Annotated in this window: 58 protein-coding genes, 1 tRNA gene and 1 other RNA gene (2 of these 60 running past the window's edge); 30 read left to right on the top strand and 30 right to left on the bottom strand. The window is 67.7% G+C overall.

Going from position 1 to position 55,741, the window contains the following annotated elements; translation table 11 throughout:
• Positions 1–35 carry the final stretch of a hypothetical protein gene (locus tag DW307_RS05580; RefSeq protein WP_136024251.1) on the top strand. 163 nt of this gene lie to the left of the window's left edge, so 35 of the gene's 198 nt are visible here — the last part of the coding sequence; its start codon lies beyond the left edge, outside the window; its stop codon occupies positions 33–35.
• Between the two features lie 714 nt (positions 36–749).
• Here DW307_RS05580 and DW307_RS05585 read toward each other — a convergent pair.
• Positions 750–1,601 (bottom strand): hypothetical protein, encoded by an 852-nt coding sequence (locus DW307_RS05585; protein ID WP_136024252.1) that lies wholly within the window; start codon positions 1,599–1,601, stop codon positions 750–752.
• Between the two features lie 67 nt (positions 1,602–1,668).
• Here DW307_RS05585 and DW307_RS05590 point away from each other — a divergent pair, with 67 nt between their 5' ends.
• The gene (locus DW307_RS05590; RefSeq protein WP_136024253.1) at positions 1,669–1,962 is read left to right on the top strand and encodes a hypothetical protein; all 294 of its coding nucleotides are present in this window, start codon (positions 1,669–1,671) and stop codon (positions 1,960–1,962) included.
• A 3-nt stretch (positions 1,963–1,965) separates the two neighbouring features.
• Here the strand turns inward: DW307_RS05590 and DW307_RS05595 are convergent, their stop codons facing one another.
• Positions 1,966–2,484 carry a hypothetical protein gene (locus tag DW307_RS05595; RefSeq protein ID WP_136024254.1) on the bottom strand — a complete coding sequence of 173 codons (519 nt, stop codon included), beginning with the start codon at positions 2,482–2,484 and terminating at the stop codon, positions 1,966–1,968.
• 42 nt (positions 2,485–2,526) lie between these two features.
• Between DW307_RS05595 and DW307_RS05600 the strand changes: the two genes are divergently transcribed.
• The 5 genes from DW307_RS05600 to DW307_RS05620 all read left to right on the top strand — a co-directional run bounded on the left by DW307_RS05600 (position 2,527) and on the right by DW307_RS05620 (position 5,004).
• Positions 2,527–2,874, top strand: coding sequence for a hypothetical protein (locus DW307_RS05600; RefSeq protein ID WP_136024255.1), 348 nt, complete (start codon positions 2,527–2,529; stop codon positions 2,872–2,874).
• A 222-nt stretch (positions 2,875–3,096) separates the two neighbouring features.
• A complete protein-coding gene (locus DW307_RS05605) occupies positions 3,097–3,396 on the top strand; it encodes a hypothetical protein (protein ID WP_136024256.1) in 300 nt (99 codons plus the stop codon).
• Entirely contained in the window at positions 3,393–3,848 is a 456-nt protein-coding gene (locus DW307_RS05610) for a hypothetical protein (RefSeq protein ID WP_136024257.1), read from the top strand. The genes DW307_RS05605 and DW307_RS05610 overlap by 4 nt, the downstream gene beginning before the upstream one ends.
• Before the next feature lie 43 nt (positions 3,849–3,891).
• On the top strand, positions 3,892–4,209 hold the full coding sequence (locus tag DW307_RS05615) for a hypothetical protein (RefSeq protein WP_136024258.1): 318 nt from the start codon (positions 3,892–3,894) through the stop codon (positions 4,207–4,209).
• A gap of 84 nt (positions 4,210–4,293) precedes the next feature.
• Positions 4,294–5,004: a hypothetical protein gene (locus DW307_RS05620; protein WP_136024259.1), complete on the top strand. Its 711-nt coding sequence runs from the start codon at positions 4,294–4,296 to the stop codon at positions 5,002–5,004.
• A gap of 906 nt (positions 5,005–5,910) precedes the next feature.
• On the opposite strand, the gene DW307_RS05630 is transcribed toward DW307_RS05620, so the two are convergent.
• On the bottom strand, positions 5,911–6,852 hold the full coding sequence (locus DW307_RS05630; RefSeq protein ID WP_136024260.1) for a DUF1214 domain-containing protein: 942 nt from the start codon (positions 6,850–6,852) through the stop codon (positions 5,911–5,913).
• Positions 6,853–7,053: 201 nt separating this feature from the next.
• Here DW307_RS05630 and DW307_RS05635 point away from each other — a divergent pair, with 201 nt between their 5' ends.
• Positions 7,054–8,565, top strand: a complete 1,512-nt coding sequence (locus DW307_RS05635) for a LuxR C-terminal-related transcriptional regulator (protein ID WP_136024261.1) — start codon at positions 7,054–7,056, stop codon at positions 8,563–8,565.
• Positions 8,566–8,635: 70 nt separating this feature from the next.
• Positions 8,636–9,769, top strand: a complete 1,134-nt coding sequence (locus tag DW307_RS05640; RefSeq protein WP_231479814.1) for an AI-2E family transporter — start codon at positions 8,636–8,638, stop codon at positions 9,767–9,769.
• Between the two features lie 27 nt (positions 9,770–9,796).
• Here the strand turns inward: DW307_RS05640 and DW307_RS05645 are convergent, their stop codons facing one another.
• The 4 genes from DW307_RS05645 to DW307_RS05660 are packed head-to-tail and all read right to left on the bottom strand — an operon-like array spanning position 9,797 to position 15,317.
• Positions 9,797–10,717: a diacylglycerol/lipid kinase family protein gene (locus DW307_RS05645; protein ID WP_136024262.1), complete on the bottom strand. Its 921-nt coding sequence runs from the start codon at positions 10,715–10,717 to the stop codon at positions 9,797–9,799.
• 50 nt (positions 10,718–10,767) lie between these two features.
• Positions 10,768–13,743 carry a bifunctional [glutamine synthetase] adenylyltransferase/[glutamine synthetase]-adenylyl-L-tyrosine phosphorylase gene (locus DW307_RS05650; protein ID WP_136024263.1) on the bottom strand — a complete coding sequence of 992 codons (2,976 nt, stop codon included), beginning with the start codon at positions 13,741–13,743 and terminating at the stop codon, positions 10,768–10,770.
• A gap of 9 nt (positions 13,744–13,752) precedes the next feature.
• On the bottom strand, positions 13,753–15,090 hold the full coding sequence (gene glnA / locus DW307_RS05655) for a type I glutamate--ammonia ligase (protein ID WP_021200708.1): 1,338 nt from the start codon (positions 15,088–15,090) through the stop codon (positions 13,753–13,755).
• 2 nt (positions 15,091–15,092) lie between these two features.
• Positions 15,093–15,317 carry a hypothetical protein gene (locus DW307_RS05660; RefSeq protein ID WP_021200709.1) on the bottom strand — a complete coding sequence of 75 codons (225 nt, stop codon included), beginning with the start codon at positions 15,315–15,317 and terminating at the stop codon, positions 15,093–15,095.
• 68 nt (positions 15,318–15,385) lie between these two features.
• Between DW307_RS05660 and ppgK the strand changes: the two genes are divergently transcribed.
• Positions 15,386–16,132, top strand: a complete 747-nt coding sequence (ppgK, locus tag DW307_RS05665) for a polyphosphate--glucose phosphotransferase (protein WP_021200710.1) — start codon at positions 15,386–15,388, stop codon at positions 16,130–16,132.
• 99 nt (positions 16,133–16,231) lie between these two features.
• Here the strand turns inward: ppgK and DW307_RS05670 are convergent, their stop codons facing one another.
• The 5 genes from DW307_RS05670 to DW307_RS05690 all read right to left on the bottom strand — a co-directional run bounded on the left by DW307_RS05670 (position 16,232) and on the right by DW307_RS05690 (position 20,301).
• On the bottom strand, positions 16,232–16,888 hold the full coding sequence (locus tag DW307_RS05670; RefSeq protein ID WP_168440990.1) for a YoaK family protein: 657 nt from the start codon (positions 16,886–16,888) through the stop codon (positions 16,232–16,234).
• Positions 16,889–16,984: 96 nt separating this feature from the next.
• An RNA gene (rnpB, locus tag DW307_RS05675) (RNase P RNA component class A) lies at positions 16,985–17,341 on the bottom strand.
• 43 nt (positions 17,342–17,384) lie between these two features.
• On the bottom strand, positions 17,385–19,085 hold the full coding sequence (locus DW307_RS05680; RefSeq protein WP_136024264.1) for a bifunctional 3'-5' exonuclease/DNA polymerase: 1,701 nt from the start codon (positions 19,083–19,085) through the stop codon (positions 17,385–17,387).
• Positions 19,086–19,107: 22 nt separating this feature from the next.
• Positions 19,108–19,842, bottom strand: a complete 735-nt coding sequence (locus DW307_RS05685; RefSeq protein ID WP_136024265.1) for a zinc ribbon domain-containing protein — start codon at positions 19,840–19,842, stop codon at positions 19,108–19,110.
• Between the two features lie 36 nt (positions 19,843–19,878).
• Complete coding sequence (locus DW307_RS05690; protein ID WP_136024266.1) at positions 19,879–20,301, bottom strand: YchJ family protein; 423 nt, start codon at positions 20,299–20,301, stop codon at positions 19,879–19,881.
• A 42-nt stretch (positions 20,302–20,343) separates the two neighbouring features.
• On the opposite strand from DW307_RS05690, the gene DW307_RS05695 reads away from it, so the two are divergent.
• Positions 20,344–21,192 (top strand): aldo/keto reductase, encoded by an 849-nt coding sequence (locus DW307_RS05695; RefSeq protein WP_136024267.1) that lies wholly within the window; start codon positions 20,344–20,346, stop codon positions 21,190–21,192.
• A gap of 12 nt (positions 21,193–21,204) precedes the next feature.
• Here the strand turns inward: DW307_RS05695 and DW307_RS05700 are convergent, their stop codons facing one another.
• Positions 21,205–22,041 (bottom strand): helix-turn-helix transcriptional regulator, encoded by an 837-nt coding sequence (locus tag DW307_RS05700; protein ID WP_136024268.1) that lies wholly within the window; start codon positions 22,039–22,041, stop codon positions 21,205–21,207.
• 100 nt (positions 22,042–22,141) lie between these two features.
• Here DW307_RS05700 and DW307_RS05705 point away from each other — a divergent pair, with 100 nt between their 5' ends.
• On the top strand, positions 22,142–22,906 hold the full coding sequence (locus DW307_RS05705) for an SDR family oxidoreductase (protein WP_136024269.1): 765 nt from the start codon (positions 22,142–22,144) through the stop codon (positions 22,904–22,906).
• Positions 22,907–22,940: 34 nt separating this feature from the next.
• Here DW307_RS05705 and DW307_RS05710 read toward each other — a convergent pair whose 3' ends face one another.
• The 6 genes from DW307_RS05710 to DW307_RS05735 form a co-directional block, all read right to left on the bottom strand.
• The gene (locus tag DW307_RS05710; RefSeq protein WP_021200718.1) at positions 22,941–23,894 is read right to left on the bottom strand and encodes an L-lactate dehydrogenase; all 954 of its coding nucleotides are present in this window, start codon (positions 23,892–23,894) and stop codon (positions 22,941–22,943) included.
• Positions 23,895–23,968: 74 nt separating this feature from the next.
• Positions 23,969–24,856, bottom strand: a complete 888-nt coding sequence (locus tag DW307_RS05715) for a TIGR01777 family oxidoreductase (RefSeq protein WP_136024270.1) — start codon at positions 24,854–24,856, stop codon at positions 23,969–23,971.
• A gap of 82 nt (positions 24,857–24,938) precedes the next feature.
• Positions 24,939–25,496: a dihydrofolate reductase family protein gene (locus DW307_RS05720; protein ID WP_029265052.1), complete on the bottom strand. Its 558-nt coding sequence runs from the start codon at positions 25,494–25,496 to the stop codon at positions 24,939–24,941.
• A 75-nt stretch (positions 25,497–25,571) separates the two neighbouring features.
• The gene (locus tag DW307_RS05725; RefSeq protein WP_136024271.1) at positions 25,572–26,993 is read right to left on the bottom strand and encodes a PepSY-associated TM helix domain-containing protein; all 1,422 of its coding nucleotides are present in this window, start codon (positions 26,991–26,993) and stop codon (positions 25,572–25,574) included.
• Positions 26,994–27,161: 168 nt separating this feature from the next.
• Positions 27,162–27,767, bottom strand: coding sequence for a hypothetical protein (locus DW307_RS05730; protein WP_136024272.1), 606 nt, complete (start codon positions 27,765–27,767; stop codon positions 27,162–27,164).
• Between the two features lie 51 nt (positions 27,768–27,818).
• Positions 27,819–27,891, bottom strand: a tRNA-Val gene (locus DW307_RS05735).
• A gap of 153 nt (positions 27,892–28,044) precedes the next feature.
• Here DW307_RS05735 and aceE point away from each other — a divergent pair.
• From aceE to DW307_RS05765, 6 genes are all read left to right on the top strand, one after another.
• Entirely contained in the window at positions 28,045–30,771 is a 2,727-nt protein-coding gene (aceE, locus tag DW307_RS05740; protein WP_021200723.1) for a pyruvate dehydrogenase (acetyl-transferring), homodimeric type, read from the top strand.
• A 31-nt stretch (positions 30,772–30,802) separates the two neighbouring features.
• Positions 30,803–31,999 (top strand): PucR family transcriptional regulator, encoded by a 1,197-nt coding sequence (locus tag DW307_RS05745; RefSeq protein ID WP_021200724.1) that lies wholly within the window; start codon positions 30,803–30,805, stop codon positions 31,997–31,999.
• Between the two features lie 92 nt (positions 32,000–32,091).
• Positions 32,092–33,012: an ACP S-malonyltransferase gene (locus DW307_RS05750; RefSeq protein WP_031207699.1), complete on the top strand. Its 921-nt coding sequence runs from the start codon at positions 32,092–32,094 to the stop codon at positions 33,010–33,012.
• Positions 33,009–34,010 carry a beta-ketoacyl-ACP synthase III gene (locus DW307_RS05755; RefSeq protein ID WP_136024273.1) on the top strand — a complete coding sequence of 334 codons (1,002 nt, stop codon included), beginning with the start codon at positions 33,009–33,011 and terminating at the stop codon, positions 34,008–34,010. The genes DW307_RS05750 and DW307_RS05755 overlap by 4 nt, the downstream gene beginning before the upstream one ends.
• Positions 34,011–34,078: 68 nt before the next feature.
• Positions 34,079–34,327, top strand: a complete 249-nt coding sequence (locus tag DW307_RS05760) for an acyl carrier protein (RefSeq protein ID WP_017830435.1) — start codon at positions 34,079–34,081, stop codon at positions 34,325–34,327.
• A 96-nt stretch (positions 34,328–34,423) separates the two neighbouring features.
• The gene (locus tag DW307_RS05765; protein WP_136024274.1) at positions 34,424–35,662 is read left to right on the top strand and encodes a beta-ketoacyl-[acyl-carrier-protein] synthase family protein; all 1,239 of its coding nucleotides are present in this window, start codon (positions 34,424–34,426) and stop codon (positions 35,660–35,662) included.
• Positions 35,663–35,800: 138 nt separating this feature from the next.
• Here the strand turns inward: DW307_RS05765 and yczE are convergent, their stop codons facing one another.
• Positions 35,801–36,466, bottom strand: coding sequence for a membrane protein YczE (gene yczE / locus DW307_RS05770; protein ID WP_136024275.1), 666 nt, complete (start codon positions 36,464–36,466; stop codon positions 35,801–35,803).
• A gap of 95 nt (positions 36,467–36,561) precedes the next feature.
• On the opposite strand from yczE, the gene yczR reads away from it, so the two are divergent.
• Positions 36,562–37,965: a MocR-like transcription factor YczR gene (yczR, locus tag DW307_RS05775; protein WP_136024276.1), complete on the top strand. Its 1,404-nt coding sequence runs from the start codon at positions 36,562–36,564 to the stop codon at positions 37,963–37,965.
• A 134-nt stretch (positions 37,966–38,099) separates the two neighbouring features.
• Here yczR and DW307_RS05780 read toward each other — a convergent pair whose 3' ends face one another.
• Together DW307_RS05780 and DW307_RS05785 are read right to left on the bottom strand one after the other, a co-directional pair.
• Positions 38,100–38,603 (bottom strand): DUF3145 domain-containing protein, encoded by a 504-nt coding sequence (locus tag DW307_RS05780; RefSeq protein ID WP_017830431.1) that lies wholly within the window; start codon positions 38,601–38,603, stop codon positions 38,100–38,102.
• Between the two features lie 185 nt (positions 38,604–38,788).
• A complete protein-coding gene (locus tag DW307_RS05785) occupies positions 38,789–39,562 on the bottom strand; it encodes a hypothetical protein (RefSeq protein ID WP_021200730.1) in 774 nt (257 codons plus the stop codon).
• 176 nt (positions 39,563–39,738) lie between these two features.
• On the opposite strand from DW307_RS05785, the gene DW307_RS05790 reads away from it, so the two are divergent.
• From DW307_RS05790 to DW307_RS05800, 3 genes are read left to right on the top strand one after another with little or no spacing between them, the layout of a single operon-like run.
• The gene (locus DW307_RS05790) at positions 39,739–41,742 is read left to right on the top strand and encodes a DUF262 domain-containing protein (RefSeq protein WP_136024277.1); all 2,004 of its coding nucleotides are present in this window, start codon (positions 39,739–39,741) and stop codon (positions 41,740–41,742) included.
• Between the two features lie 2 nt (positions 41,743–41,744).
• Complete coding sequence (locus DW307_RS05795) at positions 41,745–42,992, top strand: alpha/beta fold hydrolase (RefSeq protein WP_168440991.1); 1,248 nt, start codon at positions 41,745–41,747, stop codon at positions 42,990–42,992.
• A gap of 56 nt (positions 42,993–43,048) precedes the next feature.
• Positions 43,049–43,330: a hypothetical protein gene (locus DW307_RS05800; protein ID WP_021200733.1), complete on the top strand. Its 282-nt coding sequence runs from the start codon at positions 43,049–43,051 to the stop codon at positions 43,328–43,330.
• A gap of 89 nt (positions 43,331–43,419) precedes the next feature.
• Here the strand turns inward: DW307_RS05800 and DW307_RS05805 are convergent, their stop codons facing one another.
• The 3 genes from DW307_RS05805 to glgA all read right to left on the bottom strand — a co-directional run bounded on the left by DW307_RS05805 (position 43,420) and on the right by glgA (position 45,756).
• Positions 43,420–43,677, bottom strand: coding sequence for a type B 50S ribosomal protein L31 (locus DW307_RS05805; protein WP_021200734.1), 258 nt, complete (start codon positions 43,675–43,677; stop codon positions 43,420–43,422).
• A 91-nt stretch (positions 43,678–43,768) separates the two neighbouring features.
• Entirely contained in the window at positions 43,769–44,554 is a 786-nt protein-coding gene (locus DW307_RS05810; RefSeq protein ID WP_021200735.1) for an ABC transporter ATP-binding protein, read from the bottom strand.
• 17 nt (positions 44,555–44,571) lie between these two features.
• Positions 44,572–45,756 carry a glycogen synthase gene (glgA, locus tag DW307_RS05815; protein ID WP_029260256.1) on the bottom strand — a complete coding sequence of 395 codons (1,185 nt, stop codon included), beginning with the start codon at positions 45,754–45,756 and terminating at the stop codon, positions 44,572–44,574.
• A 46-nt stretch (positions 45,757–45,802) separates the two neighbouring features.
• On the opposite strand from glgA, the gene glgC reads away from it, so the two are divergent.
• The 3 genes from glgC to DW307_RS05830 are packed head-to-tail and all read left to right on the top strand — an operon-like array spanning position 45,803 to position 48,471.
• Positions 45,803–47,044 (top strand): glucose-1-phosphate adenylyltransferase, encoded by a 1,242-nt coding sequence (gene glgC, locus DW307_RS05820; protein WP_021200737.1) that lies wholly within the window; start codon positions 45,803–45,805, stop codon positions 47,042–47,044.
• A gap of 49 nt (positions 47,045–47,093) precedes the next feature.
• Positions 47,094–47,729, top strand: coding sequence for a phosphoserine phosphatase SerB (serB, locus tag DW307_RS05825; RefSeq protein WP_136024279.1), 636 nt, complete (start codon positions 47,094–47,096; stop codon positions 47,727–47,729).
• 46 nt (positions 47,730–47,775) lie between these two features.
• Positions 47,776–48,471, top strand: a complete 696-nt coding sequence (locus DW307_RS05830) for an alpha/beta fold hydrolase (protein WP_136024280.1) — start codon at positions 47,776–47,778, stop codon at positions 48,469–48,471.
• Between the two features lie 15 nt (positions 48,472–48,486).
• Here the strand turns inward: DW307_RS05830 and DW307_RS05835 are convergent, their stop codons facing one another.
• A complete protein-coding gene (locus DW307_RS05835) occupies positions 48,487–49,197 on the bottom strand; it encodes a beta-ketoacyl-ACP reductase (protein ID WP_017830420.1) in 711 nt (236 codons plus the stop codon).
• A gap of 235 nt (positions 49,198–49,432) precedes the next feature.
• Between DW307_RS05835 and DW307_RS05840 the strand changes: the two genes are divergently transcribed.
• From DW307_RS05840 to DW307_RS05850, 3 genes are read left to right on the top strand one after another with little or no spacing between them, the layout of a single operon-like run.
• Entirely contained in the window at positions 49,433–49,780 is a 348-nt protein-coding gene (locus DW307_RS05840) for a DUF3099 domain-containing protein (RefSeq protein ID WP_029265042.1), read from the top strand.
• Positions 49,777–49,971, top strand: coding sequence for a hypothetical protein (locus DW307_RS18255; protein WP_081859644.1), 195 nt, complete (start codon positions 49,777–49,779; stop codon positions 49,969–49,971). The genes DW307_RS05840 and DW307_RS18255 overlap by 4 nt, the downstream gene beginning before the upstream one ends.
• Positions 49,968–50,780 (top strand): SURF1 family cytochrome oxidase biogenesis protein, encoded by an 813-nt coding sequence (locus DW307_RS05850; RefSeq protein ID WP_021200742.1) that lies wholly within the window; start codon positions 49,968–49,970, stop codon positions 50,778–50,780. Before DW307_RS18255 ends, DW307_RS05850 begins: the two co-directional genes overlap by 4 nt.
• Before the next feature lie 4 nt (positions 50,781–50,784).
• Here DW307_RS05850 and DW307_RS05855 read toward each other — a convergent pair whose 3' ends face one another.
• From DW307_RS05855 to abc-f, 4 genes are read right to left on the bottom strand one after another with little or no spacing between them, the layout of a single operon-like run.
• Entirely contained in the window at positions 50,785–51,234 is a 450-nt protein-coding gene (locus DW307_RS05855) for a cupin domain-containing protein (protein WP_021200743.1), read from the bottom strand.
• A complete protein-coding gene (locus tag DW307_RS05860) occupies positions 51,231–51,854 on the bottom strand; it encodes a pyridoxine/pyridoxamine 5'-phosphate oxidase (protein WP_051671192.1) in 624 nt (207 codons plus the stop codon). Before DW307_RS05860 ends, DW307_RS05855 begins: the two co-directional genes overlap by 4 nt.
• 44 nt (positions 51,855–51,898) lie before the next feature.
• Positions 51,899–52,567 (bottom strand): HAD family hydrolase, encoded by a 669-nt coding sequence (locus DW307_RS05865; protein ID WP_051671191.1) that lies wholly within the window; start codon positions 52,565–52,567, stop codon positions 51,899–51,901.
• A gap of 42 nt (positions 52,568–52,609) precedes the next feature.
• A complete protein-coding gene (abc-f, locus tag DW307_RS05870) occupies positions 52,610–54,208 on the bottom strand; it encodes a ribosomal protection-like ABC-F family protein (RefSeq protein ID WP_029261766.1) in 1,599 nt (532 codons plus the stop codon).
• Between the two features lie 162 nt (positions 54,209–54,370).
• On the opposite strand from abc-f, the gene DW307_RS05875 reads away from it, so the two are divergent.
• Together DW307_RS05875 and DW307_RS05880 are read left to right on the top strand one after the other, a co-directional pair.
• Positions 54,371–54,988 carry a DedA family protein gene (locus DW307_RS05875; RefSeq protein WP_136024281.1) on the top strand — a complete coding sequence of 206 codons (618 nt, stop codon included), beginning with the start codon at positions 54,371–54,373 and terminating at the stop codon, positions 54,986–54,988.
• Positions 54,989–54,993: 5 nt separating this feature from the next.
• On the top strand, positions 54,994–55,741 hold the 5' portion of the coding sequence (locus DW307_RS05880; protein WP_136024282.1) for a sensor histidine kinase. Its footprint extends 515 nt past the window's final position; the window shows 748 of its 1,263 coding nt (coding positions 1–748); the start codon lies at positions 54,994–54,996; its stop codon lies beyond the right edge, outside the window.

Consider the following 55,741-nt stretch of genomic DNA (forward strand, 5'->3'; position numbering starts at 1 on the left):
ACCTGAACAGTCAGGCTGTCAGCCTCCGGGACTGAGCTGATGCGACTCTCGTGCGAGCTGCCCGCCCACCGTCTCCTTTCCGGCTTGGGGCCTGCACGCACGATGCACCGCGGGGTGTGCGTGGAACCCACCCGACGGAGCACAACTGACGGGCCGACACCGGGCGGGGTCGGCCCCTCAACTACACCGGAACTCTTTCCAAGGACACGACCATGCTCGTCACATCCATCAGCGCGGCGCAAAGGGTCCATGCGCACAGGGCGATGCGATCGCTGCCTGACCTTGTCGCCTTCGTCGAAGACGAGTCCGTACCGGCTACCCCGCGTGCGTACGCTCTTTGCGTTGAGTACGGCTGGACGCCGACTCCGCTTCGCTCGCTCGACCGGGAACGCTGGGTCAGCATGTTCTCGCGATTCGGCTTTCTAACTAACGTCGAAGGGTGCAGCCGCCCGACGAAGCTTGTCCGTCTCTATAGAGCGGCCACCGCTGAGTTCGCTAGAGGTCTCTCCTGGTCTGACTCTCGCGCTTACGCGGAGCACTATCTCACCCGCCGGCCGGGAGCGGGTCCTCACAATCTCTTCACGTTGACTGTCGAGCCCGAGTGGATCCTCGCTATCGTTCAACGCACCGGACGTGATGGTCGCCCGAAAGCACTTGAGTGGATCGTCGACCTGCCGCTAGGCGCGAGCATTGCGCTGGCATGAAGGTCTGTGCTCCGTCGGAACTCGGAACTCCGGCAGGCGTGCCATCTACTCCATCAGCACGACCCCGGTCGAGAACCACCCGACCACCGTCGCGGTGAGCATCATGTGGGCCTGAGCTTCCTCGGATGTCGGCGGAGTCCCCGAGTGTCGGTCGCGCTGTGCGAATGCGATCGTCTCGAGCATGCCGATCAGGACGGCACGGTGATCGGGTTCACCGTCATCCCGTCTCTGAAGGAGGAGAGACCATCCGGTCTTCGCCTTCAGAGCGGAGACGATCTTCGATAGCTGGAACCGCTGATCCTTGGGCGTGACGACGGGCCCCGCTGCAGCTTCGACTGCGCGGATGTCCTCGGACATGACGAGGCTCGGTTTCCCGTCGAGCGTGGTCGCCTCGCGAATTGCGTTACGGAGGTGTGCTCCCGCGGTCGCGTTTGCCTCGATGGCGGAGCTAACTAGGAGCTCTTCGACGCCATCCGGTAAGCGATGCGCAAGTCGGTATTCACCGTCGCGTGCAGCGATGGTGAGAGCGGATCGGGTCTGGTCCATGTGCCAGCGCAGGTCCTCGATCGCTCCGGGCTCGACGAACGTGTCCTCTTCGAACTCGGAGAGAAGGTAGTCGATCAGGAAGAGCAGCTCGCGGTCGCCCTGCGATTCGAACTGCGCGACGATGCCAGCCGGATCCGTGTAGCGGTGGTCGAGCTCGAGTGGGACTCGCAGCGCCGACTGCAGCTCATGACCGCGTGCCTCCGTGACGCTCCCGTTGAAGTCGGTCACCTGTCGGTCCGCCCAAGCCAACAGAGGCGGGCGAAGGATCTCGGGGATCTGCTCCCGAACTTCAAGCCGTCTCTCGTACTCGTCGTCGCTCATACCGAACGGGCGGAACAGTCCCTCACTCATAACCGGTGAGCTTATCGAACACGAAGCGGGTGACAGGTTGGCGGGGAAGCGCAAGGAGACTCGGCGGATGCACGCGCTCCGCGACGACTTCTTCGAAGAAGGCAAGCGCCTCGACGCGGATCCCGAGACTCGACACGAGGCCGACTGCTGGCTCTGCCACGGCCGCATCGACTACACGGTCCCCGCCGCCACCACACCCGACTCCCACACGCTCGACCACGCGAAGGACGTCGACACCTACCCGGAGCTGCAAGAGGACCCGGACAACTTCCGACACTGCCACTTCAACTGCAACAGCAGCCGAGGCAAGCGAGCCCCAAACGATCAGGGCCTCGGCGAGCAGATGCCCGCCTGGTGGTAGCACTCAGCGCTGTGCGTCCAGTCGCGCTCGTATCGACTCAATGGCTGAGCGACGAACCTCGGAGAGCTTCACTGGATCCGTCGTCGCCAGGTGCAGGAGCATCTGAGTCACCTCGTCGAGCAGCTCGGCCTTCGCTTCCCGACCGATGAAGGTCGCCATCGATGCGGCTCCGATGAGATTGACGAGCGTGGCATCCGGACCGGATGCCGTCGACGCCGCCAGAACGATGCGGTCGTGCAGGCCTTGTTCAGCGTCGAATAGTGCCTTGCGCTGTTGCATACGGACGACGGGGTGTCGTGACGCACGCGCGAGGAGCCACGCGCGATAGAGGCTGGTGTGGTTCGCGAGGTCCGCCCACTCGGCGCGCATCGTCGCGCTCTGCCGCAACGCGAACTCCTCAGCACGCGCCCGCGTCTCGCGACGCCGAAGCTCGAGAGCGAACAGCCAAGCGGTGAACGCGCCGAACCCGCCACCGGCAAGGGCGCCCCACATCGTCGCCCAGAACGTATCCCAGAAGGTCACGCTGAACGATACCGCGTGCACTGAGTCGATCGGAGATCGCTGATGAACCGCTACGCCGCCCTCGCCATCGCGATGGAAGCATCCGAGGGGAAGCGGATCCTCGTCATCACCGAGAAGGCTGAGGCGATCAGGGCGGCGGTGGATGAGTTCGCCGAGCTCCCCGACGTGCTGATGGGCGGCGCCCGTATCCGGCTCGCGAACGGAGCAGAGCGGATCGACTTCCCCGGAGGAGGGAGCATCCTCTTCCGTCCCGCACGGGGAAGTGTCAGAGGGTACGCCGCTCACACGGTGTTCCTCGATGCAGGGGTGGACCACACGCTCACGGTCGCCCGGCGCCAGGACCTGGCCGGCACCCTCCACACCACAGGCGGCGACATCATCCGCGCATGAACCCCGAACCCAACACGGGGGTGCCCGAAAAATCCACACCCCACCCCGGGGGCGGACGACAGCCCGGGGGAGCTGTCCTCTCTCCCCGCCTGAAATCCGACCCCCATCGCGCGCGTGGAATCCCACTGTCCCGTCGCGTCTCTGCACGGGCTACTTCGTACGTTGGTAACGAATTGCCTGCGCACGGGTGCTGTACAGCTCCACGACATGTACTCTGACGGCATGACCGGTGTTGATGAAGTGTCTGCGCTGACCCATTCCATCGGAGAACACGCCGTGCAAGCCATCGGGCCTAAGCACCTCGCAGAGCTTTCCGTGGTCGTCAACGGAACTGATCTGACGGCACGAGTGACGGTAGCTCTGCGAAAGAACACCGAGGCGGAACAGAGACGCGCTCTCGAGAAGCTCTTCGAGGTGCAGGATCTCTTCTTCGACGATGCGAGCATGACCTTTGCATTCGGACACGATGCTGACCTGCCGACGGCACAGTTGAGCGAGCAGCGCCAGTTCCAGTTTGCATGAGCACCGTACCTGTTGTCCGTGACCTGAAGTCCCACATCGAAAGGGCTGCAGCGCACAAAGCGACGGGCGAGCGACTCCTCGAACTCGATGACGAGTGGTTCGCCGTGGCGTTCTTCTATTCGGCGTATCACGCGGTGAAGGCTGCCATGCACGCCGATCCCATTTTCGACGACATGAAGGCGTGCGCCGCCATCGACGGTTCTCTCACGATCGAAAGTCGGTTCGCCGAACATCACTCCGGAGGGTTCGGAAAAGGCGGCCGCACTCTAGGCGTGAACGAGATCGTCTTCAAGCTCTACAAGACCATCCGGGTGCCGTACACGCGGCTGCACGGGGCGAGTATCGCCGTGCGATACGGCGCGGGGCTCGATGTGATCTCTCCGGTCACAGTGAAGGATGATTTCGAAGCTGTCTGCGCCGAGTACGCAGCGGGCAGGATCGTCGCGCCATAATTCGTGGACCTCGTATGTCTGAGGTTCCTGGCAGAGTCACCGCATGATGAACCATGTGTCTCGCTTCACGCGCGCGGAGATGACCCGCGCCCACGCCGGACTCGTCACCGCGTTCGTCGCGGGAGACGAGGATGCCCGATCCAAGCAGCTCGCGTCGATCGTGCGCGAGCATGCTGTCGCCGCCGCCGGTGATACCCAGGCCTTCGCCGGGCTCATGGCGAAGCAGGTTGAGGCGGGCGCCGCGGTGACCTATACCGTGCTGCGCTCGCTCGCGCCGCGTCTCGGGCTCACCGACGCCGAGACGCAGGAGCTCATTGCGCAGGCGGTCGCGCAGATGGACGAGTCCGCCTTCCCCGAATGACCCCGTCGAGCGTTCGAGGGTGATCGGTCGGTACGACTTCGAGCCTGCCGCCGTCGTTCGGGGGCTGAGCGATACCCTCTCGACATGCCGCCGATCCATCCCGTCTTATCGATGCAGCAGAGCTTCGCGCTCCTCGCGGAGGCTCAGTCCGTTCAGAACCTGCTGCGTGACACAGTCGCGGCCATCGGGAGTCTTCGCGAGCCGACGATCCACGGTGACATGATTTTCACGCTCGGGAGCATCGGTGTCGAGAAACTCGCGAAGGTCATGCTCGGCTCCGCGCGACTCGACACGTCCGGCGCATGGCCATCCACGAATACGATGCAACGCTGGGGACACGACATCGACGGGCTCGTGGCGCGCCTGTTCGCCACGGCAGAAGCGAATCAACCCGCGGCCGTCGCCACCGGGTACGCGGCCGAGATGATCTCACGGATTCGCGAGAGCACGATCCTGCCTCCCCTGTTTGCGACGCTCTCCCGCTACGGCCGCTCGGGGCGGTTTCACTATCTCAATGTCCTAGCGAACGACGATCGCGGCGAGTTCGATCCTCCCCTGGACTACTGGCGAGAGGTCGAGCATGAGACCATCTCGACGCTTGGCGGCTACCCCGGCGACACCGGCGAGGAACTCGATCGCTTCCTCGTCCAAGTGAGCGCAAAGATCGCGCACGAGCTGGACGTGTGGTGGTTCGTGATGCATCGCCTCGGTGTGCAGGGATGCTTCGGCGAGCTGGGGAAGAAGCTGGGGTGGATGATCTGGAAGGACGGCCGCCCCAACCCTCTCAGGCGCTGAGCGGAGGGCTGTCCGAACTCGCCGGCTGACGCGCGACGTCTCGGGCCTCGGACCCAGCCCAATAGCCAGCCGTGGGGCGTGACGCTAGCCAGCCGTGGGGCGTGACGCGCGAGCGAACGCCTCGCACTCAGCGAGTAGCGGGCACGCTGCGCAGATCGCTGCAAGCATCCGGGCCTCGTCAAGGTCGCGTCGGTCGGCGGTGAACTGCCCGATGCCCGCGCACCCGGGCGCGGAGACCTTCATCGCTTCGGTGAGCACGAAGTACTCAGCGCCACCTCGAAGTGGCGACATGTCCGCGAGCGGATCCACGGCACGGGCAGGAATGTCGCTCTCCGGTTCTGTGCGCCCGAATCCGCCACTCTCAGGCGTCCGCGGCTCTTCCGGTGCGGGTGCTGGCTTCCGACGCGGCACAGGGGCGGGAACGGGCATCCCGGCCTCTCGTGCCTGTCGGCGCATCCGATTCACGTGCGCCGGGTTGTTCCGCATCTTCTCCCGCCACCAGGACAGCAGCACGTCCAGCTCGACCACCCGCTCCCGCTGACCGTGCTCGCCGAGGCGCCATCCCATCGGCATCCCGGCCCTACGCCAGTTCCTGATCGTGCGCGGGTCCGATCGCACGCGCCGTGCCGCCTGGTCGTAGTTCAACCACGTCTTGCCGTCGTCGCTCACAGTGAGTCCGCAGAGAGTCCGCAGAACATCCGATTCGGTGCACCCACGCCCATCACTCCCCATCGCCGAGAAGCTCGGAAATCCGCGGATCACGGCGCCTGCCGTCATCGGCCAACGATGCCTGTAGAGTCCGAGCTGTACTTCGGCGTCTGACGACCGCGGAGCATCACGAAGAGCCCGTCCCCGCTTCTGCGGGACGGGCTCTTCTGCGGTGGGGGTGGCGGCGCGGGGCCTCACTCAGATCATTTCGGGCCAGGGCGCGACCCACGTGCCGTCGAGCACGGACAGGCGCGGTCGGTAGAGGCGCAGTGTGTAGTTCCACCCCGGCATGACGACCAGCGCGTTCGTGAGGCCGGCAGGGTGCGCACCGAAGTGGATGGTGATCCCGCCGTCGTCGTCCGCGGTCGCCGTCAGGCTGTTGATACTGTTCACCCCGAGCTCGTTCTCCTCGAAGTAGCCGGCGGCGTTGTAGAGCGAGACGGACCAGAAGGCGTCGACGGGAACGTCCGTCAGGCGCAGACGATAGTCCCCGACCGGCAGGCCCTCGTCAACGCTGATGTAGGTCGCCTCGTACTCGGGCAGGCCGCCCCATCCGCCGGCGACGCCCAGCAGGTGCATGACGGGATCCACTTCCTCCCTCGTGCCGAACGCACGATCGTAGGTCGAGACGCCGCGCCCGAGAGTGAGCAGAGCATCACGGGTCTCCGACTGCGACGGCTCGTCGTACTCAGGGAGCGGGAACTCCCCCGATCCGCCGCCCACGAGACGAAGTGCGTCCTGGAGGCGATTCACCTCGGCGATGTCTTCGGCGTCGTTCGGGTCGACGAGGATGCGGACCAGGACCGCCGCGTGGTCGGTTCCGACGGCTGCGCGTGTGAGCGCATGGGCGCCGGGCTCGCGCAACAGGAACGGCGCGTAGTGATCCTGATTCACGACGAAGGCGGAGATGTAACGGCCACCCGTGTCGGGCAGCGTGAGCGTGACTCCTTCGCGCACATCGATGATGGCGCTGCTGTAGAGAGTGTCCCGGTTCTGCCGGATGATGGGCTGATCGTCGATCGACTTCAGCCCTCGCGTGTGATTCCAGGTCCCGAGCGTGCTCCCGGCGGCGAGCCGGGAGAACATCAAGTCGGACTCGGCACGAGCGAAGTTGCGGACGTTCACCTTCGTGGCTGACATGTCGTTCCTTTCTCTCGCGGCGCAGACTCACCGCGAAGCATGGGTCGGGGTCGGATGGCCGGCCGTGACACGGTCCGGCAGCGCGGACCTCGTTGCGATTCTGTTCGCCCGATCGCTCTCCGGACGCACGCGTCATCCTCATCGGATGAGATCTGCCTGCCCCACCAACATCACGGATTCCCACGCCGATATCGTTGTCCCGTGATCGATGCCGTCCGCGAGGACCCTTCTCCCAGCGATCCGGCACTCGCCCGCGCGGCGCTGCGCCGGAACTGGCTCCGACTCATCCTCGAATCCCGCACCCGAGATCTCGAGCAGCTCTGCCTCGCCCACCCTGAGCCGCACGACCCGCACGTCCTCCTCATCCGTGCCTGCTGCCGCGACCTCCTCGGCGATTCGCACGGTGCCACGTTCCTTCGTGGCCAAGGAATGCGCATCGCGGACGACGACTTCGTGGTCTGCTTCACCGAGCTCCTCCTCGCTGCCGACACCCCGACGAAGGCCACGATCGCCGATCGCGCTCGGGAAGCTCTGACCGAATGCGGGCCCGACGACGACTACCCCTCGGCGCTCTTCCTCCTCGGTTGGACGGAGGTGCGCCTCCGACGTGATCTCTCCGGGGCCATCGGCCTCCTGCGCTCGGCCTCAGACGAGGCCCGCTTGCGCGGGCGGCCGGAGACCTATCGCCTCGCCCAGTCCAATCTCGCCTTCGCCTTGACCCACGCCGGTCTCTTCACCGATGCCGAGCAGACGCTCGATGCGCTTCCCGTCTCGTCCTCGCCGTCGGACTGGGACATCTTCGAGGGCGGGCTCCCCCAGGCGAACCGCGGCACCATCGCATACTGGCGAGGCGACTACGACGATGCGATCGCCCACCTCGAACAGGTCGTGGACGAAGGCGGCCCCGGCAACAACTTTGAAGCCCTCGCCCGGCTGTACCTGGTCATGAGCATCATCGCGCTCAGGCGAGAAGACCGATACTTCGCCGCGGCCGGCCTGCTCCACGGGGTGAGCAAGGACGATAAGCACGGCATCCCCTGGGATACGCTGCGCCGCGTGATCTCCGCTCTGCTCGCGCACGCAGAGGGACACGACGACCGCGCTCGAACCATCGCGGCGCCGGTACTCGCCCGCCCCGGTGCCGCCGTCGCCCACGCGGTGCTCGCGGAGCTCTATCGTGTCCTCGAAGAACCCGCGTCGGCTGCGCAGGCGCTGCGGCTGGCGACATCAGGCGCGCTACCCCGCTACGCGCGGGCGAGCACGCTCGTCACTGCAGCGGCCCTGCGCTCCCTCGCAGGGCATGGAGCGGACGCGCACGAACAGCTCGACAGAGCTCTCGAATCCGCAGCCCCCGAGCGGATCCTCACTCCATTCCTCTCGGACGATCCGCTCATCGGCGATCTCCTGATCGCCCATGCCCACCGCGGATCCCGCCACGATGAGTTCCTCGGAACGATTCTCGAACGACGCGGAGAGCTGGCCCGACGACGGACGGGCATCTTCACCCCGCGCGAGAGCGAAGTCCTCGCATACCTGCGCACGACGATGACCGCCGAGGAGATCTCCACGCGTCTGGGGGTCGCCTATCCCACCGTCAAGACCCACATCAGCTCCATCTATCGCAAGCTCGGCGTCACCTCGCGTCGGGAGGCCGTCCTCAACGTCGACGCGAGGTCAGGAATCAGACATCGCCACGCCGCGCCACCGGCTTGACCGCGCGGGATCCAGGGTGATCAACTGGTGAGTCTGACCATCGACCGGGGGAATCATGCGCCGTAGAAGAGTGACCGCGAACACCGAGCTGCGCGCGTCGGCGGAGCCGCGTTCATCGCAGCCGTCGAATGCGGTCGCCGCATACGCCAGGACCAACCCATTCATGTTCGGCCTGCTGGGCGCCCTCGGAGTCCTCGTGGCGCTGGGGATCGGCAGCATCGTCGGGCAGCTCGCGACCGTGCTCGTCTACATCGGCGTCGCCGTGTTCCTCGCACTCGGGCTCGATCCGATCGTCACCTTCATCGAGAAGAAGCTCCCCCGCCCCGCGGCCGTCACCATCGTGGTCGCCGCGGTCATCCTGGCGTTCGCCGGCGTCATCCTCGCGATCGTCCCGCTGCTCGTCGAGCAGATCAGCAACCTGATCAAAGACGGACCGCAGATGATCAAGGACTTCATGGCCAGCGACTGGTTCAAGGACGTCAGCGGTCAGTTCGGCTCGACGATCGACGACGCCGTGCAGGGCATCCTCGGCTTCGTGCAGGACCCCAACAACTTCCTCGACATCGGGGGTGGTGTGTTCGCCGTGGGCGCGGGTATCGCCGGCGGCTTCACCGGGATCACGATCGTCCTGATCCTGACCCTGTACTTCATGGCGTCCCTGCGCAGCATGAAGCACGTGGCCGCCCGCTTCGTGCCCGCCTACCAGCGCGACACCTTCAGCGGCCTCCTCGAAGACGTCTCCGGCGCCGTGGGCCGCTACGTCATCGGCCAGGTGAGCCTCGCACTCATCAACGGCATCCTGAGCCTCATCTTCCTCAGCATCATCGGCGCCCCGGTTCCGGCCCTGCTCGCCCTGATCGCCTTCATCGGCTCGATGATCCCGCTGGTCGGCACGCTGACCGCGTCGATCATCAACTCGCTGATCTGCCTGTTCGTCTCTCCGCTGACCGCGCTGATCGCGATCATCTACTACCTCATCTACATGCAGATCGAGGCATACGTGCTGTCGCCGCGCATCATGAGCAAGGCCGTCGCCGTGCCGGGTGCGCTCGTCGTGATCGCCGCGGTGGCCGGCGCCGCGCTGGGCGGCATCCTGGGCGCCCTGGTCGCGATCCCCGTGGCCGCGAGCATCATCATCATCATCCAGAAGGTGACGTTCCCCGCGCAGGACCGCAAGATCGTCCCCCCACCCATCACCCGCTGACACGGGGACGGGACGGGGCGTTCGACCTCAGCGGACCAGGAGGGCGCCCGGCTCGACGCGGACGTCGAACGCGGTGACCTCGCCCATCTCCTCGCCGTCGATCTCGAACACGAGGGGCGTCTTCAGCTCGACCGAGATGCTCTCGACCGGAAGGTGGCGGGCGGACTCGGTGCTCACGGCCTCGTCGGTGGCACCGAAGAGACGGCGGATGCCGTTGTCCCAGACGAAGGAACGGAGTGTGTCGAGCCACTGCAGCGCACCGTCCGCGCTGATCATGAGCACGTCGAGCTTGCCGTCGTCGAGCACCGCATCGGGAAGCAGCCGGATGCCGCCCTGCACCATCCCGCAGTTGCCGATGAGCATGGTGTGTCCCCGCACGGCCACGGCCTTCTCCCCGTCGATCGCCAGAGTGATGTCGGTCATCTCGGTGCCGGCGAGTGCGCGGCCCATCGCCTCCACGTAGGCCAGCCAGCCGGCCTTGGACTTGAGGTCGTCGTCGGTCTCCACCAGCATCTGCGCATCGACGCCGAAGCCGACCATCACGGCGAAGGCGTGCTCGGTGCCGTCGTACGAGACCCAGCCGAGGTCGATCCGACGGGGCTCGGCGTCGCGCACGCGCTCCAACGCCGCCTTCACGTTGTTCAGCGGAACCTCGAGGTTGCGCGCAAGCAGGTTGCCGGTCCCCTGCGGCACGATCCCCAGTGCTGTGTCAGACCCCGCCAGGGACTCCGCGACGGCGCGTACAGTGCCATCGCCGCCGACGGCGATCACGATGTCGCGGCCGTCTTCGCGGGCCTCACGAGCCATGCCCCGGCCCGGGTCCTCCGGAGTCGTCTCCCACCAACGGATGTCGTACTGAGCGTCGAACACGCCGCTCACGGCGGTCTGCAGGACCTCCTGCTCGACCTTCGAAGGGTTCCAGACGATGCCGATACGTGCGTGGGTCATATCGTCAGCTTGGGACACCTCGCCCGATACCGCAAACTCAGGGCGCGGACTCAGCCGTAAAAGAGCTGCTCGAAGGTCTTCCGTGCGCGTCGGGTGACCCCGAGGTAATCCTCTTCGAGCTCGGTCGCCGATCGATCGGGGTAGCCCAGGAGCCTGCCGATCGCGTCGAGCTGTCGACGATCCGCCGGCAGCACGTCACTCGTCTGCCCGGTGAGCAGGGTGATCGCAGAGCGGAGACGGCTGGACAGGAGCCAGGCTTCACGAAGGCGCAGCGCGTCCTCGTCGGAGACGAGATCAGCGGCGACGGCAGCCTCGAGGGCACCGAGCGTCGACGTCGTGCGCAACCCGGGAACCGCGTGCGCATGCTGCAGCTGCAGCAGTTGCACCAGCCACTCCACGTCGCTGAGCGAGCCGGGACCGAGTTTCAGGTGACGCCGCGGATCGGCGCCCTGCGGCAGCCGCTCCCCCTCGACCCTGGCCTTGATCCGCTTGATCTCACGTGTGCCCTGCAGATCGACGGACTCGGGATAGCGGATCGTGTCGGCCAGGGCGGTGAAACGCGTGATCAGCTTCGCGCTCCCGGCGACGCCGCGGGCGCGGAGCAGGGCCTGCGCCTCCCACGACAGCGACCAGCGTCGGTAGTACTCCGTGTACGCCTCGATGGATCGCACGACCGGCCCGTTGCGTCCCTCCGGCCTCAGATCGGCATCGAGGTCGAGCGGGAGGCGATGATCGGTCAGGTGCTCGCGCAGCCCCGCCACGATCTGCGTCGCCAGCTTCTGGGCGCGCTGCGGATCGACGCCGTTCGCGTCGTACACGTAGAGGATGTCGGCGTCGGACCCGAAGCCGAGCTCGGCGCCACCGAACCGTCCCATCGCGATGACGGCGAAGTCCAACGCCTCGTCTTCGAGCGGGACCACCTCGCGGATCACCGCGCGCAGGGCGGCTTGAATCGTGGCCTCGGTGATCTCGGTGAGTGCGGTGGCCACCTCTTCGATGGTGAGGACGTCGAGGACTGCTCCCATAGCGGTGCGCAGGAGCTCACGCCTGCGCAGCGCCCTGACGGCGCGCAGCGCATCGCCGATGGACTCATGACGCGTCTGTATCGCACGAGCCTCCTCGTCGAGCGCTGCCGCGCCCCGAGGGCGCAGACGCCCCGTGCTGTCCAACCATGCCACGGATTCGGGGATCCACTCCAGGAGCTCCCCGACGTAGCGTGAGGATGACAACAGGCGGGTGAGGCTCTCGGCGGCCCCTGAGGAGTCCCGCAGCATCCGCAGGAACCAGGGAGTGTCCCCGAGACGCTCGCTGATGCGCCGGAATGCGAGGAGCGCATAGTCGGGGTCGCTGCCGTCCGCGAACCACCGCACCATGATGGGCATCAGGTGGCGTTGGATCGTCGCCTTACGGCTCAGTCCGCTCGTGAGGGCGCCGATGTGCCGGAGAGCTCCCGCCGGGTCACGGAACCCGATCGCCGCCAGGCGGTCGTGCGCCTGGGCTGCGGAGAGCGTGCGCTCCTCCTCCGGCAGCCCGGCGACGGCGCTGAGCAGCGGCCGGTAGAACAGGCGGGTGTGGATCTCGCGCACCTCGCGACGCACGCTCTCCCAGCGCGCCCACACGCCCTCGCCGCTCTCGGCCAGTCCGGTGCCTCGCGCCAGGATCCGAAGACCGGCAGGAGTGCGCGGCATCAGATGCGTGCGGCTGAGCTCCCTGAGCTGGAGGCGGTGCTCCATGAGCCGCAGCAGACGATAGTCGTCGGCGAACGCGGCTGCATCGACGCGTCCGATGTAGCCGCCCTCGACGAGTGCGTCGAGACTCTCCAGGGTTCCACGCGTGCGCAGCGATTCGTCGGTGAGACCGTGGACCAGCTGCAGCAGCTGCACCGTGAACTCGATGTCTCGCAGACCGCCGGCTCCGAGCTTCAGCTGATACGGCGCATCCTCGGGATCGATGTGCTCCATCACGCGCTCCCGCATGCGCTGCACGCTCTCCACGAAGTCCTGTCGCGCCGCGCTCGACCAGATCTTCGGCTGCACCGCGGCGATGTACTCGCCCCCGAGCTCGGCGTCTCCCGCGATCGGACGGGCCTTGAGCAGCGCCTGGAACTCCCAGCTCTTCGCCCAGCGGTCGTAGTACGCGAGATGCGACGCGAGCGAGCGGACCAGTGCACCCTGCTTGCCTTCGGGGCGGAGAGCGGCGTCCACCTCCCACAGCGGCGGCTCCACCTCGATGGCGTCGAGGTTGCGCATGGTCTCGCGCGCGAGTCGCGTGGCGATATCGATCGCCCGCGCCTCCGAGAGGATCTCCTCGTCGCTACTCCCGCCGACGAAGATCACATCGACGTCGCTGACGTAGTTCAGCTCGCGAGCCCCGGCCTTGCCCATCCCGATGACGGCGAGACGCGTCGCGGCCACTTCCGCACGGCCCATCGATGCCTGCAGTCTGGTCCTGGCGACGGCGAGCGACGCTTCGAGGGCGGCACCCGCGCTGTCCGCCAGCGCCGCAGACACCGGTCCGACGATCGACTCCGGGTGCGGATGCGAGAGATCATAGGCGGCGATCGCGGCGAGATGCCGACGATACGCGATTCTGATCGCGACGACCGCATCATCGTCACCCGACTGCGCGAAGCCGTCTTCCGCGCCCACCGCAGCCAGCAGGCGCTCCTGCAGCTCCGCCGACGAGGGCAGCCCGACGATCGGCCCTTCCAGGACCGAGAGCTGATCCGGGTGGCGGAGGAAGAACTCGGCGAACCCTTCCGACGCGCCGAACACCCGCCATACCCGCCGACGGGTCTCCTCGTCGACCAGCAGCCGCCGCAACGGCTCCTCGTCGCGGCGCGCCACCCGCAGGAGTCCGCGCACCGCTGCATCGGGGTCGGCGGCGTCGGCCGCCTCGAGCAGGACCGAGCGCGGCTGATCCAGAATGGCCGCCAGCTCAGCGAGAGAGGCCGCGGCTTCACTCAGCTCGGAGAAACCGAGCCTCGCCAGCGCGGAGAGGGAGACCGAATCGTCAGGACGCGCCATCTGTGCGGATCAGAGCAGTTCGAGATTGCTCTTCAGCTCGAACGGGGTGACCTGACCTCGGTAGGCCTCCCATTCCTTGCGCTTGTTGAGCAGCACGTAGTTGAAGACCTGCTCGCCCAGCGTCTCCGCGACGAGCTCGGATGCCTCCATGTACTCCAGGGCATGGTCGAGACTCGCCGGCAGCGCCTCGTAGCCCAGTGCACGCCGCTCGGCGTCGCTCAGCGACCACACGTTGTTCTCGGCCTCGGGCGGGAGATCGTATCCCTCCTCGATTCCTTTGAGCCCCGCTGCGAGCAGGAGTGCGTACGCGAGATACGGGTTCGACGCCGAATCGATGCCCCGGTACTCCACGCGGGACGACTGGCTCTTGTTGGGCTTGTACATCGGCACGCGGACGAGAGCGGAGCGGTTGGCGTGGCCCCAGGTCACGAAGCTCGGCGCCTCGTCGCCGCCCCACAGGCGCTTGTACGAGTTGACGAACTGGTTGGTGACTGCAGAGATCTCGTTCGCATGACGGAGCAGGCCCGCGATGAAGTGCCGCCCTGTCTTCGACAGCTGGTACTTGGCGCCTTCTTCGTAGAAGGCGTTCTGGTCGCCTTCGAACAGCGACATGTGCGTGTGCATCCCGCTGCCGGGCTGGTCGCTGAGGGGCTTCGGCATGAACGTCGCATAGACGCCCTGCTCGATCGCCACCTCCTTGATCACCGTGCGGAAGGTCATGATGTTGTCGGCTGTCGTGAGTGCGTCCGCGTAACGGAGATCGATCTCGTTCTGCCCGGGGCCGCCTTCATGGTGGCTGAACTCCACGGAGATGCCGAGGTCTTCCAGCATCCGCACCGAGCGGCGGCGGAAGTCGTGTGCCGTGCCACCGGGAACATTGTCGAAGTATCCGGCCGAGTCCACGGGCACGGGGCCGTCGGGACCGAACGAGGAGGACTTCAGCAGATAGAACTCGATCTCCGGATGCGTGTAGAACGTGAATCCGGCGTCCGCGGCCTTCGCGAGCGTGCGCTTGAGCACGTGACGCGGGTCGGCGACGGCCGGCTGCCCGTCGGGCGTCGTCAGGTCGCAGAACATGCGCGCGGTCGGGTCGATCTCCCCGCGCCAGGGCAGCGTCTGGAACGTCGTCGGATCGGGCTGCGCGAGCAGATCGGATTCGTAGGTGCGTGTCAGCCCCTCGATCGCCGAACCGTCGAACCCGATGCCCTCCGCGAAGGCGCCCTCGACCTCGGCCGGCGCGATGGCCACCGACTTGAGCGTGCCGATCACGTCCGTGAACCACAGCCGCACGAACTTGACGCCGCGCTCCTCGATGGTCCGGAGGACGAAGTCCCTCTGCTTGTCCATGGCTACTCTGCGCCCTGGCCCTTTGCGTCGCCCTTGACATCCCAGCCCTGCTCGACGGCCTCTTCCTCGGCCCAGGCGCGCGAACGCTCCTTGACGACCTCGGGCGCACGGCGGGCCTCGGCCTCCGTGTCGAACGGACCGATGCGGTCGATGGAGGGCGAGATCATGCCGAACTCGATCTCGCCGGTCGTGGAGTTGTACCAGTACTTGTGGTCGCCGTCAGACATGTCTGCCCCTTCTTCACGTGATGTCATCGATCCTACTGGCGCGCACCGCGGTCGCTAAGCTATCGCCCATGGCAAAAGCGATCGGCGTCGACATCGGCGGCACGGGTATCAAAGCAGGAATCGTCGACCTCGAGCACGGAATCATGGCATCCGACCGGGTGCGGGTCCCCACTCCCGAGGGCGCATCGCCGCAGGATGTGCTCAACGCCGTGCAGACCGTTCTGAAGACGCTCGACGTCCACGACTCCACCCTTCCGCTCGGTGTCGCCTTCCCGGCGATCGTCAAGCGCGGCAAGACCCTCTCCGCCGCGAACGTCTCGAAGGAGTGGATCGACTTCGACGCGGAGCGGTTCTTCCGGGACGGCCTCGGCCGCAACATCGTCTTCGTCAACGACGCCGATGCCGCCGGCGTCGCGGAGGCCCGCCACGGAGCCGCCAGGGACGTGCGCGGCTTCACCCTTCTGACGACCCTCGGCACCGGTATCGGATCGGCTTTCCTCTACGACGGTGTGCTGCTGCCGAACACCGAGCTCGGGCACCTGAACTTCCGTGAGTACGAGTCGGTCGAGACGTACGCCGCGACCTCGGCGCGCGAGCGCGAGAACCTCACCTGGGCCGAGTGGGCCGAGCGCCTGCAGGCGTTCTACTCGCACATCGAGTTCCTGTTCAGCCCCGACCTGTTCGTGGTCGGCGGCGGCGTGTCGAAGAATGCGGGCGACTTCCTCCCGCTTCTCGATCTCAAGACCCCGATCGTCCCGGCGATCCACCGCAACAACTCCGGCATCATCGGTGCGGCGTCCCTGGCCGGGGACTGATCGCCACGACGCCGGACACCCGAAGGCCCCGCTGACTCGATGTCACCGGGGCCTTCGTCTGTCCGTCGCCTGCGAACACTGCTCTCGGAACACCGCCGATCAATCGTTCGGTCGCTCCCGGCGCCCGCGGCGACTCGCGGCCAGACCGACCGCAGCGAGGGCGAGCACGATCGCGGCGAGAAGCAGCGCCGCACCGCTTCCGAGCCGGTGCGCCGCGGCACCGATCACGGCGCCGCCCGCGAGCGACCCCCAGAGCAGCAGCGGACGCACCCACGCGGACCCGGATCGGCCGGTGACGAGCGAAGCGAGCGCAAGCCCCAGGCTGACCAACGTCCCGGTTGCGTACGTGATCGCGACCCGCGCGCGCCCGTCCGTGAGGTACAGGGTGTTCAGCGCTCCCATGGCGAAGGCCAGCATCCAGAATCGAGCCGGCCCCGTCGGTGCGATCGCGGCGAGGCATGCGCTCAGAGCGACGGCGGAGGCGGACGCCGCAACAGCCCACGCGCGCGGGCGCCCGTCCCCGGCGATGATCGCTCCCGTGACGACTCCTGCGACGAAAGCAGCCACGAGCGCCAACGGCAGGAGCGAGGCCGCGAGTCCGCCCTCGAGGATGTCGACGCCGGCCTGGGTCGAGTTCCCGCTCATGAAGGAGACGAAGAATCCACCGGTATCGATGAAGCCGATCGCATCCACATACCCCGCCACGCCGCTGAGCACCAGAGACAGTGCCAGACCCCGGCGCGTCACTTCGCGCATGATCTCGACCTCATGGACGTGCCTTTTCGGGCGATGGACGTGATGATCCGGATTCGCCGAGGGCACTCCGAGAACACCTGCTCAGGTCGTGCGGTGCGAATGGGCCGACCTGTACGCCGGGTTCTGTTCCGGGGTTCTTCGCCCCTTCGACGGCCATCTCTCTCGGCGACACGTTGCCGTGGCACTCTAGCGGTCTACCCGAGGACTCGGCGAGCCGCGTCAACATCCTCTGTCTGACCTTGCTCCGGACGAGGTTTACCTGGCGGGCCATGTCACCATGGCCCCCGGTGGTCTCTTACACCACCCTTTCACCCTTACCCCTTGCGGGGCGGTCTACTCTCTGTGGCACTTTCTCGCGGATTGCTCCGGGTGGGCGTTACCCACCGTCCTGCCCTGAGGAGCCCGGACGTTCCTCGGTGCGGTCACCCGCAACGCGGCCGTCCAGTCGACCCATTCGCGTCTCCAGTCTACGTTCTCCGGATCCCCCGGCCTGCGACTACTTCTCCGCCGACTCCGCGATGCGCAGGTCGAGGGGCACATCGATCGGGAAAGAGCCGAACAGTCTCGTCGTCGCGGTGGCCGCTGCCTCTCGCACGGCCTCCGCGGCGGCCTCGGCATGTTCGAGCGGAACATGCAGGATCACCTCGTCGTGCAGGAAGAACGCGAGGTGCGGCGCGCGTGCGAACGGACCGGATGCCGCAGCCTCGGCGAACACCTCGGGGATCTGCTGCAGCCGATGACGGATCTCCGCCAACCAGATCAAGGACCACTCGGCAGCCGTGCCCTGCACCACGAAGTTCCGGGTGAATCGCCCCCAGTCGCGTGCTCTGCGTCGCGCGAGAGCCACGACCGCCGGGTCGGCGTCCGCGTCGGTCGCTTCAGACTGCAGCCGCATCCACTCCACCGATGGCCGCGGGGAGGATCGGCCGAGCCAGGTCGACACGATGCCACCGTCCTCTCCCGTGCGCGCTGCGGCATCGACGAGCGCCATCGCGCGCGGGTACACCTTGCGCAGGCGCGGAACCAGCCGGCCGCTGTCGCCCGTCGTGGCTCCGTACATCGCTCCGAGAACCGCGTACTTCGCTTCCTCTCGGGTCGCGACCGCACCGGAGGCGACGACTCCGGCGTAGAGATCACTCCCCCGGGCGGCCCGGGCCATCGCCTCATCGGCCGCCATCGCGGCGAGCATCCGGGGTTCCAACTGCGCGACGTCCGCCACGACCAGAATCCATCCGGGATCCGCCCGCACTGCGGGGCGCAGGCTCCTCGGCAGCTGGAGCGCCCCACCGCCGGCCGAGGCCCAGCGCCCGGTGACGACGCCACCCGGGATGTACACCGGACGGAATCGTCCCTCGTGCACCCACTCCGCAAGCCATGCCCAGCCGTTCGCGCTGAGCAGTCTCGAGAGCTTCTTGTACGCGAGCAGCGGTTCGACCACGGGATGATCGTGCTCGGCGAGCTCCCACCGACTCGTGGACTCCACCTGGATGCCGACGCGATGCAGCGCCCGAAGCAGCTTCTGCTGGCTGTCGAGGTGGAGCGAGGAGTCACCGAGGAGCTCACGCACCCGATCGCCGAGCTCGACCATGCGGCTCGGCACTCCCCCGGCGACCGGACGCGTCCCCAGGGCGTCGGTCAGGATCGCATCGTGCACGCCCGCGTCCCAGGGCAACCCTGCGACCCGCATCTCCTCGGCGATCAGGCCACCCGCCGATTCGGCGGCGCACAGAAGCGTGAGACGTCCGTCCGGTGCCGCAGCGATCACGTCGCGCTGCGCCCGGTACTGATCGAGCGTCACGGCGACCGCATCGTCATCGACGACATCGTCGAACACGTCGAACAGCGATGGGACCGCTGCGGCCGGTTCGCGTCGCTCCCAATCGGGCGATGCCGGAAGCGGGCTCGGAACCGACGAGGTGTCCCGCAGGATGGCGTGGCACAGGACCAGATCATGGCTGCGCGTGATCCGAACTCCGTGGCCGAGGAGAAGCGCATAGGTTTCCGCGGCGGAGCGCATGATCCATCGCGGAGCATCGGAATCCTCGACCGAACGAACCCACGCGGCGAGATCATCGGCGCGCAGAAACGTGCGGTCCTGCTCTCGGTCTTTCCCGTCGAGTTCGATCGCCGCGTACTCCCGCGGCCCGACGGAGATCAGCGCGATGCGTCTCTCGACGCCCGACGCCGGTGTCGTCATCGCCGGCGCGCGCAGGCGCCGCTCATGCGAGCCCGGACTCCTCGGTGCGCACGAGGATGCAGCCGCATTCGGGACATGAGACCACGAGATCGTCGGCCGCGCGACGGATGTCGTTCAGGTCGGTGCTGGGGAGCAGGATGCGGCAGCCTTCGCAGGTGCCGCGAGTGAGCAGCGCGGCGCCCGCGCTGTTCGCGGCACGGCGTGCGTACTCGGCCAGCACCTCCGGCGCCACGCCTTCCGCAACGGCAGCCCGATCGCGGGCGAGTTGTGCACCGAGCTCGGTGGCCGCGGCGACATCCGCCTTCGCCTGCGCCGTCAGCGCGGAACCCTCGGCCGTCGTGGTGTCGAGAAGTGCCTGCTGCGCGGCGAGGGCGGCTTCTGCTTCCTCGAGCCGTCCCATCACATCGAGTTCGGCGTCCTCGAGGTCGCTCTGCCGGCGGGCGAGGCTCGCCAGTTCGTGCTCGAGCGCCTGTGCGTCCTTGGAGTTCGTCGATGCGGCGAGCCGCTCCGCGTCGCGATTCCGTCGTGCCTCGACGACGGCGACATCGGATTCCAGGCGCTTCAGCTCGGTGCGCACATCGTCGCGGGTGCCGGCGAGCGCGGTCAGCTCGCGGAGCTGCTCCTGGCGGATCGCGACGAGCTCGGTGATCCGCCCCGCCTGGCTCGGCTTCGTTCGTGCACGCTCGGTCTGCGCGATGCGCCGATCGAGGTCGGCGATGTCGAGCAGGGTGCGCTGGTTCTCGGGGCTGGCGTTCACGCTCTCAAATCTAGTCGCTGTCACGACATCCGCCCATCAGTGCACGTCGCCGTCGACGTAGTACCAGTGACGGTCCTCCCGCACGAAGCGGCTGCGCTCGTGCAGCGACCCCCTCGCTGCTCCCTGACGCCAGAGCGCCTCGAACTCCACCACGCCGTCGCGGTCGAAGGGGCCTCCGGCCACGCGATCGATGAGGACCAGCCGCCGCCAGTCGAGGTCGGGCTCGAAATCGATCGTCTCCGGCCTCGTCGTCGGATGCCAGCTGCGCAGAAGGTGCGCCGCGTCCTGAACGACGAAGGCCGTGTAACGCGAACGCATCAGACGCTCCGCCGTCGGAGCAGCGGCTCCATCGAGAATCGGGCGGCAGCACGCGCCGAACGTGTCCCCGGACGAGCACGGGCAGCGTGACCCGTCGTCGATCACGACGTCATCCGGCGCCATCTCCGCCTCCGTTGTCATCCCCTCAGCGTACGCTCGACGAAAAGGCCAAGAAGGAGCATCGTGACCACTCAGCCCGTCGTCCCCTCGTTCACCGCCCACAACGGGTTCGCTCTCCCGGCCATCGGCCTCGGCACCTACGGACTCCACGGCGATGTCGGGGCGGAGGCCGTCAGCGGCGGCATCGGCGCGGGCTACCGCCTGGTCGACACGGCGTTCAACTATGAGAACGAGGGATCGGTCGGGCGCGGGGTCGCCGCCTCGGAGGTCGATCGCTCCGAGATCATCGTGACCACGAAGCTCCCCGGCCGCCACCATCCCTCGGCGAAGGCGCGCACGAGCATCGAGGAGAGTCGTTCCCGCCTCGGACTCGATGTGACGGACCTGCACCTCATCCATTGGCCGAACCCCCTCCAGGACGAGTACGTCCAGGCCTGGGTCGCGCTCGTCGATGCCCAGGCTCGGGGTGTCGTCCGGCAGATCGGCGTGTCGAACTTCCTCCCGGAGCACCTGGAGCGCATCGAGCAGGAGACCGGGGTGCGGCCCGTCGTCAACCAGATCGAGGTGCATCCGTACTTCCCGCAGGAAGAGCAGCTCGCCTACCACCGAGAGCACGGCATCCTCACCGAGGCATGGAGTCCGCTGGGTCGTGCGAAGGAGCTCTTCGACGAACAGGTGATCCACGACATCGCCGCGGCCCGTGGCATCACGAACGCGCAGACAGTCCTCGCGTGGCACGTCGCCCGCGGCACGGTGTCGATCCCGAAGGCGTCGTCGCTCGAACATCAGGTGGCGAACCTCGCAGCCGCCGAGATCGTGCTCGACGATGCCGAGGTCGCGGCGATCACTGCGCTGGGACGCGCGGACGGACGCCTCTTCGACGCCGACCCGCGAACCCACGAGGAGTCCTGAGGCAGGCTCGCGTCAGACCTTCTGCGTGCCGAGCACCCTCAGGAATTCGAGCTTGCTCGCCGATTCGCTTCCGGGTGCGGCGGTGAGAACGATCAACGCGTGCGATTCATCCTCGGTGAAGAGCGCCTGACAGTCCACCTCGATCTCGCCCAGTTCCGGATGCACCATCACCTTGTGCTGCTCGAACCGACGGCTCACCACGTGGGCGTCCCACAGCTCGACGAACTCCGGGCTCCGGGCGGTCAGCTCTGCGACGATCTCCCCGGCGCGGGATCGGGGGCCCATCACGCCGTGCGCGGCGCGCAGCGACCCGACCAGGGCGCGGGCCTGTCGCGGGTGATCGGCCTCGCGATACCGACGCCGTTCGACGTCGGGATACGCGAACCAGCGGTAGATGCCGCTGCGGTCGAGCCCGGTGAGTGCACGAGCATCGCCCACGAGCGCGCGGGACGCATCGTTCTGCACCAACACTTCATCGAGGACGGAGACGACGAAGGCCGGGGTGTCGTGCAGTCGGTCGAGCACGCGGAGGATGCCGGGGCGTACGTACTCCGTGATGTGTGCACGATCGGGGGCACTGTGGCCGCAGAGCCGGAAGAGGTAGTCGCGCTCGTCCTCGGTCAGGCGCAGAGCCCGGGCCAGCGCGGCGAGGATCTGCACGCTCGGCTGCGGACCACGCCGCTGCTCCAGACGGGCGTAATAATCCGTCGACATGGTCGCCAACTGCGCCACCTCCTCCCTGCGCAGTCCCGCGGTGCGTCGTCGCGGCCCCGCCGGGAGCCCGACGTCAACGGGCCTCAGCGCCTCCCGCCGACGGAGGAGGAATTCGGCCAGTGCATCACGATCCACCCCTGAAGTATCCCCCGCTGTCGACCCCGGTTCCAGGGATCCCCGATCCCTGGATGTCCGCTCTCTGGATGGACGGTGCCAGGAAGCCGAGGCTGGTCGCATGAACATCAGCGGAAACACCATCTTCATCCCGGGAGCGACGAGCGGTATCGGCCTCGCCCTCGCGCTGCGCCTGCACGATCGGGGCAACACCGTGATCGTGGGCGGACGCCGCGAGGACCGCCTCACGGCCATCGCGACCGCGCACCCCGGCATCCACACGATCCGCATCGACACTGCCGACGCGCGCAGCATCGAGGCCGCTGCCCGTACTGTGCTCGCCGAGCACCCTGATCTCAATGTGCTCATCACCATGGCCGGCGTCATGCGGGCAGAGGACTGGACGACCCCGTCAGGCTTCCTCTCCACCGCCGAGGAGACGGTGACCACGAACGTCCTCGGGCCCATCCGGCTCATCGCCGCTTTCATCGATCACCTGCGCGCGCAGCCGGATGCGACGATCATGACGGTCTCCTCCGGGCTCGCGTTCGCCCCGCTCCGGGTGACCCCGACCTACAACGCCAGCAAGGCCGCCATCCACATGCTCAGCGAGTCTCTGCGCCTGCAGCTCGAGAGGAGCAGCGTGTCGGTGCTCGAGCTGGAGCCGCCGGCCGTGCGCACGCCGCTCATGCCCGGGCACGAGGAAAACGAGTCGGCGATGCCGCTCGACGAGTTCATCGACGAGGTCATGATGCTGATCGAGTCGCAGCCGGACGCCACCGAGATCCAGGTCGAGCGGGTCAAGTTCCTCCGCTACGGCGAAGCCCGCGGCGACTACGACCAGGTCGTCGCGACGCTGAATCGCACCGACCCTCACGGTCGCTGAGAACTGAGGGCGTCGGCCTCCGAGCCCGGCGCCCTCAGGGACGCAGGGTGGCAGCCGCGGCGGTGAGGGCATCGGCGGACTGACGCAGCAACGCCAGCTCACCGTCGGAGAACGATGTGTTCCGGATCGGCACGGCACCCGCCGCGCTCACGATCGACGGCACCGAGAGGGCGACACCGTCGAGCCCGTGGAAGTCGCGCAGCACCGTGCTCACCGGCATCACCGCATGCTCGTCGCTCAGGATCGCCTCGACGATGCGCGCGCTCGACAGGCCGATCGCATAGTTCGTGGCTCCCTTGCCCTGGATGACCTTGTACGCGGCGTCACGCACGTCGACCGCGATCTCCTGCAGCTCGTCGAGCGTGAAGCGCGGGTGCCCCGGCGTCTCCCACTCCAGGATCGGCACGGTGCCGATCGTCGCGCGGGACCAGAGCGGGAATTCGGTGTCGCCGTGCTCGCCGATGATGTGGGCGTGCACGCTGGCGGTCGACACTCCGGCGCGCTCACCGAGCTTCCACCGCAGCCTCGACGTGTCGAGCACGGTTCCCGAGGCGAAGATCCGCTCCGGCGGAAGCCCCGTCTCCTCCTGTGCGATCACCGTCAGCACGTCGCAGGGATTCGTGACGATCACGTAGATGGCGTTCGGTGCGACTTCGAGCAGATCGGGCATCATGCGGCGGATGATGCCCGCGTTGACCTCAGCGAGCTCGATGCGGGTCTGGCCGGGCTTCTGCTTGGCCCCGGCCGTGATCACCACGACGTGCGAACCGGCCGCGACGGAGATGTCGCTGCCGCCGATGATGTCGCTGGAGCCCGTGAACTGCGTGCCGTGGGCGAGGTCGAGCACCTCGGCCTCGACCTTTTCGGTCGCGATGTCATACAGCGCGACGTGCCGGGCAGAGCCACGGATCAGTGCCGCATAGGCGACACTCGATCCCACGCTTCCCGCACCGACGACCGTGAGCTTCGAGTTCTCGATGATCTCCATGCGCACAGTCTTGCAGTGCGGCACCCCGATCCGGGAGGGGTCTCACCGGAAGAATGCCGTCCCGCTCGACGACGTCACAGCGCGGCGGCGACAGCCTCCGCCGCAGTCGCGTGTGTGAACCGGAATCCGGATCGCTCCAGTACCTGCGGCCGGACATCGGCGTCGGGGAGCAACAGCGATTCCGCAGCGTCCCCGAGAGCCCAGCGCAGCGCCCAGGCCGGCGCGGGCAGCCAGAACGGCCGATGCATCCGCGCGGCGAGCGCACGACCGATGTCGTTCGCGGAGGCCGGAGTGGGTCCGGTGAGGTTGACCGGCCCCACGATCTTGGCGTCCAGGATGTGGCGGATCGCCCGCACCTCGTCATCGAGCGAGATCCACGGCCAGATCTGCGTGCCGCGGCCCAACGGCCCGGAGACGCCGAATCGGGTCAGCTGGATGAGGGGCTTGAGGACTCCGCGTCTGTGCACCACCGGCGCGGTACGGAGCAGGGTGACCCGGGTGTGGTCTTCCGCACGTCGCGCTTCGGCTTCCCACCGCACGGTCAGATCGGCCAGGAAGGTCTGCCCTGCGGCCGAGTCCTCGGTGAGGATCTCACCGGGGGCGGAGCCGTAGTACCCGACGGCGGATGCCGAGACGAGCGCCGGGGCGTCGGAGCGCAGTGCCCGAAGCGCGGTGGTCAGGGTACGCGTCGCCTGGAGCCGCGAGTCGACGAGCTCCCGACGATAGCCGCGTGTCCAGGGCAGCCGTCCCACGCTGGCTCCGCCGAGGGCGACGACCGCGTCTGCGCCCGTCAGAACCTCGGGGTCGAGTGCGCTCTCCCCCGGCGCCCATTGCGCCTCGTCCTCCGATCGCGGGATCCGACGGACCAGAGCGGTGACTTCGATCCCATCCGCGCGGAGCGATGCGGCGAGTGCGGTGCCGATGAGGCCCGATGCCCCGCTGATGACGATACGTCCCGCCATGTGTGAAAACTCCCCTGTCCGATCGCCGAATCGTGTCGTGCGGTCCAGCGTACGCGCCGCCTCGCTCCCCGGAGGTCAGGTCTCAGCGGGCCCGCCGATAGTGCGTCGCGATGACCCCGCTGCGAAGCGGTGTGGCGGAGATCAGCTCGAGACGGCGTGTTCCTGGCAGTCCGTCCTGATACAGGGTCGGGCCGTGACCCACGATCCGGGGGTGCACGAGGAACCGGTACTCGTCGATCAGGTCCAGGCGATCGAGTTCGCTCGCCAGCATCCCGCTGCCGAGCAGGACACCATCGGGGGTGTCGTCCTTAAGTCTCTGCACGCTCGTGCGCAGGTCTCCGACGAGGCGATGGCTGTTGACCCAGGGGAAGTCGTCTCGCGTGGACGAGACCACATACTTCGGCTTCGCGTCCAGCGCGACCGCCCAGTCGTACAGCGCGCGTGGAGCGTCCACCTCACCGCGGGCGACCGCCGGCCAGGCGTCCTCCATCATCTCGTAGGTGGTCCGGCCCCAGAGCATCGCACCGGATTCCTGCAGCAGTCGCGTGAAGTGGGCGTGGGTCTCGTCGTCGGCGATCCCCTCACGATGATCGACGCAGCCGTCGAGGGTGACGTTGATGCTGAAGGTCAGAAGTCCCATGCGGGGAGCATAGGTCTGCGGCGAGGCGACCGCCAGGGGTTTTCGGACGGACGCCTCGCCGCTCATCGGCTGCCTTCACCCGCCCTTGGTGCCTCGCGAACGCGTGACGCCGATGACCGTGTCGAGGATCACGAAGCCGAGGAGGGTCCATCCGACGAGCGGAAGCCAGAAGCCGATGAGAACGGCGGCGACTCCCACCGCTCCGATCCCCCACCACGGTGCCGTCGGCAGCACGCGGCGGGGTGGGGCCCCGACGACGGGGCCCGTGACACGCGGCGTCCTCCGTTTCCACCACAGGAGATAACCGAGCACGACCATCGCGGCGAGTCCGACGGCGACGACGAACAGCACGACCTGGTTGACGAGTCCGAACATCACCCCCATGTGCACATTGATGCCCCAGCTGGCGAGCTTTGCAGCGAGCGGGAGGTCCGCGAAGTCGATCCGGTCGACGACCTGCATGGTGATCCCGTTGATCGCGAGGGAGTCGCCTTCCGTGGGGAAGCTGCTCTTGATCTCGCGGATCGTCCATGCCGTGCCGGGTTCTGCCGGTGGTTTGATCTCGACCTGCCCCGTGTTGACGTTCTCTTCTTGCGCGATCGCGAGGATCGCGTCGAAGGTAGCAGGATTGGCGGCGCCGGTCGGTGCGGTCATCGCGCCGTTGTGGCCGGCGTGCTCATCCGCTGACGCGGTTCCGCCGTCGAGGCTGGTCTCGATCGAGGGCGTGCCCCAGTCGAGTGCGGCGCGAAGACTGCTGACGTTGTTCCCGGCATACTGCGACCAGGTGATTCCGGTGGCGGAGAGGAAGAGCGCACCGAGGATGACCCAGATCCCGATGCTCGTGTGCCAGCCCAGCATCCCGCGGTAGCCCTTGTGGGCGAGGTTCGGGCGAAGGAGGTCCCTCTTCGCCCGGGACATCCGGATGCGGACGATCCACAGCGCCAGACCCGCCACGACCACGATCCCGAGCCAGGAGGCGGCGAGTTCGCTGTAGAGACGTCCGGCGTCTCCCAGGTGGAGGTTGCGGTGGAGATTGCTGATCCAGGTGCGGAGCGGCGTCGCGCCACTGGTGCCGTAGACGACCAGATCGCCGCGGATCTCTCCGGTTCCGGGATCGACGAACACGGCCCTGGATTCGCTCGGTCCCAGCCCGTCCTCGGCGTACATGATCCGTGTGGTGTCGCCGGGTTCGGGTGCGGGCCGCACAGCGAGGAGTCCGGAGGGGTCGCCACGGTAGTCGGCGGCGGCCTCGATCTGCTCCGCGAGGGTGAGTGATGTCTGCGTGTCGGGTGCACGCAACTGCTCCGCGTAGACGGCCTGTTCCAGCTGCGGGGTCAGCGCGTACAGGGCGCCGCTGACGGCGGCGATGAGGATGAACGGCCCGACGAGGATGCCCGCGTAGAAGTGCAGACGGAGCAGCAGAGGGACGAACCATCCGCGTCGACGGGACGTGGCGGGTGGGGAGTGTGGGGCGGATTCGGACGATGTGAGGGTCATGGTGGTGCTTTCCGGATGTGAGGGGTCGCCGATGAGATCGTCGTGCGCACCGGGAAGAAAGGCGTGCCCCCGGGTGCAGACGGACGACACCGACGGTCGTTCAGGAGGCTCTGGGCGCACGTGGCGCCCAGAGCGGGAACACACCGGCCGCAGACGAGCCGGTGCGGATCAGATCACGCCGTGCGCCGGCGGAGCCCGGCCCCGGAGACTCGCGAGTGTCGACGACTCACGCAGACGACGACCACGCGGCGAGACGCCGGGTTCGCGCAGGGCGAGCATCGCGGGGGCGCCCAACGCCGCTGCCACCCGACGACGCACCCAGAGGACCACCCGAATCGCGAGGTCTCGCAGCGCGAGCAGCATCCGCTCACCGCGATGCGCGGCGGCGACCGTCACGATCGCAGCCGACAGGTGTCCGATCCACATGGTCGCGTCGGCGACGACCAACTCCGCCGTGGCGGAAGCACCGGGCAGAAGCATGGCAGTGCCGTGCACGTGACCGAGGGATCGCCCCGAGGGCTCGATCGTCCCCAGGACGAACAGGAGGTGGAACAGGAGTTGGCTGATCGCGATGGAGATGCTCGATCGGATCACCGAGAGCTTCCGGCCCGCGAGGAGCACGCAGATCATGAGGGAGAAGATCCAGGGCACCAGGAGGCCCAACGGGCCCGGCATCTGTCCGCCGCCGGTCACGTGGCCGGCCAGCGCCGCGAACGTCGCGAGTGACGCCGAGGAGAAGCCACGCACGAGTGCGCTCTTCCTCGACGGGATCATGTTCCCATCCTGTCATCGCCGCGGCGACAGGGTGGAGCTCGTGATCTGGAGTGGGCCCTGCCGGGATCGAACCGACGACATCCACGGTGTAAACGTGGCGCTCTACCAGCTGAGCTAAAGGCCCTGGTGTCGTCAGTCTATCGGGAGCCCGGTGCGCACCCGTGTCGTAGAAGAGGGATAGGCTGAATCCGGCGCGCGTTGTGCACAGCTGACAAGGCTGCCCGTGTCGCTTCCCGTTTCCTTGGCATGACCTGCCAGCTTGACGAAAGGTTCCCCCGTGACCGTGCACGACCAGGATCCGTACTCCCAGGGCCCCCTCGACAGCGATCCGGAGGAGACCGGCGAGTGGCAGCAGTCCCTCGATGAGCTGGTGGATGCCAAGGGCCACGGCCGCGGCCGCGAGATCATGCTCAGCCTGCTCAAGCGCTCGAAGGAGCTGCACCTGGGCGTGCCGATGGTCCCGACGACGGACTACATCAACACCATCGCCTCGGAGAACGAGCCCGAGTTCCCCGGCGACGAAGAGGTCGAGCGTCGCTACCGTGCATGGATCCGCTGGAACGCCGCGATCACCGTGCACCGCGCGCAGCGCCCCGGCATCGGCGTCGGCGGACACATCTCGACGTACGCGTCGTCGGCCGCGCTGTACGAGGTCGGCTTCAACCACTTCTTCAAGGGTGCCGACAACCCCGGCGGCGCCGACCAGATCTTCATCCAGGGTCATGCCTCGCCCGGCACCTACGCCCGCTCGTACCTCGAGGGACGTCTGAGCGAAGACCAGCTCGACGGCTTCCGCCAGGAGAAGTCACACGCCCCGAACGGCATCCCGTCGTACCCGCATCCGCGTCTGATGCCGGAGTACTGGCAGTTCCCGACCGTGTCTATGGGGCTCGGGCCGATCAACGCCATCTACCAGGCGATGTCGAACAAGTACCTCGAGAACCGCGGCATCAAGGACACCTCGCAGTCGCACGTCTGGGCTTTCCTCGGCGACGGCGAGATGGACGAGGTCGAGAGCCGCGGCCAGCTGCAGGTCGCCGCCAACGAGGGCCTCGACAACCTCACCTTCATCGTCAACTGCAACCTGCAGCGCCTCGACGGTCCGGTGCGCGGCAACGGCAAGATCATCCAGGAGCTCGAGTCGTTCTTCCGCGGTGCGGGCTGGAACGTCATCAAGGTCGTCTGGGGTCGCGAATGGGACGACCTGCTCGCCCGCGACACCGAAGGCGCACTGCTCAACCTGATGAACGTCACCCCGGACGGCGACTACCAGACGTACAAGGCCGAGTCCGGCGCTTACGTGCGCGAGCACTTCTTCGGACGCGACGAGCGCGCCGCGGCCCTCGTCAAGGACTACTCCGACGAGGACATCTGGAACCTCAAGCGCGGTGGCCACGACTACCGCAAGGTCTACGCCGCGTTCAAGGCGGCGACCGAGCACAAGGGCAAGCCCACCGTCATCCTCGCGAAGACCGTCAAGGGCTACGGCCTCGGTCCGCACTTCGAGGGCCGCAACGCGACCCACCAGATGAAGAAGATGACGCTGGACAATCTCAAGACGTTCCGCGACGCGATGCACATCCCGATCACGGATGCGCAGCTCGAGGAGAACCCCTACCTGCCCCCGTACTACAACCCGGGCCCCCAGGACGAGACGATCCAGTACATGCTCGAGCGTCGTCAGGCGCTCGGCGGCTATCTGCCGGAGCGCCGTTCCACCCACGTCGGACTGTCACTGCCGGACGACTCGGCGTACGCCCTGCCCAAGAAGGGCTCCGGCACGCAGGAGATCGCCACGACCATGGCGTTCGTCCGTCTGCTGAAGGACCTGCTGCGCTCGAAGGACTTCGGCCACCGCATCGTCCCGATCATCCCGGACGAGGCCCGCACGTTCGGAATGGACGCCTACTTCCCGTCGGCGAAGATCTACAACCCCAACGGCCAGCACTACACGTCGGTCGACCGCGAGCTCCTCCTCGCCTACAAGGAGAGCCCGCAGGGCCAGATCGTGCACGTCGGCATCAACGAGGCGGGTGCCCTCGCGGCGTTCACCGCGGCCGGCACCTCCTACGCCACGCACGGCGAGCCGCTGATCCCGATCTACCTCTTCTACTCGATGTTCGGATTCCAGCGCACCGGCGACGCCCAGTGGGCGGCCGGCGACCAGATGGCCCGCGGGTTCATCATGGGCGCCACGGCAGGTCGCACCACCCTCACGGGTGAGGGCCTGCAGCACGCAGACGGCCACTCGCACCTGCTCGCCGCCACGAACCCGGCGACGGTCTCGTACGACCCGGCCTACGGCTACGAGATCGCGCACATCATGCGCTCCGGTCTCGAGCGCATGTACGGCGGCAACCACGAAGACCCCAACGTCATGTACTACATCACGCTCTACAACGAGCCGATGGTCATGCCGGCGGAGCCGGAGAACGTGGACGTCGACGGCATCGTGCGCGGCATCCACCGCGTTTCGGTCGGCGAGGGCGAGGGCCCCCGCGCCCAGCTCTTCGCGTCGGGCGTCGGTCTTCCCTGGGCACTCGAGGCTCAGCAGCTGCTGAAGAACGACTGGGGTGTGATCGCCGACGTCTGGTCGGTCACGTCCTGGACCGAGCTTCGCCGCGACGGCCTCGCCGCCGACGAGCACAACTTCCTGCACCCGGAGGAAGAGCCCCGCACCGCGTACCTCACCCAGAAGCTGCAGGGCGCCGAGGGTCCGGTCGTCGCGGTCAGCGACTTCATGCACGCTGTGCAGGACCAGATCCGCCCGTGGGTGCCGAACCGCTTCGCCACGCTCGGTGCCGACGGCTTCGGCTTCTCCGACACGCGGGCCGCGGCTCGTCGCTTCTTCAAGATCGACGGCCCGTCGATCGTCGTCCGCACGCTGCAGTCGCTCGCCGAAGACGGGGTCGTCGACCGTTCTCTCGCCGCGCAGGCCATCCAGAAGTACAGCCTGCACGATGTGAACGCCGGAACCAGCGGCAACGCGGGCGGCGAAAGCTGAGCCCTCGGTGACAGGTTCTCCTCCTTCCGGCATGGACAAGGCCGCGACGCTCACCTGGCTGCGCCGGATCTCCGGTGACATCGCCTCGGTGACGATCAAGCGCCTGGAGGACACCCTCCCGTGGTACGCCGATATGCCACCAGCCCGCCGCTCTGCGGTCGGGCTGGTGGCCCAGGCGGGCATCACGTCGTTCATCCAGTGGTACGAAGACCCCACCTCCACACCGTGGATCGCGGCCGACATCTTCGCCGCGGCCCCGCGTGAACTCCTGCGCAGCGTCAGCCTCCAGCAGACCCTGCAGCTGATCCGCGTGACGGTCGAGGTCACCGAGGAGCGCGTCGCCGGACGGGGAAACGATCTCCGCGAAGCGATCCTGCTCTACTCGCGTGACGTCGCCTTCGCGGCGGCCGACGTGTACGCCAGGGCTGCGGAGGCCCGCGGCCTGTGGGATGCGCGCCTGGAGGCGCTCGTCGTCGACTCGATCCTCACGGGCGAGGCCGACGAAGAGCTCCCGAGCCGGATCGCCGCGCTCGGATGGCACGGACACGGGGAGGTCGCCGTCCTCGTCGGCACCACGCCTCCCCAGTTCGACGTCGATCTGGTCCGCCGTACGGCGAGGAAGCTCGCTGTCGACGTGCTCATCGGCGTGCAGGGCTCCCGACTCGTCCTGGTGCTCGGACGCGCCCGAGTCGAAGGGCACGAAGTCGAAGAGGAAGAGCTCGGCTTCCAGGAGATCGCCTCCCGCCTCGAGCCGTCCTTCGGCCCGGGATACGTCGTACTCGGCCCCGAGGTCGCCGCCCTCGTGGACGCGAGCCAGAGCGCACGCGCCGCGCTCGCGGGGTTCGCCGTCGCCCGTGCATGGCGCGGTGCTCCCCGTCCCGTCGAAGCCGATGACCTGCTCCCGGAACGGGCACTCGCCGGAGACCCGTTGGCGAAGCAGACCCTGATCGAGCGCATCTTCCGCCCCTTGCAGGCGCACTCCACCGATCTGGTGACGACTCTGTGGAGCTACCTCGACAACGGGCGCTCCCTCGAAGCCACAGCACGCGAGCTGTTCGTGCACCCCAATACCGTGCGCTATCGCCTGAAGCGCGTGAGCGAGGTCATCGGCTGGGACGCCACCGGCCCCCGTGAGGCTCTCATCCTGCAGACCGCGCTGATCCTCGGTTCGATCGGTGCGGCGGATCAGGTGCGGCGGCGGCCACCGCTTCGACGTCCGCAGCGCTGAGCGCGCCCTTCTGTACGCCACACACAAGGGTTTTTCCGAATCTTGTGATGGATCATCCACCGATCTCCGGCAATCGTTGGCAGACTGGGTGGGTGATTGTCGTCGTATGCCCAGGTCAGGGCTCGCAGACCCCCGGATTCCTCGCCCCTTGGCTCGAGCTCGACGGGGTGGCCGAGCGCCTCGCCTCGTACTCCGACGCCGCGGAGGTCGATCTGCACGAACACGGCACGGTGTCCGACGCCGACACGATCCGTGACACGCGTGTCGCGCAGCCGCTGATCGTCGCCGCGTCGTTGATCGCCGGTGACGCATTGACGCAGCGCGCCGGTCGTCGCGCCGACGGCATCGCCGGCCACTCGGTCGGAGAGATCGCGGCACTCGTCGGCAGCGATGTGATCGACGCCGACACCGGCATGCGCCTGGTGGGCATCCGCGGCCGTGCGATGGCCGACGCTGCGGCGCAGGAGCAGACCGGGATGAGCGCCGTGCTCGGGGGCGACGAAGACGCCCTTCTGGCGCGCCTCGCCGAGCTCGACCTCTCCCCCGCCAACTACAACGGCGGCGGACAGATCGTCGTCGCCGGCGCCCTCCCGGCTCTCGCCGCTCTCGCGGAGGAACCCCTCAAGGGCACCCGCGTGGTCCCGCTGCAGGTTGCCGGAGCCTTCCACACGCGGTACATGGCGTCCGCCGTCGCCGCTCTCCGCGATGCGGTGGCCGACGTCACCCCCGCGAACCCCGACATCACTCTCTGGACCAACCGTGACGGCTCCGTCGTCGCGGACGGGGCCCAGGCGCTGAGCTTCCTCGTCGACCAGGTCTCGTCGCCGGTGCGCTGGGACCTCTGCATGCAGTCCTTCGCAGACGCCGGCGTGACCGGGGTCATCGAGCTCGCCCCCGCCGGCGCCCTGGTCGGCCTCGCCAAGCGCGGCCTCCGCGGTATCCCGACCGTCGCCGTGAAGACTCCCGAAGACCTCGATGCAGCCGTCGCGCTGCTGAATGGAGAAGCCGCATGAGTGCCACCCTCGCCCAGGTGACCGGCCCGGCATACACGCGCATCTACTCCTACGGCGCCGCCCGCGGCGAGAACGCCGTGCCGAACGAAGACCTGGTGGGTCCGATCGACTCCAGCGACGAGTGGATCCGCCAGCGCACGGGCATCATCACCCGCGCGCGAGCCGACAAGGGCACGGACGCGATCGACCTCGCGACCACGGCGGCGGCCGAGGCGATCGAGAAGTCGGGTGTCCCGGCGGACCAGGTCGATCTGGTGATCGTCGCGACCATCAGCAACCCCAAGCAGACCCCGTCCGTCTCGGCGATCGTGGCCGACCGCGTGGGGGCGAACCCCGCGGCGGCCTACGACATCAACGCTGCCTGCGCCGGCTACGCCTATGCGATCGCTCAGGCCGATGCACTGATCAAGGCCGGCGCTGCGCGCTACGCACTGGTGATCGGCACCGAGAAGCTGTCCGACGTCGTCGATCCGACCGACCGCAGCATCTCCTTCCTCCTCGGCGACGGTGCGGGCGCTGCGCTCATCGGCCCGAGTGACACGCCGGGCATCGCTCCCGCGGTCTGGGGCTCCGACGGCTCGAAGGCCGACGCGGTAGGCATGAACGGCACACTCACCGACTTCCGCGACGGCGTGGTGCCGTGGCCGACCCTCCGCCAGGAGGGCCCGACGGTCTTCCGCTGGGCAGTCTGGGAGATGGCCAAGGTCGCACGCGAGGCGCTGGACAAAGCGGGCGTCGAGCCCTCCGACATCGCCGCGTTCATCCCGCACCAGGCCAACATGCGCATCATCGACGAGTTCGCCAAGCAGCTGAAGCTGCCCGACACCACGGTGATCGCGCGCGACATCGAGACGACGGGCAACACCTCCGCGGCCTCCATCCCGCTGGCCAGCCACCGCCTGATGGCCGAACACCCCGAGCTGTCGGGCGGTCTCGCCCTGCAGATCGGCTTCGGTGCCGGTCTCGTGTTCGCCGCACAGGTCGTCGTCCTTCCCTGAGAATGCGCTGACCTTCCCTAGACTGTTCCACGGTTCCGAAAACAACCCGCAAGAAAGAGGAAGACCACATGGCTTTCACCAACGATGAGGTCCTCGCCGGCCTCGCAGAGCTCATCACCGACGAGACCGGCATCAACGCTTCCGAGGTCGCCCTCGAGAAGTCGTTCACGGACGACCTCGACATCGACTCCATCTCGATGATGACGATCGTCGTCAACGCCGAGGAGAAGTTCGGCGTCACCATCCCCGACGACGAGGTCAAGAACCTGAAGACCGTCGGCGACGCCGTCAGCTTCATCGTCGCGGGCCAGGAGTAATCCCGGCAGGATGCCACTCCCGCGCCTCGCGGGGAGTGGCATCCTCCGCCTGCCCTCTCACCCGTTCGACTTCGTTTCGACAAGGAACCACACCTCATGACCAAGCGCATCGTCGTCACCGGCATCGGCGCCACTTCCGCCATCGGCGGCACGGCCCCGGAGAACTGGACGAACCTGCTGGCCGGCATGTCCGGCACCCGCACGCTCGAACACGACTGGGTACAGCAGTACGAGCTGCCCGTCACCTTCGCCGCCGAGGCGATTGTCCGCCCTGAAGAGGTGCTCCCCCGCCACGAGGCCAAGCGCCTCGACCCCTCGTCGCAGTTCGCGCTGATCGCCGCACGCGAGGCCTGGGAGGACGCTGGTTCTCCCGATGTCGCCCCCGAGCGCCTCGGCGTCGACTTCGCCACCGGCATCGGCGGCCTCTGGACGCTTCTGGACGCCTGGGACACCCTCCGTGAGAAGGGTCCGCGCCGGGTCATGCCTCTCACCGTTCCGATGCTCATGCCGAATGCCGCTGCCGGAAACCTGTCGCTGCAGTTCCACGCCCGCGCTTACGCGCAGACCGTGGTCAGCGCGTGCGCCTCCAGCACCGAATCGATCATCCACGCTTTCCATCACCTGCAGGACGGGCTCGCGGACGTCGTGATCGCCGGCGGCACGGAATCCGCGATCCATCCGATCACGATGGCCTCCTTCGCCTCCGCGCAGGCCCTCTCGCGCCGGAACGACGACCCCGCCCATGCCTCGCGTCCCGGCGCGATCGACCGTGACGGCTTCGTCATGGGCGAGGGCGCAGCCGCGCTGATCCTCGAAACCGAGGAGCACGCCAAGGCCCGCGGCGCCAAGATCTACGGCTATGTGCTGGGCGGTGGCGTCACCGCAGACGCCTATCACATCACCGGCAACGACCCTGAGGGCAACGGCGCGGCCCGTGCCGTCACGCAGGCGCTCGAGGAGGCCGGGGTCACGGCCGACCAGGTCACGCACATCAACGCGCACGCGACATCGACGCCGGTCGGCGACCCCAACGAGTACGTGGCACTCAAGAAGGTCTTCGGAGACCGGATCGACGAGATCCCCGTCTCGGCGACGAAGGCATCGACCGGGCACCTTCTCGGTGGCACCGGTGCGCTCGAGGCGATCTTCTCCCTCCTCGCGCTGCGCGACCGCGTCGCCCCGCCGACGATCAACATGACGGAGCCCGACCCGGCAGTCCCGTTCCGCCTCTCCGGCGAAGCCACGCCCCTCGGAGACGGTCCGCAGGTCGCGATCAGCAACTCGTTCGGATTCGGCGGTCACAACGCGGTCCTCGTGGTCGCCAGCGCCGACTGACACGCCACAACGAAGAGCGGCCCTCGGGATTCCGAGGGCCGCTCTTCTCATCTGCATGAAGATCACACGGAAGCATGAGCATCCGCCGGTACTCGGTCATGCAAGCGTGCACAGGTCACGCAGGTGCGCGGTGTTCCGTCAGGCGGTGCGGAGGCTCCCGAGCTTCTGCGATCGGGCCTCGCGCATCCGGGTGATGCGCGGGAGGAACCAGCCGATCAGCGGGCCGACACCGAAGGCGAAGAGCACGGTGCCGACGCCGACGGGGCCGCCCAGCAGGAAGCCCACGAGCAGCACGCTCCCTTCGATCAGTGTGCGCACCAGCCACACCGCCCATCCGGTTCGACGGACGAGCCCCGTCATCAGGCCGTCACGAGGGCCGGGGCCGAAGTCGGCGGCGATGTAGAGGCCGGTCGCGAAGGACAGCAGAAGCAGCCCGAAGACGAACATCGGAGCGCCGATCCACACCGAGGACGGTTGCGGGATCAGGGCGAGCGCGAGATCCGCACTCGGACCGACGAGCAGGGCATTCAACACGGTGCCCAGCCCCACGCGTTGGCGCAACGGAATCCATAGCAGAAGGACGATGATCGAGACCAGCACGGTCATGACGCCGTAGCCGAGGCCGGTCTGCGCGGCGAGACCGAGAGCCAGCACGTCCCAGGGAGCGACGCCGATGCCTCCCCGCACCATAAACCCGAGCGCGACGCCGTAGAGGAACAGACCGACGAGCAGCTGCACGAGCCTCTCGACGAGGTCGCGCCGACTGGTCGCCGTCACGGGGAGGAGCACAGAACGCAGGAACATCCCTCCACTCTGGCCCCCGATCCGCCTGTCGAGGCGAAGCCACTCGCCGCAAAGTGGTCTGCAGAGATCAGGCCACTTTGCGTCATGCTGGACGTATGGGATCACGACTCGTCGAACAGCTCGGAGCGCACAATGTCGCCGGCGCCACGGCGTCGGGGCTCGCGGACCGGATCAGGGCGCTGATCCTCGACGGCCGACTCACCGTCGGCGAGCGTCTGCCGAGTGAGCGTGCACTCGCAGTCGAGCTGCGCCGTTCCCGTTCGACGGTCACCCGCGCCTACGGCGTGCTGGAGACCGACGGCTACGTCTCACGTCTGCACGGCGGAAGCACGCGTGTCACGCTCCCCAACGGCCACACCGCTCCGGGCGCGGAGGCCGACGACGACTCCATCGACCTGTCGATCGCGTCGATGGACTCGACCCCGGGCCTGTACGACGCGACGGTGCGCTCGCTGCCCCGCCTCGCGGCGCTGCGCGGCACCAGCGGATACTCGCTGCGTGGACTTCCCGAGCTGCGAGAAGCCGTCGCGCAGCGGTTCCGTGATCGCGGCGCACCGACGTCGGCCGACGAGATCATCATCACCTCCGGTGCCCTCAACGCGGTGAACCTGATACTCACGGCGATCGGGCGGCGCGGTGAGCGAGCCCTGGTCGAGCAGCCGACGTTCCCTCACGCTCTCGAGGCGCTGAACCGCCACGGGTACCGGCTTCTCCCCACGCCGGTGGACGCCGACGGGTGGGACACGCGGCATCTGAACGAGACGCTGATGAGCTCCCGGCCTCATGTCGCGTATCTCATCCCCGACTTCCACAATCCGACCGGCGCGACCATCCCCGACGACGAGCGGCCGCGCATCGTGACCACCGCGCGCAACGTGGGCACTCACCTCATCGTCGACGAGACGACGACCGAGCTCGACATCGACCGGGGCTGGGCACCGATTCCCATGGCCGCGGGCGGCCCCAACGTGATCACCGTCGGATCGATGTCGAAGATCGCATGGGGCGGGATGCGCATCGGCTGGGTCCGCGCGGAGCGTTCCGTCATCGCGCGGCTGCTCGCGGTGCGCCCCTCGTTCGAACTCGGTACGGCGCTGCTCGAGCAGTGCATCGCCGTCGAGCTGCTCTCCGACATGCCTGAGCTCAGCGCGCACGTCCGCCGGCGCCTGCGCGCGGGTCGTGGGGCGGTTGAGGCGGGTGTGGCCGGTATCCCCGGGTTCCGGATGCCGCCGACGCCCGGAGGCCTCTCCGCGTGGATCGACATCGGCGCGCCACTGTCCACCTCGCTCTCCCTCGCTGCGCGCGAGCGGCGCCTCGTTCTTCCGCCCGGCCCCCGCTTCACGACGGGCGGCGTGCTCGAGCGCCGGGTGCGCATCCCGATCACGCTCCCACCCGAGCGGATGGCGGAGGCGATGCGGCGGTTGACCCTCGCCTGGGGAGACGTGCGCGAGGGAAGCGCATCGCGCACTGCGGAACTCCAACACTCCGCGGTCATCTGATCCGGATGACGAAGACGCCGCCCCGTTCCCGGGGCGGCATCTTCGTGGGAGCGGGGATACGTCTTCTCAGCGTCCGGGATGACTCACCGGCTTCCGATACTCACGCCTCCCCCGTTCCGGTCTGTGGTGTCGGCTCAGCCGACCTTGTGGAGCCAGACGACCCTGGCATCGTCGCTGGCGTGGCGGAAGGGTTCGAGCTCCTCGTCCCAGGCGGAGCCGAGGGCGATGTCGAGCTCGCGCTGCAGCTCGACCGCGCTCCCGGCGGCGATCTCCATCGCATAGCGGATGCGGTCTTCACCGATCACGATGTTGCCGGCGGCGTCGGTCTGTGCGTAGTGGATGCCGAGATCGGGTGTGTGCAGCCAACGGCCGCCGTCGCTGCGGGGCGTCGGGTCCTCGGTCACCTCGAAACGGAGGTGTTCCCACCCGCGGATGGACGTCGCGAGAGCCGCTCCGGTGCCGACAGGGCCGTCCCAGTAGAACTCCGCGCGTCGTGCGCCGTCCAGGACGGGCTGCTCGGTCCAGTCGAAGTTCACCGCACGCCCGATAGCGCGACCCACCGCCCATTCGAGGTGCGGGCAGAGCGCGCGAGGCGCAGAGTGGATAAACACCACTCCACGTGCGTAAGCCGTCGCCATGATCTCTCCGTTTCATCAGGTGCGTCTTCCCCAACGACCTGAACCACGAAGTGGCGAGAATATGCGGTTGTGCGCCCATTCTCGCCGAGATCCACAGAAATCACAAGCATGTCATTCCATGACGAAGGCCCCGGTCACGGGGACCGGGGCCTTCGGACCGCAATCGGTCGTAGATCTGACGAGGATCAGGCCTCGCTCATGGCCTGCTTGACCTGCTGGCCCTTGGCGGCGTAGTACGCCGCACGAGCGGCGTCCTTGCGCGCCTGCTCGGCATAGCCGAACTCCAGCGTCTCCTGGTCGACCTCATAGTTGGGCACATCGTCGGTGCCGTGGTACTTCTCGATGTAGGCGTCGAGCTCCGGGCCCGAGGTCCACGAGGTGATGAGGCAGTAGCGCGGCTCGGTGCCGTTGTGCGTGGCCGCGTGCCAGAGGCGCTGCGTGTCGACGATAAGCTGCGCACCGGCCGGAAGGGCGATGCGGTACTCGATGCTCGGGTCGGTGCGGTTCTCGCGCAGGACGAAGTAGCTGTCCTTGTCGTCCGTCAGATTGAAGAAGCCGCGGACCACCCAGCCCGTGCCGTCCGGGTTCAGACGGTTGTTGTCATCCTGGTGCAGGTTGTAGAGGCAGTCGCCGTACGGGGTCGGCTGCAGCTCGATCACGCGGCAGCGGCCGACGTTGGCACCCGGCTCCTGCGCGCGGCGCGTGAGGTTCGGGGCCTTCTCGGTCTGCGAGTCGATCCAGACGCCATCCTTGTCGGTGCGCGGCGGCTTGTGGTTCCAGAAGCCGTTGCACTCGATGTCACCGAAGGCACTGGCGAGAGGGGCGAAGCGGGTGTCACCCGACGACTTCCAGTCGTTGTACTCGATGTCGAGCCATTCCTTGGGGTCGAGCTCCTGGTTGTAGCTGTCGAGGACGACGAATCCCTTTTCCTCGAGGGCAGCGGACTTGATGTAACCCATGATCGAGTCATGTTCCTTTCATCGGGGGCCAGCACGTTTTAACAGGCCCTGATAAGGCAAGCCTAACAGCGTGGTCCGAGAGCCCTTCGGAGGTCGGCCGTGCATAACCGAATAGACTGATCGGGGCGCCCGGCGAGTCCTCGGCGCCCGTCGCTACGGGAGGACGAGACACCAGCATGAGCACCGCGACCAACGTCGAGGCGACAGCAGTCAACACGATCGAATGGCTCGCGGCAGGGAGCACGACCATCGTCGTCCCCGTGTATCAGCGGCAGTACCGGTGGGACATCGGCGGCTGCGAACGTCTCCTCTCCGACATCCGCGCGGTCGCCGGCGAAGACGATGCCCACCGTCACTTCATCGGCTCGATCCTGTCCGCCGAAGACGGCTCCGCAGCCGACTCCGACCTGATCCTCATCGACGGCCAACAGCGCATCACCACTCTCATGCTGCTGGTGGCCGCCCTGCATCATGCGATCCGCGATACCGACAGCGCCATGGCCGCAGCGCTCGAACGCGTGCTGGTGCGCTCCGACGCTCCGGACCGCACCAAGCTGCGCCCGCACGATGCCTGGGCCGACCTGTACGAGTCCGTGGTCCTGGATCGACGCGATGACGCCGACCGAGAGTCGCGCTTCGACGACAACTACGCCTTCTTCCGCAGCCAGATCCACGTCGACGAGGTTCCGGCCATCTGGCGCGGGCTGCAGAAGCTCGAGCACGTGTCGATCACCCTCGGCGCGCAGGCGAACGCACAGCAGATCTTCGAGAGCCTGAACTCGACGGGCGAGCCGCTGCGCGACCACGAGCTCATCCACAACTACATCCTGATGGGGCTCAGCCACGCGGAACAGGTCGACGTCGAGGCCCGGTTCTGGGTTCCGATAGAACGGCACACCGGCGAGGCGATCGGTGCCTTCTGGCGGCACTACCTCGTACTCGTCACCGGACGCGAGGTCGCCGCGAACGGCGAGCACGGCGTGTACAGCGCCTTCCGGCAGTCGTTCCCGCGCGTCGACGTCGACCATCTGCAGGCGGACGCGGCCGAGTGGCGGCACTACGCCGAGATCTATGGCACCCTGCTGGATCCGTCGCGGGAGCAGGACCCGGAGATCGCGCGGCAGCTGCGCCACGTCAACACGTTCGGCCGCTCCTCTTACCCGCTCGTGATGAGCGCCTACAGCGATCATCTGCGCGGCGTGATCGACCGCGCAGAGCTCGTCGAGACGTTGGAGTGGTTGCAGGCCCTCTCCCTCCGCCGCGCCCTCGTGAACCTGCCCGCGGAGAGACTCGTCGCCAGACTGTGCCGAGCGCGCCGCGACGGTCGCGATGCGCTCGCCCGGGCGTTCGCGCGCATCACGCCCTCCGACGAGCGCGTCAGTGCGGTCGTGAAGTACAGCGAGCTCCCCCACCCCGCGTATGTGCTGGGACGGCTCGAAGGTGTCGACGACGTCGACGACTTCGACGTCGAGCACATCGTCCCGACCGTACCCGGAGATGCGTGGTCGGGCGACGGGGAGCGATCGTGGATCGACTATTCCGAAGACGAGCAGAACAGCCACCGTGCCCTCGCTCCGACCCTCGGCAATCTGACCCTGCTCGAGCAGTCGCTGACGGAGCGGGTGTTCGGTGCCTCCTTCCCCGTCAAGCGCTCGGAAGCCTACGCGCACAGCTCCGTGCCGGCCACGCGCGATCTCACCGACCTCGGCTCCTGGAACACGGCGGCGATCACCCGCCGCACGATCGCGCTCACAGCCGACCTCATCCGCATCTGGGCGCGCCCCGCGCTGCCGGAGATCGATGACGACGGCCTGACGCCGATCCTCGATGCGGTCCGTCGCCGCGGATGGCCGACGGGCTGGGAGCGGGAGTTCGATTACGTCGAGTATCGCGGTGAACGATGGGAGGTTCCCGACGTCAAGTATCTGTTCAATCGGGTCTTCCGTCGCGCCTGGACCGACACGAGAGAGGCCGCCCTGGCCTACTGCGCCGCGCACGGCGGTCCGATCTACCAGGACATGGCCTGGAAAGGGCAGTGGGATGAGCTCGACGAGGGTCATTTCCTCTACATGGGCTGGGATTCCAACTACATGATGACCGCGGTGCAGGGCGTGCTCGAGGAGTCGGGCATCGCCTCGGAGGTCTTCGTCAAGTACTCCTATATCGGAAATGTGATGTGAACATGAGCACCATCGTCCGCACGCTGCAGGATCTCACCGTCGAAGAGCACACGCTCACCGTCCCTCTGGTGTGGGACGACCCGGCCGATCACCGCACCATCGAGATCTTCGCCCGCGTGGTCACCCGCGAAGGCGGCGACGCCCTCCCCTACCTGGTCTTCCTCCAGGGCGGGCCAGGGCATGAGGCTCCGCGCCCCTTCCACTCGTCGACATCGCCGGCCTGGCTCGACGAGGCCCTCGCCCACTATCGCCTGGTGCTTCTCGACCAGAGAGGGACCGGTCGGTCCACTCCTGTGGGCGACGGCGACCTCGAGCGCGGCTCGGCCGCCGTCGCCGAGCACCTCACGCATCTGCGCGCCGACGCGATCGTGCGCGACTGCGAGACCGTGCGCGAGCACCTGGGCGCCACCACCTGGAGCGTGCTCGGACAGTCGTTCGGCGGCTTCACGACCTTGGCGTACCTCTCCACCGATCCCTCCTCGCTCGAGGACGTTTTCATCACCGGAGGCCTCAGCGCCGTGGGTCGGCACCCTGACGACGTGTATGCGCTCTGCTACGACAAGATGCGCGACGCCTCGGAACGCTACTACCGCCGTTTCCCGGAGCACCGCGATGTGATGCGACGGCTCGTCGAGCTGGCGGATGCCGGCGACATCGTCCTGCCCGACGGAGAAGTCGTCTCCCGCTCACGCCTCCGGTCTGTGGGATCGGCCCTCGGCACGAACGATGGCTGGCAGACCCTGTGGTCGATCCTGGAGCGCGATCCCTCCTCCAACGCCTTCCGATACGACCTGATGCACGCGATGCCCTACGACGGCCGCAACCCGCTGTACTTCGCCTTCCACGAATCGAGCTACGCGGACGGGCACGCGACCCGGTGGTCGGCCGAGCGCACCGAGCCCACGGACTTCCGCGACGACCCCACGCTGTTCACGGGTGAGCACATCCGGCGCGAGTGGACCGAGACGGTGCCCGCATTCCGGCCATGGCGCGAGGTCGCCCTCGAGCTCGCCGAGTTCGAGTGGCCGAGCATCTACGACGCGTCCGCGATCGCCGGGTCGGAGGCGACCGGTGCGGCCGCGGTCTACGTCAACGACGTCTACGTGCCTTACGAGTTCTCTCTCGAGACGGCGAAGCTCATCCCGGGGGTGCAACTCTGGCAGACGAGTGAGCACGAGCACAACGGTCTGCGTTCGGGACCGGTGCTCTCACATCTCATCGACCTCGCGCACGGTCGCCGCATCCGCTGAACATCTCCTCCTGACGGAGGATGCTCTCGCCTCACCCGACGCCTACTCTGGAGCACATGGAACAGGGAGTGGGCGTGCTCGTCACGGTCGGAGTGCTGCTGCTCCTGGTCTCGGCGGTGATCGTCGTGATCGCCTTCGGCTTCTCAAGGGTGCCGATCGAGAAGAAGTACGAGACCAGTGGAGGGGGACTCGGCGGCGCATTCGACGCCGTCTGGTCTCCGTCTGCCCACGAGGCGGGTATCGAACGCGACCGCCAGACGCAGCGGACGGCCCCGGCACCATCGCCGGGCGATCCTCCGGACACGATCGACGACGGCCGGATCCGACTCGACCTCTGAGGCTTCGGGCACGGCTGCGAACGCAGCGCCCGGGGAACGAAGAAGGCCCCACGCTCCGAGGAGCATGGGGCCTTCTTCGTTGGCGATCGTTACTTGGACGAGCCGCCGAAGCCCTTGAAGCGCTGGTTGAACTTCTCGACGCGGCCGGCCGAGTCCATGATGCGCTGCTTACCCGTGTAGAACGGGTGCGAAGCCGAGGAGATCTCGACGTCGATGACGGGGTACTCCACGCCGTCCAGCTCGATGGTCTTGTCGCTCGACACGGTCGAACGGGTGAGGAACGTCTCGCCCGAACCGAGGTCGCGGAACACGACAGCCTTGTACTCGGGGTGAATGTCAGTCTTCATGGGATTCCTTAGTTGCTGCCCTGGATTGTGCCAGGGACGAGGGAAGTCTGCGGTGCAGAGAGCACCAAGGGTTGATTCTATCAGACCCGGATCAGGATGCTGCGCGGGCGGCGTAGCGGCCGTCCTCGCCGCTGAGCACGATCGGCATGCCGAACGTGTCGCTGAGAGCCTCGGCCGTGAGCGTCTCCGCGATCGGGCCCGCCGCGACCACGGCACCGTCCCGGATCAGCATCACGTGGGTGAATCCCACGGGGATCTCCTCCACGTGGTGCGTCACCATCAGCATGGCCGGGGTGGTCGGCGAGGACGCGTACCCGCTGAGGAGTGCGAGGAGCTCTTCACGAGAGCCGAGATCGAGCGAAGCCGTGGGCTCGTCGAGAAGCAGGAGCTCGGGGTCTGTCATGACGGCACGCGCGATCTGGACCCTCTTCTGCTCGCCGTCGCTGAGGGTGCCGAAGGTGCGGTCGGCCAGATGGTCGAGACGCCAGTCGCCGAGGACGCGGAGCGCGCGGCGCTCGTCGATGGCCTCGTAGCTCTCGTTCCAGCGGCCGAGCACGGAGTACGCGGCCGTGAGCACGGTGTTGAGAACCGTCTCGTCCCGGGGCACACGCTTGGCCATGGCCGACGAGGCGAAGCCGATGCGCGGGCGCACCTCGAACACGTCGGTGCGGCCGAGCGTCTCCCCCAGCACCGTCACCGTTCCCGACGTCGGGTGCATGAGAGTGTCGGCCAGCTGCAGGAGCGTGGTCTTTCCCGCGCCGTTCGGGCCGAGGATCACCCATCGTTGATCGTCGTCGACCTTCCAGGTCACGTGATCGATGATGTTGCGCCCCTCACGGCGCACGACGACGTCGGTGAATTCCAGAGCGCTCGGCATGCCTTCAGCCTATCGGCTCAGGCGGTCAGCTCCGCGTAGAGCGCGCGCGTCGTCTCGGCGATCGCCGCCCAGCTGAACTCCTCGCGCGCCCGCTCCCGTCCGGCCTCGCCGTACGCGCGTGCCCGATCCTGATCCATCGCCACCTCCGTGAGCACGGCGGCCAGATCCGCGACGTAGCGGTCAGGGTCCACCGGCGTGCCGGTGCCGTCCTGAACCTGCTCGATCGGGACGAGACGCCCGGTCACACCGTCGGCGACGACCTCGGGGATCCCGCCGGTCGCGGTCCCGACGACCGCCGCCCCGCACGCCATCGCCTCCAGGTTCACGATCCCGAGGGGCTCGTAGACGGACGGGCAGACGAACGTCGTCGCGGCCGTCAGGACCGTCGACAGCTCGTCGCGCGGCAGCATCCGCTCGATCCAGATCACCCCGTCCCGCTCCTGCTGGAGCAGCCGGACGCCTTCTTGGACCTCCGCCATGATCTCCGGTGTGTCCGGCGCTCCGGCGCAGAGCACCAGCTGCACCTCTGGCGGCAGCAGACGCGCGGCCTGCAGCAGAAACGGCAGCCCCTTCTGCCGCGTGATGCGACCGACGAAGACGACCGACGGTCGAGCAGGGTCCATTCCGATCGATCGCAGGAACTGGTCGTCGCGTACCGGACGCCAGCGTTCGACGTCGATCCCGTTGTGGATCACCCGCACCTTCGCCGGGTCGACCTGCGGGTAACTGCGCAGGATGTCGGCACGCATCCCCGCGCTCACAGCGATCACCGCTGCGGCGTTCTCATAGGCCAAGCGCTCGATCCCGCTGGAGACGGCGTAGCCGCCGCCGAGCTGCTCCGCCTTCCATGGTCGAAGGGGTTCGAGGCTGTGCGCCGTGAGCACGTGGGGGATGCCGTGCAGCTGCGAGGCGAGATGCCCGGCGAAGTTCGCGTACCAGGTGTGGCTGTGCACCAGATCGGCCTCGGCGATGGCCGACACGATCTCCAGATCCGTGCCGAGCGTCTGCAGAGCGGCGTTCGCCCCGGCGAGCTCGGCGGGCGTGCGGTAGGCGAAGGTGCCCGCCTCGTCACGGGGTGCGCCGAACGCACGGACCCGGACGTCGACGTGCTCCCTGAGGGCCGCGACGAGCTCGGCGACGTGCACGCCGGCACCGCCGTAGACCTCCGGCGGGTACTCCTTCGTGATCATTTCAACTCGCATGTCTGAACGCTAGTACAGCGACGATGATGGCATCTATGGTGGAGCCATGTCCGCTCCAAAGAAGGTCTTCGGGATCATCCTCGCCGGCGGCGAGGGCAAGCGCCTCATGCCTCTCACGGCCGATAGAGCGAAACCCGCAGTGCCCTTCGGCGGACAGTACAGACTCATCGACTTCGCGATCTCGAACCTCATCAACTCCGGGTTGCGGCAGATCGTGGTGCTGACGCAGTACAAGTCGCACAGCCTCGACCGACACATCTCGCAGACCTGGCGGATGTCGGCGCTCCTCGACTCCTACGTGACCTCCGTGCCGGCCCAGCAGCGCCTCGGCAAACGGTGGTTCTCGGGCTCCGCCGACGCGATCCTGCAGAGCATGAACCTCATCAACGACGAGAAGCCCGACATCGTCGTCGTGATCGGCGCCGATCACGTGTACCGGATGGACTTCCGCCAGATGCTCGAGGCGCACATCGAGTCCGGTGCCAAGGCGACCGTCGCCGGCATCCGCCAGCCGCTCGCGCTCGCGTCGCAGTTCGGCGTGATCGACGCCGACGCGGAGTCCGGACGGATCAAGCAATTCCTCGAGAAGCCGACCGACATCGCGGGCCTCGAGGATTCGCCCCACGAGGTCCTCGCCTCGATGGGCAACTACATCTTCGACGCCGACGCGCTGATCGCCGCCGTCGAGGCCGACGGGGAGTCTCCCGTGTCCGGGCACGACATGGGGGGCGACATCGTCCCCTACTTCGTCGAGCGCGGCGAGGCCGGCTACTACGACATGAAGCAGAACGAGGTCCCCGGTTCTTCTCCACGCGACCGGTCGTACTGGCGGGACGTGGGGACGATCGACTCGTTCTTCGACGCACACCGGGACCTCATCTCTACGCTTCCCGTCTTCAACCTCTACAACATGGAGTGGCCGATCCACTCGCAGGCCGTCAACTCCCCGCCGGCGAAGTTCGTCAGGGACTCGGTCGGACGGATCGGCAACGCGATCGACTCGATCGTCTCCCTCGGCTCGGTGCTGTCCGGAACGCACCTGGAACGCAGCGTCGTCGGTCCGTGGACACTCGCCGGAGGAGGATCGACCATCACCGACTCGGTCGTGTTCGACCACGTGCACGTCGGCCAGGGGGCACGCATCCACCGGGCGATCCTCGACAAGAACGTGGTGCTGGCTGATGGAGCGACGGTCGGTGTGGACCGTGAACGCGACCTGGCGCGCGGCTTCACCGTCACGGAGTCCGGCATCACCGTCGTGGGCAAGGGCATCTTCATCGACCGCTGAGCACGTCACGCCGCACACCGACCCCTCGAGCGATCGCTAGGCTCGACGGGTGACCAGCGCGCGCTTCCTCGTCGTCCTCGATGCCGATTCCACCCTCATCCGCAACGAGGTGATCGAGTTGCTCGCCGACGAAGCCGGACGGCGTGCCGAGGTGCAGGCTGCCACCGAAGCGGCGATGCGCGGTGAGGTCGACTTCTCGACGAGCCTGCGCTCGCGGGTCTCGGCTCTGAAAGGTGTACCGGTGTCGGCCTTCGAGCGCGTCCGCGCGCGCATCGAGCCCACGCCCGGCGTGCGAGAGCTGACTGCGGCCGTCCACGACCGCGGCGGGGTGGTGGGCGTCGTCTCCGGAGGATTCCACGAGATCCTCGACAGCGTCGCGCCGGCCCTCGGCGTCGATCGCTGGCGAGCCAACCGCCTCGACGCCGCAGAAGGCGTGCTGTCCGGCCTGGTCGACGGTGACATCGTCGACGGCGCGGCGAAGGCATTGTCGCTCCGGGAGTGGGCGGCGGAACTCGGGGTCGCTCCCCGGGCGACCATCGCGATCGGCGACGGTGCGAACGACCTGCCGATGATGGCGGTCGCCGGTCTCGGTCTCGCCTTCAACGCGAAGCCCGCCGTTCGGGAGGCCGCGAGCCTCGTCATCGGCCCGCAGGACTTGGCGGAGGTCATCGCCCTGCTGCCGTAGGGGGAACGCTGTGGTGAAAGTCCGACGCCACCGCTAGCGTCAGCTCATGGACATCATCCTCATCCCGGGACTCTGGCTCGATGCGTCCAGTTGGGAAGAGGTGATCCCTGCCCTCGAACAGGCTGGGCATCGCGCACATCCCCTCACCCTCCCCGGCCTCGGCGCGCCCGCCTCCATCTCCGCGGGGATCGGCATCGCCGAATGGATCGACGCCGCCGCCCATGCCGTGGACGCCCTGCAGGGACAGATCGTGGTGGTGGGTCACAGCGGCGGGGGCAACGTGGCATGGGGAGTCGCCGATGCCCGTCCCGAGCGCCTGAAGCGGGTCGTCTTCGTGGATACCGTGCCACCCCCTCCCGGAAGCGGCATCAGCGAGTTCGGGATCGTGGACGGGGTCGTGCCCTTCCCCGGTTGGAACTTCTTCCCGGACGAGGATGTGAGCGACCTCGACGACGCGACTCGAGCGCGCACGGCTCCCCTCACCCGCAGCGTTCCCGCGAGGGTGCCGACCGACGGCATCGTCCTGGAGAACCGCTCACGCCATCGGGTTCCGGTGACGCTGCTGATGGCTGGCCTCGATCAGGCGGCGTTCGACGAGATGATCGACGAGTGGGGTGCGTACGCCGACGAATACCGGTCGATCGATGACGCCGAGGTCGTGCGCATCGGCTCCGGCCACTGGCCGCAGTTCTCCGTGCCCGAGCGGCTCGGTGCGCTGATCAACGCGGCGATCGCGCGCTGAACACCGGTCTCGGGGTCAGTGCCCCATCCCGAGACCGCCATCGACGGGGATGACCGCACCGGAGATGTACCCGGCGTCGTCGCCCGCGAGCCACGTCACGACGCCCGCGACCTCATCGGGGGTGGCGAAGCGTGCGGCGGGGATGCTCGCCTTGTACTGCTTCTGTGTCTCCTCAGGGAGCTCCGCAGTCATGTCGGTCTCGATGAACCCGGGAGCGACGACATTGGCGGTGATCCCCCGAGCGCCGAGCTCGCGGGTGATCGAACGGGCGAAGCCGACCAGGGCGCTCTTCGACGCCGAGTAGTTGGCCTGGCCTGCGGAGCCGTAGAGTCCGACGACGCTCGAGATCAGGATGATGCGGCCGAAGCGCGCGCGGAGCATCCCTTTCGAGGCACGCTTGACGACACGGAACGTGCCCCCGAGGTTCGTCGCGACCACACTGTCGAAGTCGTCCTCGCTCATGCGCATCAGCAGGGTGTCCTTGGTGATGCCCGCATTCGCGACGACGATCTCCACCGGGCCCAGCTGCTGCTCCACCTCGGTGAACGCCGCATCGAGCGCGGCCGCATCCGTGACATCCGCCCGGACCGTGAGAGTCCCCTCCGGCCCCTCGCCGCTGCGAGCGGTGACCGCGACGCGGTATCCGTCCCGCACGAAACGCTCCGCGATCGCGCGGCCGATACCGCGGTTTCCGCCGGTGACGAGGACGACGCGCTCAGCGCTCATGGGGACACTCCTGCTCTGGCCGGTGGCTCGGGGTTCCGAGCCGTCATCGATCCTACCGACGATGCCGGGTCGATCCTCGGCTCCGCTATGATCGCGATCGGCGCGTTCCCTCTCATCGGCGTCATCATCAGCTTCCGGTTCGTCGGAGCGCTCAGCCTGCCCGTCGTCTTCTCGCGCTGAACCGCCTCCGAACCGGCACGCCGAATGCCCGGTACCGGCGTAGGCTTGAGACATCGTGAAGAACGCGCGTCAAGTCCCGGCCGTCACCTCACTGCCGCAGTCTCCGCGGGATGAGGCAGACCATCGTGTGCGCCGTTATGTCCTGACGATGTCCATCCGCATCGCGTGCTTCGCTCTGATGGTGCTGGTCCAGCCGTACGGGTGGTACACCTGGGTCTTCGGGATCTCCGCCGCCGTGCTGCCGTACATCGCCGTGGTCTTCGCCAACGCGGGCAGCGACAGCACCGAGACCGGTGCCGAGTCGCCGGTTCAGGAGTTGGCCGCCCCGGGGCCCGCACCGATCGAGAGCCAGCCCGCGACACCCCCGGTGTTCACGATCCACGAAGGCCCGAAGGACCGATGACAGACCTCGAATGCTCGCGTGCCGGTTGCCGGAGCGCGGCGACCAGACAGGTCGTGTGGCGCAACCCCCGCATCCATGCCGCCGATCGGGAGAAGATCTGGTTGGCGTGCGATGAGCACGTCGCCTACCTCCGGGACTATCTGGCAGCACGTGACTTCCCTGTCAGTGTTCGGGATGGGATCCCCGCATGAGCGGACGTCTGACCCGATGGGCCGTCTACGTGCTCATCGCGATCGGTTTCGCGGTCGCGTGCGTCTTCCTGTCGAACTGGCAGTTCGAGCGCAACGAGACCAGAGCCGCGCAGATCGAGCTCGTTGAAGAGAACTACGACGCGAAGCCTGTTCCCCTCTCCGACCTCATCGGGGAAGACGGTGCCCTCGATCCCTCCGACGAGTGGCGACCGGTGATCCTGCAGGGCGAATACCTCGCCGACCAGCAGCTCCTGGTGCGCAACCGCCCGCACGGCGGGACGAGCGCCTTCGAGGTGCTCGTGCCGTTCCGCGACGTCGATGGTCGCATCTTCATCGTCGATCGCGGCTGGGTGCCGCCGGGTGACGGGGACGCGCCGGATTCGGTGCCAGCGCCGCCGGAGGGCGAAGCCGAGGTCACCGTGCGTCTTCGCCCGGGTGAGCAGGTTCCGGCGTCGGGCCGTGGCGCGCCCGAAGGTCAGGTGCCGACCATCAATCTGCCGACCATCGCCGATCTCGTCGACGGTGACGTGATCACCGGAGCCTACGGACGGATGATCAGCGAGGACCCGGCCGGCGCAGGGACGCTGGGGGGATTCGACTCCCCCACCGACGATCCGGGTCCGCACCTGTCCTATGCCATCCAGTGGATTCTCTTCGCGCTGATGGGCTTCATCTTCATCGGATACATCATCCGGACGGAGATCGTGAAGCACCGCGAGGAGGTCGAGGGAGTCCAAGCCCCCGTCAAGAAGTCGCGCCGCAAGGACCACGACGCCGACGTCGAGGACGAACTGCTCGACGTGCGGTGACTCTTCAGCCGGTGCTCGCTCGGTCCGACCATGGCATCGGGCGCTCCGGTAGCCGCGAGCTGTCGTCCGGAAGGTGCGGCAGTTCCTCGCCGCCGGCGCGGAGACAGAGCCAGCGCAGTTCGCCCGGACTGTCCGGTCGCGCCCGCCACGTGCGAGCGACGCCCTGACCGACGCGGATCACGGTACCGGGGCCGACCTCCACCACATCGTCGTCCAGCCCCATCTGCCCTCGCCCTCCGAGGAACACGTAGACCTCTTCGATCTTCCGGTGCACGTGCCAGTAGCCGGCCTCTTCGCCCGGCTCCAACGCGTTCGCGGTCATCCCGATGTACTGCATCGTCAGCTCATGGTCGACGACGCGACGCCCGTCGCGCGATCGTGCGGCATCGAAGCCACCATGGTGGGTGCGCCACTCGTCGAGCGACCCGATCTCGAGCACCTGATAACCGCTCATGTCCGCTCCCCTGCGACTCTATATCTCGCCACACCGGCGGCCTCGCCCGTCACGCTGCGGCTCCAGCCGCCCTCCGCGCGCTGAAAGACGATCCGGCTGTGGTTCCGGTCCGCCGATCCCTGCCAGAACTCGACGCGCGCCGGGACGATCCTCCAGAGCACCCATTCCCCCGGCGCGACACCGCGACGAGCGTCAGCCGACCGCGCGGCGAGATCTGCGGCGCTCTCCGCCTCGGACGCTTCCTGGATCATTCCCCGAACCCGCACGGCCCGTCGGAGCGGCTGCCACCAGAAGTTCAACGCCGCGGCAGGGCGTGCGGCGATCTGCTCGCCCTTGCGGGACGAGCGCGTCCCGGCGAACGCCCATCCTCGCGCGTCGACGCCCTTGAGGATCAGTGTCCTCGCATCCGGCACGCCGTCATCGTCGACCGTCGCCAGGGTCGCCGCGTGCGGTTCCGCGACCCCGCTCTCGGCGGCCTCTCCGATCCAATCGACGAAGAACGGCACGGGATCTTCGGGAAGCGCTGCGAGATCGAGCGGCGGCGCGACCCCGGTGAGGGAAGGCTGCGCACGCAGCCAGTCGCTGATGTCTGACGAGGACGGGGGATGCGCGAACGGCATGCTCTCGACTATGCCATGGGTCCGCCCCGGGCAGGGCCGAGTGGTCAGGCGAGTTCGGCGGAGGCGGAACCCACCGGGAGCGGCCCCAGGAGGTCGATCAGCTCGCCGAGCGTCGAGACCCGGCGGGTGTCTCCCGCCCACTTCTGGTGCCCGCCGTCGAAATGGACGAACTCCGCGCCGAGATCGTCCGCGATCTCTCGATCGTGATTGGTGTCGCCGACGACGAGCACATCATGCGCAGTCATCCCGGATGTCGCCAGCCATCGCGAGATCACATCGTGCTTGGAGGCGCGGAAGGGATCGTCGATCGACAGCACCGCTTCGAACGCCTCGCCCAGGTCGTGCGGGGCCATCTGCCGAGCGAGGGCATCCGGAAGAGTCGCCGAAGCGAGGACCTGGCGGATCCCTCGCTCACGGAGCACCGCGAGCGTGGCCCGCACGTCGGAGTGGAGCGGCGCCTTGCCGACGCGCTGGGCGAGCAGGTCGAGATACGTGGTTGCGGCCGACACGAATCGGTCGTCCCCGAGTCCGACCGAGCGGTAGAAGTCCCGGATCGGGAAGCGGAAGACGGATCGGTACGCGTGCTCGTCGGCGAGCGGTTCGAGCGCGTGCTCCTCGAGCACGGCGTTCATGACCTGACGGCAGATCTCGGCATCGTCGAGCAGCGTGCCGTTCCAGTCCCAGCAGATCGCGCGGATGTGACCCAGCTCCATGTCCGTCACGATATCCCGGGCCGCCGACACGGAACCGACCCCCTAGGCGAGCTCGATGAGGTCCTGGTACTCCTGGCTCCAGATGTCCTCGACCCCGTCCGGCAGGATCAGCACACGTTCGGGGTTGAGTGACTGCACGGCACCGGGGTCGTGCGAGACGAGCACGACTGCGCCCTCGTAGTGCGCGAGCGCACCGAGGATCTCCTCGCGCGAGGCAGGATCGAGGTTGTTGGTCGGCTCATCGAGCAGCAGCAGGTTCGCCGACGACACGACCAGCGTCGCGAGCGACAGACGGGTCTTCTCACCACCGGAGAGGACGCCGGCGGGCTTGAGCACGTCGTCACCCGTGAACAGGAACGACCCGAGCACCTTGCGCGCTTCGGTCTCCGTGATGTGCGGAGCGGCCGAGACCATGTTCTCGAGCACCGAGCGATTCACATCGAGGTTCTCGTGCTCCTGCGCGTAGTAGCCGACCTTGAGGCCGTGCCCCGGCTCGAGCTGTCCCGTATCGGGCTGGTCGACGCCGGCGAGCATCCGCAGCAGTGTGGTCTTTCCTGCACCGTTGAGTCCGAGCACGACGACCTTCGAACCGCGATCGATCGCCAGGTCGACGTCGGTGAAGATCTCGAGCGAGCCGTACGACTTCGAGAGGCCGGAGGCCATCATCGGCGTCTTACCGCAAGGAGCGGGCTTCGGGAAGCGCAGCTTCGCCACCCGGTCCTCCTGACGCACCTCGTCCAGTCCGGCAAGCAGCTTCTCGGCGCGCGCGATCATCTGGTGCGCAGCAGCGGCCTTCGAAGCCTTCGCACCGAAGCGGGCGGCCTGCAGCTGCAGGGTCGTCGCCTTCTTCTCGGCGTTCGCGCGTTCCTTCTTGCGACGCTCCTCATCAGCCACCCGCTGACGCAGGTAGTTCTTCCAGTTCATGTTGTATGTGTCGATGATCTGGCGGTTCGCGTCGAGGTAGAACACCCGGTTGACGGTCTCGCCGACGAGCTCCACATCGTGACTGATCACGATCAGCCCGCCCTTGTAGCCCTTGAGGAACTCGCGCAACCACACGACACTGTCGGCGTCGAGGTGGTTGGTCGGCTCGTCGAGGATCATCGTCTGCGCGTCGGAGAAGAGGATGCGCGCGAGTTCGATCCGACGGCGTTGACCGCCGGACAGCGTCGACAGCGGCTGGTCGAGGATACGGTCGGGAAGCGACAGGTTGTTGGCGATGGACGCGGCTTCGGCTTCGGCCGCGTAGCCGCCCTGCGCCTCGAACTGCTCGGTGAGTCGGGCGTACCGCTTCATGGCCTTGTCGGCCACCGCGGGGTCGTCGGAACCCATGGCGAGGGCCGCCTCGGTCATGCCGAGGTTGAGCTGACCGAGCCCGCGGGCATCGAGGATGCGCGTACGCGCGAGGTCTTCGGGATTGCCCGAACGAGGGTCCTGCGGCAGGTAGCCGAGTTCCCCGGAGCGGGTGACGCTTCCGCCCGACGGGAGCACGTCACCGGCGAGCACCTTGGTGAGCGTGGTCTTCCCGGCCCCGTTGCGGCCGACGAGTCCGATCTTGTCTCCGTCGGCGACGCGGAACGAGACGTTCTCCATCAGCAGGCGCGCGCCAACGCGGATCTCGAGGTCGTGCACGGCAAGCACAGCGGACGTCCGTTCTTTCGGGGAGGTTGTCGGCCGATCGGCCAGCCTCCCAGTATAAGCGGCGTCGCCGGGAGTCGCGCTCAGCAAGATCACTCCGAAGGGTGAGGGTCCCGATACCCGAGAGGGATGCCCTGCTCGGGGTCCGCTGCATAACGTACGGGAGTGGACATCCTCAACGAGCTCATCATGCAGGCGATCGCCTCACCCTGGCTGTACCTGGTCCTGTTCGCCGTCACCGTCATCGACGGCTTCTTCCCCCCGGTTCCCAGCGAGACCGTGCTCGTCGCCGCGGCGGCGGTCACCGCCTCCACCGGCGAGGGAAACCTGGTGCTCCTCGGGCTCGTCGCCGCGATCGGTGCGGCGATCGGAGACAATCTCGCCTTCGTCATCGGGCGAGCGGTGGGCACGACGAGGTTCGCGTGGATGCGACGCCCCCGGGTGGCGGCGGCATTCGCTCACGCCCAGCGCGCACTCGACCGTCGGAGCGCGACGCTCATCCTCGGCGCCCGCTACATCCCGGTCGGTCGGGTCGCCGTCAACATGAGCGCGGGCGCTCTCCACTTCCCCTGGCGGCGCTTCCTCCCCTTGAGCCTCATCGCCGGGGTCAGCTGGAGCGTGTTCAGCCTCGCGATCGGTCTGCTCGCCGGCGCCTGGATCAAAGACCAGCCCCTGCTCAGCGCCGGGCTCGGCATCGTCATCGCCCTCATCATCGGGTTCGTGATCGACCGGATCGCCGCGGCCCGTCGCCGCCGTGCGCCGGCGCCCCAGCTGGCAGGATGACAGTCATGGCACGACGCCGGGAGCGCACACCGCTCCGCCAACGGATCAACCGCCGCACCTCCGCCCTCGTGGCGCTGGGTGCGGCGGTCGTGGCGCTGTACGCGGTGCTCGTCCCGCTGCAGACCCTCCTGTACGGCACACCGCTGCCGCTGTCGTTCATCCTCGGAGCTGTGCTGTGCGCTTCGCCGCTCCTCGCGATCTCACGTCCTCGCTGGGCTCTCATCCTGTTCACGGCGAGTGCGTTCACCCTGCCGCTCACGGTCGTGCCGGAGCTGGCGATCCAGTCTCCCTGGCCGTGGTCCGTTCCGGCACTCCTCGTCTTCGTCCTCTTCGTCGGCGTCGTCACTTTCCTCCATGGGACGAGGATCGGGGCCTTCGCCCTGATCCTCGGGGCGATCGCCTCGCTTCTCGCCCCCGTGCTCCGGCCCGACATGGTCGCCCTCCCGGCGTCATCCGCCAGTGCGACCGCCGACCTGATCGTCACGACTGCAGTCGCCTCCGCGATGTTCCTCATCGCAGCGCTGATAGCCGGGCGGGTCCGCGTCGCCGCCGAGCTGACGCGCGAGAAGGAGCACAGCGCGCTCGAGGAGGCCAGGCGCGCGCTCGTCGAAGAGCGCACACGGATCGCCAGGGAGCTGCACGACGTCGTCGCCCACAGCATGTCGGTGATCCAGGTGCAGGCCTCGACGGCCAAGTATCGGATTCCCGAGCTCGGCACCGCCGCCATCACGGAGTTCGACGACATCGCCGCCA

Origin of the sequence: Microbacterium sp. K27 (genome assembly GCF_004794435.1) — a bacterium.
In the GTDB taxonomy this organism is placed as follows: Bacteria; Actinomycetota; Actinomycetes; order Actinomycetales; family Microbacteriaceae; genus Microbacterium; species Microbacterium maritypicum_A.

Coding starts and splice junctions, on each gene's coding strand:
- yczE (WP_136024275.1), bottom strand. CDS start 36,466: ATGTTCCTGCGTTCTGTGCTCCTCCCCGTGACGGCGACCAGTCGGCGC.
- DW307_RS05610 (WP_136024257.1), top strand. CDS start 3,393: ATGAGCACCGTACCTGTTGTCCGTGACCTGAAGTCCCACATCGAAAGG.
- DW307_RS05725 (WP_136024271.1), bottom strand. CDS start 26,993: ATGACCCTCACATCGTCCGAATCCGCCCCACACTCCCCACCCGCCACG.
- DW307_RS05615 (WP_136024258.1), top strand. CDS start 3,892: ATGATGAACCATGTGTCTCGCTTCACGCGCGCGGAGATGACCCGCGCC.
- DW307_RS05835 (WP_017830420.1), bottom strand. CDS start 49,197: ATGAGCGCTGAGCGCGTCGTCCTCGTCACCGGCGGAAACCGCGGTATC.
- DW307_RS05800 (WP_021200733.1), top strand. CDS start 43,049: ATGGAACAGGGAGTGGGCGTGCTCGTCACGGTCGGAGTGCTGCTGCTC.
- DW307_RS05860 (WP_051671192.1), bottom strand. CDS start 51,854: ATGCCGTTCGCGCATCCCCCGTCCTCGTCAGACATCAGCGACTGGCTG.
- DW307_RS05785 (WP_021200730.1), bottom strand. CDS start 39,562: ATGGGTTACATCAAGTCCGCTGCCCTCGAGGAAAAGGGATTCGTCGTC.
- yczR (WP_136024276.1), top strand. CDS start 36,562: ATGGGATCACGACTCGTCGAACAGCTCGGAGCGCACAATGTCGCCGGC.
- glnA (WP_021200708.1), bottom strand. CDS start 15,090: ATGGACAAGCAGAGGGACTTCGTCCTCCGGACCATCGAGGAGCGCGGC.
- DW307_RS05760 (WP_017830435.1), top strand. CDS start 34,079: ATGGCTTTCACCAACGATGAGGTCCTCGCCGGCCTCGCAGAGCTCATC.
- DW307_RS05850 (WP_021200742.1), top strand. CDS start 49,968: ATGAGCGGACGTCTGACCCGATGGGCCGTCTACGTGCTCATCGCGATC.
- DW307_RS05585 (WP_136024252.1), bottom strand. CDS start 1,601: ATGAGTGAGGGACTGTTCCGCCCGTTCGGTATGAGCGACGACGAGTAC.
- DW307_RS05590 (WP_136024253.1), top strand. CDS start 1,669: ATGCACGCGCTCCGCGACGACTTCTTCGAAGAAGGCAAGCGCCTCGAC.
- DW307_RS05745 (WP_021200724.1), top strand. CDS start 30,803: ATGGACAAGGCCGCGACGCTCACCTGGCTGCGCCGGATCTCCGGTGAC.
- DW307_RS05855 (WP_021200743.1), bottom strand. CDS start 51,234: ATGAGCGGTTATCAGGTGCTCGAGATCGGGTCGCTCGACGAGTGGCGC.
- DW307_RS05660 (WP_021200709.1), bottom strand. CDS start 15,317: ATGTCTGACGGCGACCACAAGTACTGGTACAACTCCACGACCGGCGAG.
- glgA (WP_029260256.1), bottom strand. CDS start 45,756: ATGCGAGTTGAAATGATCACGAAGGAGTACCCGCCGGAGGTCTACGGC.
- DW307_RS18255 (WP_081859644.1), top strand. CDS start 49,777: ATGACAGACCTCGAATGCTCGCGTGCCGGTTGCCGGAGCGCGGCGACC.
- DW307_RS05755 (WP_136024273.1), top strand. CDS start 33,009: ATGAGTGCCACCCTCGCCCAGGTGACCGGCCCGGCATACACGCGCATC.
- DW307_RS05600 (WP_136024255.1), top strand. CDS start 2,527: ATGAACCGCTACGCCGCCCTCGCCATCGCGATGGAAGCATCCGAGGGG.
- DW307_RS05690 (WP_136024266.1), bottom strand. CDS start 20,301: ATGACAACGGAGGCGGAGATGGCGCCGGATGACGTCGTGATCGACGAC.
- DW307_RS05710 (WP_021200718.1), bottom strand. CDS start 23,894: ATGGAGATCATCGAGAACTCGAAGCTCACGGTCGTCGGTGCGGGAAGC.
- DW307_RS05805 (WP_021200734.1), bottom strand. CDS start 43,677: ATGAAGACTGACATTCACCCCGAGTACAAGGCTGTCGTGTTCCGCGAC.
- DW307_RS05720 (WP_029265052.1), bottom strand. CDS start 25,496: ATGGGACTTCTGACCTTCAGCATCAACGTCACCCTCGACGGCTGCGTC.
- DW307_RS05865 (WP_051671191.1), bottom strand. CDS start 52,567: ATGGAGCTGGGTCACATCCGCGCGATCTGCTGGGACTGGAACGGCACG.
- DW307_RS05645 (WP_136024262.1), bottom strand. CDS start 10,717: ATGACCCACGCACGTATCGGCATCGTCTGGAACCCTTCGAAGGTCGAG.
- DW307_RS05795 (WP_168440991.1), top strand. CDS start 41,745: ATGAGCACCATCGTCCGCACGCTGCAGGATCTCACCGTCGAAGAGCAC.
- DW307_RS05780 (WP_017830431.1), bottom strand. CDS start 38,603: ATGGCGACGGCTTACGCACGTGGAGTGGTGTTTATCCACTCTGCGCCT.
- DW307_RS05620 (WP_136024259.1), top strand. CDS start 4,294: ATGCCGCCGATCCATCCCGTCTTATCGATGCAGCAGAGCTTCGCGCTC.
- DW307_RS05705 (WP_136024269.1), top strand. CDS start 22,142: ATGAACATCAGCGGAAACACCATCTTCATCCCGGGAGCGACGAGCGGT.
- DW307_RS05670 (WP_168440990.1), bottom strand. CDS start 16,888: ATGCGCGAAGTGACGCGCCGGGGTCTGGCACTGTCTCTGGTGCTCAGC.
- DW307_RS05605 (WP_136024256.1), top strand. CDS start 3,097: ATGACCGGTGTTGATGAAGTGTCTGCGCTGACCCATTCCATCGGAGAA.
- DW307_RS05765 (WP_136024274.1), top strand. CDS start 34,424: ATGACCAAGCGCATCGTCGTCACCGGCATCGGCGCCACTTCCGCCATC.
- DW307_RS05680 (WP_136024264.1), bottom strand. CDS start 19,085: ATGACGACACCGGCGTCGGGCGTCGAGAGACGCATCGCGCTGATCTCC.
- ppgK (WP_021200710.1), top strand. CDS start 15,386: ATGGCAAAAGCGATCGGCGTCGACATCGGCGGCACGGGTATCAAAGCA.
- DW307_RS05715 (WP_136024270.1), bottom strand. CDS start 24,856: ATGGCGGGACGTATCGTCATCAGCGGGGCATCGGGCCTCATCGGCACC.
- DW307_RS05790 (WP_136024277.1), top strand. CDS start 39,739: ATGAGCACCGCGACCAACGTCGAGGCGACAGCAGTCAACACGATCGAA.
- DW307_RS05830 (WP_136024280.1), top strand. CDS start 47,776: ATGGACATCATCCTCATCCCGGGACTCTGGCTCGATGCGTCCAGTTGG.
- DW307_RS05630 (WP_136024260.1), bottom strand. CDS start 6,852: ATGTCAGCCACGAAGGTGAACGTCCGCAACTTCGCTCGTGCCGAGTCC.
- DW307_RS05730 (WP_136024272.1), bottom strand. CDS start 27,767: ATGATCCCGTCGAGGAAGAGCGCACTCGTGCGTGGCTTCTCCTCGGCG.
- glgC (WP_021200737.1), top strand. CDS start 45,803: ATGTCCGCTCCAAAGAAGGTCTTCGGGATCATCCTCGCCGGCGGCGAG.
- DW307_RS05650 (WP_136024263.1), bottom strand. CDS start 13,743: ATGGCGCGTCCTGACGATTCGGTCTCCCTCTCCGCGCTGGCGAGGCTC.
- DW307_RS05810 (WP_021200735.1), bottom strand. CDS start 44,554: ATGCCGAGCGCTCTGGAATTCACCGACGTCGTCGTGCGCCGTGAGGGG.